Consider the following 57,501-nt stretch of genomic DNA (forward strand, 5'->3'; position numbering starts at 1 on the left):
GCCGGCCAGCACCGAGCGGTTGGGCGAGAGCTTCATGCGCACGCTGGACTCTCGGGTCGCCTGGGTCGGCTGGATGAAGGTGCGGCCGACGTAGTGGTTGCGGATGATGCCCATCTCGAAGGGCAGGCCGGCTTCCTGGGCGTAGCCGAGGGCCGCCGGCACGCCGCTGTCGGGCACGGGGACCACAACATCGGCGTCGACGCCGCTTTCCTGGGCCAGCCGACGGCCCATCCGCTTGCGCACCTCATAGACCGAGCGGCCGTTCACCACCGAGTCTGGCCGGGCGAAGTAGACATATTCGAAGATGCAGGGCCGGGCTTTTTCCGCCGGGAACGGCTTGATGCTGGTGACGCCGTCGGCATCGATGACCACCATCTCGCCGTGTTCGATGTCGCGGACGAACCGGGCGCCGATGATGTCCAGCGCGCAGGTCTCCGACGCCAGGATCGGCTTGCCGTCGAGGTCGCCGAGCACCAGCGGGCGGATGCCCAGCGGGTCACGCACCCCGATCAACTTCTTGTTGGTCAGCGCCACCAGGGCGTAGCCGCCCTCGATCTGCGACAGGGCGTCGATGAAGCGGTCGACGAAGCGCGATTTCCGCGAGCGGGCGATCAGGTGCAGGATCACCTCGGAATCCGACGTCGACTGGAAGATCACCCCGTTGCCCACCAGGTGATCGCGCAGCGTCAGGAAGTTGGTCAGGTTGCCGTTGTGGGCCAGCGCCACGCCCCCGGCTTCCATGTCGGCGAACATCGGCTGGACGTTGCGCACGAACGAGCCGCCGGAGGTGGAATAGCGCGTATGGCCGATGGCGAACCGGCCGGGCAGCCGCTCGGTGAGGTCGGCGCCGCCGAACGCATCGCCCACGTGGCCCATATGCCGCTCGGTGTGGAACCTCTGGCCGTCGAAACAGGCGATGCCGCAGGCTTCCTGGCCGCGATGCTGCAGGGCGTGCAATCCGATGGCGGTCAGGCCGGCGGCCTCGGCGGTGTCGAACACGCCGAACACGCCGCACTCCAGGCGCGGCGAGTCATCGAGCGGATCCCGATAGGGCGGAGGGCCTTGCGCGTCAGACCGGCTCATCGGGCCTTCTCCACGAGCTCGTCGATTTCGCCTCGTTGGCGGGCGTCGTAGCCGCCTGACGTCGATCTGTCATCAACGGCATGATGCGTGGCGCTACGGACCGCGCGGTCGAACGCCGGTTTCAGGCGGCCGGCGATGTCCAGCCCCTTGGGCGCCAGGGCGTTGAGCATCCGGCCCATGTTCTGGGCCAGCGGCCAGGTGGCGGAGCCGACGATCCAGTGCGGCTTGAGGTCGTCGGGGGTGGCGGCGTTGAACATCAGGTTGAGCGCGCCCAGCACGATCAGGCCCCGCCCCAGGCCGATCACCAGGCCGACGCTGCGGTCAAGCGCGCCGACGAAGCTGGTTTGCTGCACCTGGCGGGCGATCATCCCGCCGACAATGCGCAAGACGACATAGGCGACAGCGAACACCAGGACCAGCGCCGCGGCCGTCCCCAGCCAGTCGGGATGCACGAGCCGCCGGGCGAGCGGGGCCGAAGCGTGCAGGCTGAAAATGGCGATCGCCGCGGCGGCCAGCAGCGCGGCCAGGGCCGCGATCTCGCGGACAGCGCCCCGGACGAGTCCCACCAGACCGGAAATCGCCAGCAGACCCAGGACGACCAGATCGAAGAGGGTCAAGCCTAGTCCCATTGGCCGTCCCCGATCCGTCGCACCGCGTCGGCCAGCCGGCTGGCGCCCATCACCTGCATGGCCCCGCCGCCGTCGAGGTCGGCGGGTCCGAGGGCGCGGCGGAACCCGAGCTTGGCGGCTTCCTTCAGGCGGGACTCCATGCGGCTGACCGAGCGCACCTCGCCTGAAAGACTGATTTCGCCGAACACAACGCTGTCCTGCGGCAGGGCCTGGTCGAGGGCGGAGGACGCCAGCGCCGCCGCGGCCGCCAGATCCGCCGCCGGCTCCGTGATGCGCAGGCCTCCGGCCACGTTCAGATAGACGTCGCGATCGCCGAGGCTGAGCCCGCAGCGGGCCTCGAGAACCGCCAGCACCATCGCCAGGCGGCCGGAATCCCAGCCCACCACCGCGCGTCGCGGCGTGCCATAGGTTGAGGGCGCGACCAGGGCCTGGAACTCTACCAGCACCGGGCGCGAGCCTTCGATCCCAGCGAACACCGCGGCGCCGGCGGCCCGTTCGCCGGAGGTGTTGAGGAACAGCGCCGAGGGGTTCTTCACCTCCGCCAGGCCGGCATCGCCCATCTCGAACACGCCGATCTCGTCGGTGGCGCCGAAGCGGTTCTTGGCGCCGCGCAGGATGCGGAAGGGGTAGCCACGCTCGCCCTCGAAGGCCAGGACCGCATCGACCATGTGCTCGATGACCCGGGGGCCGGCGATGGCGCCCTCCTTGGTGACGTGACCCACCAGCACGACCGCCACCCCCTGCTTCTTGGCCAACCTGACCAGTTCCCCGGTGGCGGCGCGGACCTGGGTGACTGAGCCCGGGCCGGCCTCATGAGCGTCACTCCACATGGTCTGGATGGAATCGATCACCACCAGATCGAAAGGCTCGCGTTTCAGCCCGTCCAGAATGGCGCGCAGCGAGGTCTCTGCGGCGAGTTTGACCGGCGCGTCGCCCAGGCCCATCCGCTGCGCCCGCGCCCGCACCTGCTCGACAGCTTCCTCGCCGGAGATATAGGCGCATCGGGCGCCGCGCAGCGCCGCCTGGGCGGCGACCTGGAGCAACAGGGTGGACTTGCCGACGCCGGGATCTCCGCCCAGCAGGATCGCCGAACCCGGCACCACGCCGCCGCCGCAGACCCGATCGAACTCGTCGACACCGGTGGCGATGCGCGGCGGGGCGGGCGTCTGGTCCGCCAGGCCCTCGAAAGCGAGGCCCCGCGCGCGGCTGGCCTTGGAGGGGGCAAGAGCGCCCGGCGGCCGGCTCTGACCCTCCTCGACCAGGGTGTTCCACGCGCCGCACGCCGGGCACTGGCCCGCCCACTTTGTCTGGACGGCCCCGCAGGACTGGCAGGCATAGACGGCGCCGTCGCGGGCCATGGCGGGGGAGTGGCTCCTGATTCGGATGGGCCGCCAGTCTAGCTGAAGCGGACCGCGCCCGTCTGTTTGCGCCTGAGGCCGGCCGGGTCAGGCTTCGCCAAGATATGTGCGCTCAGCTCTGTGGCTGAGCCGCACCAGCACCTCGTGGGCGACGCTGCCCGCCGCTGTCGCCAGATCGTCGAGGAGCGCATTCGGCCCAAGCAGTTCGACATTCTCGCCGATGGCGGCGTTGGCATCGCCAAGTTCGATAGCAAGGATGTCCATTGTGACGATCAGGATGCGACGCAGCGCTCCATTGAACCAGGCCCGGCCGCCAGTCTTCGCCGCGCGGATCACCCCGTCGGCATAGCCCGCCGCGACGATCGCCACACGTGTCGGGGCAGCGATGCGGACGCCTTCGCCATAGCCCAGGATGTCGCCTGAGCTCAGGTCGCGGATATCCTGGATGGGCGCGGTCAGCGTCGCGACCGCGCGCAGCCGCGCGTCCGGCCGTTCCAGCGGGCCGCTGCCGAACAGGCTGACGCCCGGCCGCACCAGATCGAACCGGTAGTCCGGCCCAAGGAAGGCGCCGGCTGAGGCCGACAGGCTGGCTCGGGCGCCGGGAAACTGCCCGCGCACATCTAGAAAGGCCGACAATTGATGGGTGTTACGAGGGTTTTCGGGTTCGGCAGCCGAGCCAAGGTGGCTCATGAACAGGCCGACCTCGAGGCCATGCAGGCCGCCGCGGGACTGTCCGAGCACGAAACATTCCTCAGCCGTCAGGCCCTGGCGGTTCATACCGCTGTCCACGTGCAGGGCGATGGTGAGGGGCTTGCCGGCAGCGGCGGCGACAGATCTGGCGGCGATGACCTGGGGCAGGGTATTGAGCACCGGCGTCAGACCGGCGGCCGCAAGCCGTGGCGCGGCGCCCGTGGTCAGCCCGTCAAGGACGTAGATCGTGGCTGGCCGACCTGGGGTCAGGGCCGTGCGGAGGGCCTCGCCCTCGGCCAGGCGGGCGACGAAGAAGCTTCGCGCGCCCTCCGCCCACAGTCGCCGCGCCACCGGTCCGGCGCCCAGGCCATAGGCGTCGGCCTTCAGCACCGGCGCCACCTCAGCCCCGCTTGCCTCGGCGCGGATCACGGCGTGGTTGTGGGCCAGAGCGTCGAGATCGATCGTCAGGCGCGCCCCAGAGGCGACCATTGGCGGCTCGGCCATGGCCGCCTAACGCGCGTCGTAGCGGCTGGGATCGCGAGCCAGATTGCCGAACTTGGTGATCTCCTCGTTGTAGGAGAGTTTCACATTGCCGATCGGGCCGTGGCGCTGCTTGCCGATGATGATGTCGGCGACGCCCCGCACCTTGTCCATCTCCTCCTGCCAGGTGAAGTGTTCCGGGGTGTTGTCGCGCGGTTCGAGCCGGCTGAGGTAGTAGCTCTCCCGATAGATGAACATCACCATGTCGGCGTCCTGCTCGATGGAGCCGGATTCACGCAGGTCGGAGAGTTGTGGCTTCTTGTCCTCGCGATTCTCGACCTGCCGCGAGAGCTGGGCCAGCGCGATGACCGGGATCGCCAGCTCCTTGGCCAGGGATTTCAGCCCCTGGGTGATCATGCTGACTTCCTGCACGCGGTTGTCATTGCGGCTGCCTTCGCCTCCGGTGATCAGCTGGAGGTAGTCGACGATCACCAGGTCCAGGCCGACCATCCGCTTCAGGCGGCGCGCGCGGGCGGCGAGCTTGGCCATGCTGAGGCCGCCGGTTGCGTCGATGTAGAGCGGCGCCTCCTGGATCTCCAGCGCCGCGTCGCGCACCCGCCCGAACTCCGAGGCGTCGATCTCGCCCTTTCTCAGGCGGTCGCCGGAGACGCCGGAGGCTTCGGCCAGCAGGCGCATGGCCAGCTGCTCGGCGGCCATTTCCAGGGAGAAGAAGGCCACGACCCCACCGCGGACGGTCTTCTTCGAGCCGTCGGGTTGCGGCTCCCAGGCGTAGTGCTTGGCCACGTCGAAGGCGATGTTGCAGGCCAGCGACGACTTTCCCATCGACGGCCGCGCGGCGATGATCACCAGGTCGGACGGGTGCAGGCCGCCGATCTTGGAGTCCAGGTCGACCAGGCCGGTCGAGAGGCCGGCCAGGCCGCCGTCGCGGCTGTGGGCCTCCGCGGCCATTGTCACCGCACCATGCAGGGCGTCGGCGAAGGTGACGAACCCCTGGGACACGCCACCGGTCTCGGCCAGGGCATAGAGCTGTTGTTCCGCCGCCTCGATCTGGTCGCGGGCCGAAAGCTCGGCGTCGCCCTGGGCGGCCACGCTGGAGATGTCGCCGCCGATGCGGATCAGGTCGCGGCGCAGCGCCAGATCGTAGACCGCTCGGGCATAGTCCGGGGCGTTGGCGGCGGGTGGGGCGCGGTCCACCAGGTCCGCCAGATAGCGCACACCGCCCAGCTCGGCGAAGCCCACGTCCCTGGCGAACTGCTCGGCCATCAGGATCGGCTCGGCCAGTTGACCCTTGCGGATGTGGCCTTCGATGGCCGCGAACAGCCGCTGATGGAAGGGCTCGAAGAAGTGCCGACCCTGAAGATAGTCGCCGATACGCTCGAACGCGGCGTTGTCATAGAGCAGCGCGCCCAGCAGCGCCTGCTCGGCCTCGACGTTGGCAGGCGCGTGGGGGATCGCCATGTCGTTGGAGACGGGACGCAGGTCGAGGGCGGGTACGAGAGCCATGGCCTATGGATAGCTCAGGGCGGGGTCGGCGATCACTGTGCCTTATCGCCCGTCCACTGAAATCCGCCGGGGCTGTGGACGAAGGGCGGCCTTGCAGGCTTCGGGCATGAAAAAGGCGGGCCGGAAAGCCGGCCCGCCTTGTTCTTTTCAGTCTCTCGCGGAGAGGCTCGGCAACGTCAGTCCTGGACGTAGTTGCCTTCGATCGAACCCGCGCCGCCTTCCAACAGATCGGCCTGGGCTTCTTCGTCGGCGATGCGATCTTCCTCGAACTGAGAGTTGATCACGTTCTCGCCGCGCGCCTGCCGCTCGGCCTCATCCTGGCTGCGGGCGATGTTGAGCGTCACGGTGACGGTGACTTCCGGGTGCAGCCGGACCTTCACCTCGTGCATGCCGAGCGTCTTGATCGGCTTGTCGAGCACGACCATGGCGCGTTCGACCTTGGATCCGCCGGCGGCATTGACCGCGTCGGCCACATCCCGGCCGGCCACCGAGCCATAGAGCTGGCCGCTTTCGCCGGCCTGGCGGATCAGGATGTAGGCGGTCCCGTCGAGCTTTTCACCGGACTGGCCGGCGACGTCCTTGGCCTTGGCGTTGCGCGCCTCGATCTCGGCCCGCTGGCCTTCGAAGACCTTCAGGTTGGCGTTGTTGGCCCGCAGCGCCTTTGCGCGCGGGAGCAGGAAGTTTCGGGCGTAGCCGTCCTTGACGTTGATCACGTCGCCCAGGGCGCCTTTGCCTTCCACACGTTCGAGCAGAATGACTTTCATGTGCCGGATCCCCTATTTCACGACGTAGGGGAGGAGGGCCAGGAAACGGGCGCGCTTGATCGCCTTGGCGAGTTCGCGTTGCTTCTTGGCCGACACCGCGGTGATGCGCGACGGCACGATCTTGCCGCGTTCGGAGACGTAGCGCTGCAGGAGCTTGACGTCCTTGTAGTCGATCTTCGGCGCACCGGCCCCGGAGAACGGGCAGACCTTGCGACGGCGGAAGAACGGCCGGCGCGCGCCGCCGGCGGCTGCGCCCGCTGGCCCATTTGCGCCTTGGGGGGCTTCGGTGGTGATCGCTTCGTCGGTCATTAGAAGGCTCCTTCCTTGGCAGGGAAGTCATCGCGGCGTTCGCGGTCACGATCGCGGCGGGCGAGGATCGGCGAGAGTTCCAGCTCCAGCTCCTCGACGCGCACGGTCAGATACCGCAGGACGTCTTCGTTGATGCTGAGCTGGCGTTCCATCTCCTTCACCGCGTCGGGCGGGGAATCGATGGCCAGCAGGGAGTAGTGTCCCTTTCGGTTCTTCTTGATCCTGTAGGTCAGGTTGCGCAGGCCCCAGTACTCGATCTTGGCGACGGTGCCGCCGCCGGCTTCGATCAGAGATTTCATGGTATCGTTGAGGGCTTCGGCCTGTTGCGGCGAAATATCCTGCCGCGAGATGACGACGTGCTCGTAGAGCGCCATAGGTTCCTTCTTCCTTATGGAGGCGGCGCGACCGGCGGCGGAAGGCCCGCTGGCCACGATGGATCTCTGACGCGGCGGCCGGGTGTTTCCCGAGCCCTTTGGTGTTCCGCGAGAGACCGCTCTCCGTGAAGAGGCGGGCAGATAGGGGAAAAACGCCGCCGAAGCAAGCGATTGCAGACTTCGGAAGCGCTCGGCCGCCGCAGGCTACTTCTTCAACGCCTTCACCGCGTTCAGCGTCTGGGTGACGTGGTCGTTGGGGTTGAGGTTCGAGTAGACGTGAGCGATCTCGCCGTTCTGGGCGATCACGTAGGAGGTCCGGCTCGACCAGTTGGGCTTGGCGACCAAGGTCGCATCGTACTGCCTGGCAATCCTGGCGCCGGGGTCCGCGGCCACCGGAAACTTCCCGCCGCAATGCTCGGTTTCCGCGGAAAACGCGGCGAGTTCATCGATATTGCCGGCCGTAACGCCGATCACCGTGGCCTTGGCGGCCTTGAACTGGTCGATGGCGTCGGAAAACAGGTGTGCTTCAAGATTGCAGCCAGAGGTGTGGGCGGCGGGGAAAAAATAGACCACCACCGGGCCCTTCTTGAGGGCGTCAGCGAGCTTGTAGGTGAAGGGTTGGCCCGCCAGGAAGGCCGGCGCGGTGAAGTCGGGCGCCTTGGCGCCGGCCTTGAGTTCGGCAAGGGCCGAGGTAGCCAGGGTCGATAGGGCGAAGGCCGCGGCGATCAGGGTCTTCATGGTGGTCCTTCCGTGGATTTGACGACTTCTACACCGATGGAGCCAGCGTGTCGCGACGGGGCTCGCTGTAGACGGGGCTAGTTGTAGGCGACCGTGACCGTGAAACTGCCGCTGTAGCTGCCATCGGGCGTCGTGTTGCTGACCGGCATCGAGCCACCGACGCCGAAGGCATAGCCACCCCCCGATCCGAGGGACGAGCTGAGGATCGGAGCCGTCGCGACGGTATTGGTGGTGGTGACGGTCAGGGCGGCGGGGCCGGTCATGGAAAAGGACGGCGGCAAGGTGACCGTAAACGCCTGACCGCCCTCGCCGGTGACGTTGAAACTCGCCCGCGTCGGCGTCGGCGGCGTCAGACCGAAAGCCCCGCCCGTCGCCGTCAGGACCCCGGTCGCGGCGTTGACGGAAACGGTCCCCGAGCCGGTTGGCGGCTTGGTGATGCGGCCAAACACCAGGTCCGACGCCTTCGACAGGGCGATGGAACGGATCACGCGCGCCTGAAACCGGCCGACGTCGCCCGTTGAAGGGGCGCCGGGCGCTTCGGCGGCCCACGCGAAGAAGTCGGATTCCGCGGCCGCCGTGGGCAGGCCCGAATCATCACCGGCGATTGGAAAGTCGGCGCCGACGAAGAAGGTCTTCGACGAATTGGCGCCGATCGGGCCGATGGCGAAGGCGGGGGAGCTTGGCGTGGTCGGGCTGCTGGCGAGCGTCGCTGTGCCCATGGCGATCTGGATCCGCGACAGGGTGCGCGCCCGACCGGTCGGGGATCCCACGACCCCCAACTTCACGTTGACGTTTTTTGTGCAGTCCCCGACGCCGGTCGCGCTGCAGCCTATGGTGACAACGGCGCGGCTTGCGCCGCTGCTCGATCGGGTCGCCGAGCCGGAAACGATCGTCACCAAGCCTGACGTCGGATCAACGCGGAAGACTGTGTTGCCGGTGGTTCCCGAGGTGACATTGCCAAGATCGACGTTGGTCGTGACGCGCACGGTGTAGGTGGAGGCGGCCTGAGCTGGCATGGCGCCAAGCAGCGCCACCAGCAACGCCATCAGAACGCGGGCCACGCCCGTCTTGAACAATCGACTCATGATCACAGCAGAATACGCCCGCCTGACGCGGAAAGATGCGCTCCAGTCTAGCCGCTGTTTGGTCAAGAGCCCAGTCAACCTGGAGGGTGTCCTTCAAGCGCTGCCCGGGGCTCGAACCGCACCTCCGCGGACGCGTCGGGGGTGAACGATCCATCAGGCCTTATGGTAACGCTTACCGGCGCCAGAAGTTTCATGCGCAGGCGCGCGGCCTGCTCGGCGTCGAGCTGCAGCTGATAGGTTGTCGCGGGCAGGTCGAGGAAATTCGCCGAGCCGTCGAACTCGGTGACGCTCTCGGCAAATGCGCCCTTGCTGTCGACCAACCGGACCCGGACCGCCGAAAGCCCGACCAGTTGCCCATCCGGCCGGCGCAGCCGAATGGTCACCAGAACCTCGCCGGTCGGGCGCATTGGGTATTCGACCTGGGTGACGCCGCCGGGCCGGGGCGCGAACTCGACGACCACTGGCGGGGTTTTGACGGCTGTGTTGTCGATGTCGTTGATGCCGACCAGCACGCGCGCCGTCGGACCCGTGCCGAAACCGCTCAGATAGGCGCGTCCGTCCGCACCTGTGCGCGCAACATGATCGCCGCCCTGGAGGGTGACGCCGGAGACCGGCCTTTCGCCTGGATTGAACTGGCCATCGCCGTTGGCGTCGATGAAGGCGTGGAAGGCGACCGAGCCGCCCGAGCCGGGGCCAGGCCGCGTCAGCTGATAGCCCCCGACCACGGGATTGTAGCCCAGGCCGAAATTCATCTGAGCGCCCAGCCGCCAACTGGAGTCCAAGGTGTTATATTGGCCGGTGAAGGTCAGGTCCCCATACTTCGTCCGCGTGGTCGTACCGGCGATCAACTCCAGACTCCTGGGCGCATCGAAGCGCTGGGTCGCGGCAAATCGCAAAAGCCAGGTGTCGGTCACGGCCCTGTCGAGCGTCAGGCCAAGGCCGGTCACCTGGACGTCGGGGATGAGATTGTAGTCGAGGGTCGCGCGGACCTGCCACTGGTAGTTCTTGAAGGTCGAGCCCGAGAGGAAGCCGCGCAGTCGCTCGTTCATCGCCCCGGAGGCCACAGAGTTGTGGTCGTATTCCAATCCCGTGGAAAACAGGACACTGCCCAGCGAGGCGGAGCCGCGGGCTTGTCCGATGATCGCGCTGCCGCCGTCGCTATAGATGTCGCGCACAGCGCGCAGGGAAATGGGGAAGACCCGACCGGCGAACAGGATGTTCTGATCGACCGTGAGCTCGGAGCGGCGGTCCAGCGGGCGTCCGAAGTCCGCTTCCGAGTTGTTCTCATCTAGCAAGCCGCCGCGGTACTCGGCGTGGCGCACGGCGACGTTGGCTCCCAGGATCCTGCCGGCGACGGTCGCGGCCAGGCCCGAGCCGTTGCGATTGTCGGCGGCGGCGTCCAGCTGGGTGGCGAAGCCGGCGACGGAGGCGCGCAGACCCGCGCCATAGAGCTGACGTGAGAGACCTCGCTGGTCAGTATAGACCGACCCCCCGCCGGTCAGGGTGAGGTATTGGCTGAGGCCGTAGTTCACCTGAGCGACGACGCGGCGCTTGCCGACGCTGCGATCGATCGCGAAGGGATCGCGGTTGCCTAAGCGCAAGAGTGGCTCGTCTTGATCGACCGCGCCGAAGGCGAACGTTGTCTCCCCGCGACGAAGCAGACCGCCGCTGACATTGATGATCCGGGTTTCCTCCTTGCGCTGGCCGTGCGGCCCATAGGTGACGATGCGCACGACGTTGACGCCCTGGGTCAACGCCACGTTGAGGAATTCGTACTGGCCGCGCTGGGACTGGGTCTGGCCCCCTTGCAGGACGTCGTTGACGTAGAGTTCGACGTCATCGCCCAGCTGCAGTTCGCCGCGCAGGTCAATGCGATTGAAGACGTTGGTCTGGTCCAGAGGAACGGTGGAGATCGCAATGCCGCGTCCGCTGAAACTACGGGGCCCGATGGCCAGGCCCGGCGTGAAGACATCGCCGATGCCGACGCTGCGGGCGTGCAGGGGCCCCAGAAGATCCCCGTCCAGGGACCTGCGCTCGAGCAGAATCCGGGCCGTCGACAGGCTGCCGGTTTCGTCGGAGCCGAAATAGGCCTGAAGGCCAGCATAGAGAAGATCGCCACCCAGCCGGACATCATAGCGGCTTGGAACCCGCGGAGAAGTCGTCTGCAGGCCGAGGCCCAGCGCGACATCGATAGACGGCGGGGTGAACAGGCGGTACGGCGTCTCGACCCGCATCACCGGCGCAGCGATGCTTGGCGTCGCCTGGCGCAACCGCGCGACCCGCTGCAGGCGACCCTGGATCGGCAGCAGTTCCGACGCCGTGATTTTCATCGATAGGGCGCGCGAGTTCACCTCGAACTTGAGCGGCAGAAGCTTCGACAGCACCGAGGCCCGCACATAGATTTCCGTGGGGCTGACGGCGACGTCGCCAGCCGCAAGCGCAACTTGCGTCGGCCCAATTCGCGCCGTGCCGGTGGGCAGGTCGATCACCAGCGCACGGCGCGCCTCACCGATATTGCCGATGATCCGTCCTTCGCCGGGCATGATCTGAATGTCGAGTTCCAGCAGGCGGCTAAGCTCGCCAACAGGGATTTGTGGGTCGTCCTGCAGGCCGTAGGCGGCCATGCCCTCGGTCAGTGTGAGATTGTCGAGCTGCACAAACAACAGCAGCAGCGTCTGCGGATCGGGGGGCGAATAGGCCAAGGCGCGGACCGGCGCCGCGCCCCGGCTCGAGGTTGTGGTCGCGCCGGCGCGGATCAGGCGCCCGTTCCCGACCGCCGCGCGATCCGCCAGTCGCGCCGCGTCCGGCGCGGCGAGCAGGAGGTCTCCGAAGGCGTCTGCCGGGCGTTCAAGTCCAGGCCGTTCCGGCGCGTCGGACCCGCGGCTGCTGGACCGCAGAACGGCGTCGATGGTGTCGGGTAGGCGAACCTGCGCGATCCCCCGACCGCTGAGCAGGATCAGCGAGGCCGTCGTCGCGAGGAGCGCGACGCGTCTAGAGGATGAGTTTCGCAAGGAGCTTTCCCGGCGATGTGTCGTCGTCGGTGAAGGTCACCTCCAGGTGCTCACCTGGCGCCGGGACGCGGGTGAGGGCGATGCGGATCGTCCGACGCTCGATCTCGGTATAGACGCCCACTCCGCGGGCCATGCCCATCGGCAGGGGCCGCAGATCACCCTGGGTGCGGATCTCAACATTGCCAAAGAGGGAGTTCGCGCCCCGCCGGACAAGTTCCAGCGTCAGGATCGCGGTCCTGACCGCGGGCGCGCCCAGGGATGGCGGCAGCTGCTCATAGCTCAGGCGGGCGTTCTCGAGGCCGGCGCGAATGTCCAACTCATTCAGGCGCACGATAGCCGGTATGCTCAGCCCCAGGAGGGCGTTGATCTGAAACCGCAACTCGCCCTGCGGAGCTGCCGCCGCAGCGGCAGCCTCCGCCGTCGTGCCGGCCTCCCGCGGGGGCAGGGTCGAGATCGTCAGGTGGCTGCGAAGTTCGGCCGCGCCCGGTTCGTCGGCCGCGCCGATCATGCGCAGACGGATCGTCTGTCCTTGGCCGGGATCCAGCGTCACGCGCCGCGGCGAAACCTGCAGGACGTTCTTTGCCGACCTCACACGATCCGCGATCGCCTTGGTCTCCGGCTTGGCCAGGGCGTCCGCAAGCGGCAGGATCTGGCCGTCCGGCATCATCACCCGGTCCACCAGGGAAATGTCGAAGGTGCCCGGACCGGAGCCCTGGTTGAAAATGAAGATCGAGCCCGAGCGATGGCTACGATCAAATGTCACGCGCTTTGGCGAGATATTGAGATTCGCGCCGCTGGCTGGTGCGATCGTCACCTGGGTCGGCGCGGGCTGCGGCGCCGAGGTGGCGGCTCCGGATGCGGCCACAGGCTCCGATGCGGCGCGATTGCCCGCGGGCTGGGCGGACACCGCGGGCGCGAAAATTCCCAGAATGAGAACAGCAGCAAGGAACGCACGGGGCTTCATGTAAGACGCATCGCGACTGGATTGTCGCCCCGCCACCGCGGCGCGGCGCGTCGGGGCGCGAGAACACGTGGAGTATCCGTCAGGGATTGGTTGGCTCGCAAGCTGGTTTCCGATCGCGAAGGATGCGTCGCGACGCCCCATGCTCAGGATTGAGCACCGGCGAGTCGGAAGCGTGGCGGCAGATGGTTAATGTCGCGTTCCAATGCTCCCGTCGAGGTCGGTTCGCGGGCCCGGCGTCGCGCCCCAAAAACAGCAACGGCCGCTCCCAGAGGAGCGGCCGTGGCGGTGTCCCACGATGGCTGCCCGACAGAGCGGTCGGACGCCCGTCGACGTCAATCAGGGGTAGTTGATGGTGACGTTCAGCGCCCCGGTGTAGGTCGTGGGCGGAGTCGCCGGATTGATGTCGAATTGACCACCGTAGCGGATTTCCTGCGTGCCCGCGGCTGGAATGGTGCCCAGGGTGCCGGTGGTGGCCACCGGCAGGCTCGGCGCAATGCCTGTCAGGCCAGGAGTCGTGAAGGTCAGGGTCTGCGTCGTCGTGTAGGTCGTCGCGCCGGTCACCGTGATGTTGAACTTCGCCGAAGTCGTCGTCCCCGCGATGAGCGAAGCGTCGCCCGCGCCGGTCTTCGAGACCACGTCGGTGGTGTTCAGGATGATGGTGTTGGTGCCGGTCACCGGGCGGACAATGGAGCCGAACACCATGTCCTGGGTCTTGGTGAGAGTCACCGGCGAGATGATGGTCGCCGTGGCGTTCGCCGACGTCGAGACCGATCCGGCCGCCATCGCACCGCCGGCTGCCGCGGTCAACGCGCCGGTCACCATCAGAATATTGCGCAGTTTCATTGGGTTCCCCGATGCCGTTCGAATGAAGCGGGTGGACGAACTTGCCTCACATCGTTCCAGCAAACCCGGACCGTTGCGCCCCGCCTTAACTACTTGTTAGGAAAGTTCATTAAATCGCCGTTTACAAACTGTCAAGGTAAAGCATCGGCCGCTGCGAATCGGCGTTAACCTATTGGCTCAATCAACTTCGGGCGCCAGCTATGGCCGTTAACCAAGTTAAGCGAAGCCACACAACCTAAGCCTCTCCGAATTCGCGTCGCACGCGAATATTCCAGTGTTTGCATGACGAGTCAGAACGTGGCGAATTCTGAATCGGGATCGGGACGCCCCCTGTCGTGCCGGCGCGCGGACCCCAAGCTTCACGACGCGTCCCGCCGGCCGAGGTGGAATCTCATCCCGATCCAGGTCGACAGTGGCAATTCCCTGAGAAGAAATTCCGCCTAGAGTTCGGGCGCGACGAGAATTTTCACATGGGCTTCCGGGTCGCTGAGCGCCGTGAAAGCCGCGGCCACGCCCTCCAGTCCCACGCGTCCGGTCACCAGGCCGGATACATCGATCCGTCCCTCGGCGACGTTGTGCAGGGTCGCGGCGAACTCCTCGGGTGTGTAACCGAACACGAACGTCAGTTCGATCTCCTTGGTGACGGCGATCGACGGCTCGATGCGATCGGCCTCCATGCAGACGCCCGCGACAATGATCTGTGACCCTGCCGGCGCCGCCTCGATAAGCTCCTGGAGAACGCCAGGCGCGCCGACGCATTCGAAGACGACGGGGCGACCGAAGGTTGCGCCCATCATCCGCGTCATCTGTTGAGCGGCGCGGGACTTGGGCACGCCGAAACCTTCCCAGCGGTCGTGCGGCGACTCATTGGCGGGGTCGATCACCACGTCGGCGCCCAGACGCTCGGCCGCGGCTCGGCGGCGCGGTGAGTAGTCGCAGGCAATCACCGGGCCGTGTCCCGCCACCTTTAGTGCGGCGATGACGGCAAGCCCCACAGGTCCGCAGCCCACCACCAGGGCCACCGAACTGGCGTCCATTCGAGCCTTGGCCACGGCATGCAGGCCCACGGCAAAGGGTTCTGTCAGGGCGGCCATTTCCGTGGGCAGGCCATTGGGAACCTCAAGGATCAGGGCCTCGCTCAGCAGCATGCGCTCGGCAAAGCCACCGGGCAGGCGGTTGGAGAAGCCCAGCGCTTCCATCCCGCCGGTGGTCAGGGTGATGGGCACGCTGACCACCCGCGTCCCGGCTTTCATGGCCTTGGCGGATCTGGGTCCATGGTCAAGGATTTCAGCGCAGAACTCGTGGCCGAAGACGGTGTCGGCCGCGGGATCGAAGCCATTGTCGGGGCTGCCGCCTCGGCGGCCGAGATCCACCAATCGCTCCATGTGGTGCAAGGCATGCAGGTCGGAGCCGCAAATGCCGCAGGCCAGCGTCCTGACCAGGACCTGTCCCTCCGCCGGTTCCAGTTCGCCGATTTCCTCGCAGATGAGCTGTCTGTCGCGCCGAACCACCGCCCGCATGGTTGTCTCCGTGGCCAAAACCGCCGCCTTGCCGGGGCTAGCCATATTCCGTAACCCTCGCGGCTCGGAATCGATAGACCCGGAGCGCGCCCGATGAGCCTCGCCTTTCTCTTCCCCGGACAGGGCAGCCAGGCCGTGGGCATGGGTTGCGACCTCGCTGACGCGTTCGGCTCGGCGCGCGAGGTGTTCCAGGAGGTGGACGACGCGCTTGGCCAGAAGCTGGCGAAACTGATGCGTGATGGTCCCGAGGAGCAACTGACCCTGACCGAGAACGCCCAGCCGGCGCTGATGGCCGTCAGCCTTGCGGTGATGCGGACCCTCGAGCGCGACTTTGGCGTCGCCATCGACCGGGCGGCCTTCGTGGCGGGTCACAGTCTGGGGGAATACTCCGCCCTGGCGGCGTCAGGCGCGATCAGCCTGGCCGATACGGCCCGACTGCTGAAACTGCGCGGCCAAGCCATGCAGCGCGCCGTCCCGGTGGGCGAGGGGGCCATGGCCTCACTGATCGGACCGAAGAGCGACGTTGCGCTGGCGGAGGAGGCCGCGAAGGCCGGTTCGGCTGCGGGCGTCTGTGTTGTCGCAAACGACAACAACGCAGGCAATGTGGTGATTTCGGGGGCCAAGGCGGCTGTGGACCTGGCCATCGAGAAGGCCAAGGAGCTAGGTGCGCGCGCGATCCTGCTGAACGTCTCGGCGCCGTTTCACTGCCCGCTGATGCAGCCGGCCGCCGACGAGATGGCGGCCGCCCTCGCCGTCGCCACGATCCTGGCGCCGCGTGCGCCGCTGGTGGCCAACGTCACGGCGCAGCCGACGCTGGATCCGGAAGCGATCCGCCGGATGCTGGTCGAGCAGGTGACCGGACGCGTGCGCTGGCGCGAAAGCATGCTCTGGCTGGCCGGCGCGGGCGGGGTGACCCGGTTCGCCGAGGCCGGCGCCGGCAAGGTGCTGTCGGGCATGGTCAAGCGGATCGCGCCGGACGCCGAGGCGACGCCGCTCAACAGTCCCGCCGACCTCGAAGCGTTCGCCGGCTCGCTCTAGGGCCGGCTCAGGATTAGGGTGTCCCCATGTTTGATCTGACCGGCAAGACCGCCCTCGTCACCGGGGCCACGGGCGGCATCGGCGCCGAGATCGCCCGAGTGCTGCACGCGCAGGGCGCCTTTGTCGTGCTGTCCGGCACCCGCGAGGCGGTGTTGCAGGCACGCACGGCGGAGCTGGGCGCGCGCAGCGCCGCGGTGGTGGCCGACATCTCCCAGACGGCGGCAGTGGACGGATTGATCGAAGCGGCTGAGGCCGCCGCCGGGGCGCCGATCGATATCCTGGTCGCCAACGCCGGCATCACCCGTGACGGACTGCTGGTGCGGATGAAGGACGAGGACTGGTCGCAGGTGTTGAAGGTCAATCTGGAGAGCTACTTCCGGCTCTGCCGCGCCGCCACCAAGGGCATGATGCGCCGCCGCTCCGGTCGGATCATCGGCATCACCTCGGTGGTCGGGGTCATGGGCAACGCGGGCCAGGCCAACTACGCCGCCTCAAAGGCCGGGATGATCGGCTTTTCGAAGGCCCTTGCACAGGAGGTGGCCACGCGAGGGATCACCGTCAACTGCGTGGCGCCGGGCTTCATCGACAGCCCGATGACCGATGGCCTGACCGACGGCCAGAAGACCCAGATTCTGTCGACCATCCCCACGGGGCGGCTGGGGTCGGGTTCGGATGTCGCGGCGGCCTGCGCCTATCTCGCCAGCGCGGAAGCCGCCTACGTCACCGGCCATACGCTGCACGTCAATGGCGGCATGGCGATGATCTGAGGGCCTCGCCTTCGCATGCGGGAATATGCTAACGCGCCATCGACTTTGGCGCAGCCGGGCTGTTGTGGTTGACTTCGCGACCGGGCTCGCCGATGCAACGCTGGAATTACAAGAGGGACCACCTAATGTCCGACGTCCTAGAACGCGTCCGCAAGATCGTCATCGAGCACCTGGACGCCGATCCGGAGAAGGTGACCGAAAAGGCCAGCTTCATCGACGACCTGGGCGCCGACAGCCTCGACAATGTCGAGCTGGTCATGGCCTTCGAGGAAGAATTCGATATCGAGATTCCCGATGACGCCGCCGAGCACATCCAGACGGTGGGCGACGCTGTGAAGTTCATCGCAGAACGCCTAGGCGCCGCTTAAATATTTGATTCGGTTAAAGGTTTTTGGACCGCCGGGTCAGGGGTGAGCCCCGGCCCCGGCGGTCTTCCTTTGAGGATCGCCCGCTGAGGACCGCCATGCGTCGAGTCGTCGTCACCGGTATCGGCCTGATCACTCCCCTGGGCCAGGGGACCGAACTCACCTGGGCGGCGATCCTGGCCGGCCGGTCCGGGATCGGCAAGGTCACTACCTTCGAGATCACCGAGGACTATGCCTGCCGCGTGGCGGGCGAGGTGCCTCGGGTCGACGGGCGGGGCGGCGGCGGCCCGGAGGTCCCGGGCTCCTTCGATCCGGACCAGACGCTTTCCGCCCGCGATCAGCGCCGGGTGGACGATTTCATCCTCTATGCGATCGCCGCCGCCGACGAGGCGGTGAAGGATTCCGGCTGGCAGCCGCAGACCGACGCCGACCGGGAGCGGACCGGCGTGATGATCGGCTCGGGGATCGGCGGGCTCGCCACCATCGAGCGGACCTCGATCGAGCTGTACGAAAAGGGCCCGCGCCGCGTATCGCCCTTCTTCATTCCCTCCGCCCTGATCAATCTTGGCAGCGGCCAGGTGTCGATCCGCTATGGGTTCAAGGGTCCGAATCATTCGGTGGTGACGGCCTGCGCCACCGGCGCCCACGCCATCGGCGACGCGGCCCGGCTGATCAAATACGGCGACGCCGACCTGATGCTGGCGGGGGGCGCGGAGGCCGCGATTTGTCCGGTGGGCATGGCGGGGTTCATTTCCGCGCGGGCCATGTCGACCGGCTTCAACGACACGCCGGAAAAGGCTAGCCGGCCCTATGACAGGGACCGCGACGGCTTCGTCATGGGCGAGGGCGCCGGCGTGCTGATGCTGGAGGAGTACGAGCACGCCAAGGCCCGGGGCGCGAAGATCTATGCCGAGGTGGCCGGCTATGGCCTGGCCGGCGACGCCTATCACATCACCGCGCCGGCCGAGGACGGCGACGGCGGGTTCCGGGCGATGAAGGCGGCGCTCCGCGACGCCGGGGTGGAGATGAGCCAGATCGACTACATCAACGCCCACGGGACCTCGACCCCGCTTGGCGACGAGATCGAACTGGGCGCGGTGACCCGCCTTCTGGGGGACGCGGCGGCGAAGGCGACGATGAGCTCGACAAAGTCGGCCACCGGGCACCTTCTGGGCGCCGCCGGGGCCATCGAGGCGGCGTTCACCTGCCTGGCGATCCGCGACCAGATCGCGCCGCCGACCATCAACCTCGACAATCCGTCCGTCGAAACCGCCATCGACCTCGTGCCCAACAAGGCCAAGCCGATGAAGATCGACATCGCGCTCTCCAACTCTTTCGGGTTCGGCGGCACCAACGCCTCGGTGGTGTTCAAGAAGGTCACATGAGCCGGCGGCGTCCGCCCGTGCGCCGCCGTCGGGCTCTGCCGCGGACGCTGAGCGGCGGGGTGGTGGCGCTCTTTGTGGCCATGACGCTGGTCTCAGGCTGGGCGGTGTGGAGCTATCGCGGCCCCGGCCCGACGGCCAGGTCGGGATCTGTGACCCATATGGTCCTGACCCGCGGGTCAGGCGCCGGCCAGATCGCCACGGCGCTGCGGGCGGCCGGCGTGATCCGCTCTCGCACCCTGTTCCTGCTGGCTGCGCGCCTGGTGAGTGGACATCCCAGCCTCAAGGCCGGCGAATATGAATTCCCGAGCGGCGTCTCGATGGCCCGGGTGCTGGCCGACATCCAGGCCGGCCGCGTCGTGCGCCGGTTCGTGGCCGTGCCCGAGGGCTGGACGAGCGACATGGCGGTCGAGGCCGTGCGCGCCCAGCCGGTGCTGACGGGTCAGGTCGCCACGCCCCCGGAAGGCTCGATCCTACCGGACAGCTACCAGGTCGAGCCCGGCGAGGACCGCGCCGCCGTGGTCGCCCGAATGCGCGCGGCGCGCGACGCCCTGCTGGCGCAGCTGTGGGCCGGTCGCGCCAACGACCTGCCGCTGAACACGCCCGAACAGGCCGTGACGCTGGCCTCTCTGGTGGAGAAGGAAACCGGACTTCCCGCCGAGCGGCCAAGGATCGCCGCGGTGTTCGAAAACCGCCTGCGCGCCGGCATGAAGCTGGAGAGCGACCCGACTGTGATCTACGGCGTCTCGAAAGGGCGGCCGCTGGGACGCGGCATCACGTTGCGGGAACTGCTGACGGCGACGCCCTACAACACCTATCGCATCATCGGCCTGCCGCCGACGCCGATCGCCAATCCGGGCCGCGCGGCGCTGGCCGCGGTGCTCAATCCGCCAAAGAGCGCCGAGCTGTTCTTCGTCGCCGACGGGACCGGCGGACACGTCTTCGCCTCGACCTACGCGGAGCATCAGGCGAATGTCGCCCGGTGGCGCGGCATCGAGCGCGCTAAGGCGGGGAAGTGATCATGATATCCGGCATGACCGGCTTCGGGCGGGCCGAGGGGGCGCTGGACGCCTGGAGCTGGGCGGTGGAGGCGCGCTCGGTGAACGGCCGGAACCTGGAGGTTCGGTTTCGCGGGCCGCCGGGGTTCGAGGGCCTGGAGCGGGCGGCGCGCGAAGGGGCTCAGGCGCGGTTCCAGCGCGGACAGCTGACCGTTGGCCTGCAGGCCAAGCGCTCGGAGGGCGCGGGCAGCGTGCGGCTCAACCTCGAACAGCTGGAGCGGTATCTGGCGGCGGGCGCGCCCTATGTAGCGGCGGGCCTGGCGACGGCGCCCAGCCTCGACGGCCTGCTTGGGCTGCGCGGCGTGATCGAGGCGGCTGACGAGGTGGAGGATCCCGAAGTCCTGGCCGCCCTGGAGGCCCGCATGGCGGCGTCGATCGGCGTCGCGCTGAACGGCTTGGCGTCGGCCCGGGGCGAAGAAGGCGCGGCGCTCCTAGGCGTTCTGGACGGGTTCGTCACCCACATCGGCGCGTTGACCGGTCACGCCGAGACGCTGGCCGGCGGCCAGCCCGCGGCGATCAAGGCGCGGTTCCAGAGCCGGCTGATCGAACTGGCCGGCGCCGCGGCGAGCGAGGAGCGGATCGTTCAGGAGGCCGCCGCACTGGCCGTCAAGGCCGACGTCCGCGAGGAGCTCGACCGGCTGAAGGGCCACGTCGCTACAGCCCACTCGCTCCTCGCAACGAGCGGTGGTGTCGGGCGCAAGCTCGATTTCCTGACCCAGGAATTCATGCGCGAGGCCAATACCCTGTGCTCCAAATCGGCCTCGAGCGCCTTGACCGCGGTCGGCCTGGACCTCAAAGCCACCATCGAGCAGTTCCGCGAGCAGGTGCAGAATGTCGAATAGCGGACCGGTCGCGCCAGGCTCGGGCGGAGACGATTCCGCCAAACCCTGGGAGACCCAGCGGCGCGGGCTATTGCTGCTGGTGTCGAGCCCGTCGGGCGCGGGCAAGACCTCGCTGTCGCGCCGGCTGGTGGCCGACCACCTGGACCTCATCCTGTCGATCTCGGCGACCACGCGGGCGCCAAGGCCGGGCGAAGAGCCCGACCGGGAGTACTATTTCAGGACCCGAGCGGCGTTCGACGCGATGATCGCCGACGGCGAGTTCCTTGAGTGGGCCGACGTCCACAACCACCGCTATGGCACGCCCAAGGGTCCGGTCGAGGCAGCGCTGGCGGCCGGCAAGGACGTGCTCTTCGACATCGACTGGCAGGGCGCCCGGTCTATCGCCGAGAAGATGCCCAACGACAGTGTCCGGGTGTTCGTGCTGCCGCCGTCGTGGTCGGACCTGTCGCGACGGCTGCACGCCCGCGCCCAGGACAGCGACGCGATCATCAACCTGCGCCTCGAGCGGGGGCGGGACGAGATCACCCACTGGGACGAATACGACTATCTGATCGTCAACAAGACCTTCGACGGCGCCTACGCCGACCTCGGCCACATCTACCGCGCCGAACGGATGAAGCCGGGCCGTAACCCGTGGCTGCCGGCCTTCGTGCGGGGGCTGGCGGAGGAGTAGGGGCGACCTATCGACGCGTACTATGGTGACGCGTCAGTGCGGCAGCAGCAGGTCCGACCAGCGCCAGGTATCTGACCCGACGACGAGGCGCGACCCGCCCGGGCCGTCGGCGAGGGACAGTTGGACGAGGCCGCGCACCGGCTCGGTGCGGCAGGCGACGGGGGCGAAGGCCACCTCCCACATGATCGCCTCGCGCACCGCGGCCAGGCCGTTGCCCTCCTGGCCGGCGTGGCGCACCCAGTCGCCGTTCCAGACCCGGATGGCCCTGCGGGGTCCCGAGGCCTGCGCGGTGTCGGCGACGGCGGCCTGGACGCGGCGATCCTTGCGCAGGGCGGCCTGCAGCCAGCGGGCCATGTTGCAGCCGCCGCCCGCGCCGCCGGTCTCGGCCGTCCCCGCGAGGGCGAGTTCAGCGTCGCTCACCTCGGCGGCGCCGAAGGTGGTGGGACGCTGGCTGGCTGGCTCGGGCCTGAGGTCGGCGCGCGCGGCCGTGCGCCGGACGATGTTGCGCGGCGGCGGCGGCGTGGGCGCCACGGCCTCGACAGGCGTCGGCGCTTCGGGGGCGGCGGCTATCGGCGGGCGCGGCGGATCGACCAGCCGCACGACCATTGGCTCGGCCTCGATCACACGCGGGGGAAAGGTCTGGGCCGACAGCAGGGCGAAGACCGCCGCCAGGTGGCCGGCGACACTGAAGGCCGCGATCAGCAGCCGGCGTTGGGTCGCCCACGGACGTGAAGTCCGCGCCACGATTGCCACCGGAGCGGGCGGGGTCGCCCGCTCCACCTAGGTAAGAACGATCAGCACCACGCGCCGGTTGGCCTGGCGGCCGACGCGGTTGTCATTGGGCGCCGCCGGCGCGTCGGCGCCATAGGAGATCGTGCCGATCCGGTTCAGCGCCACGCCGTGCTCATTGAGGTAGCGACGGACGGCCTCGGCCCGTTCCTCGCCCAGCCGATAGTTGCCTGCCTTCGAGCCGCTGGCGTCCGTGTGACCCTGGACCTCGACATAGACGTTGCGGTTGTCGGCCTTCAGCTTGTCGACGAAGGCGTCGAGCCGGGACTGGGCTTCGGGCGACAGCGAGGCCTTGGACACCGGGAATTTCATGCTGTCGTCGCTCAGCACCATGGAATAGACGAACTTGCCCTCGGCGAGCTTGCCGGCGGCCTGCGCGCGCTGCAGCGCCTCCTTGGCGGTGGCGTCCAGACCGACCAGGCTGGCGTCCTGGGCGGTGACGTGGGTCGACACGCCGTCGACCCGCGTGGCCAGCGCCCCGACCTCCTCGGCGACGTATTTCTTGGTGGCGCATCCGCCCAGGCTCACCACGCCCAGGGCCATCGCCCCGGCGACCATCACGCTCGACGCACGCTGGATCATGTTAAAGTCCCTCCCTATCGACGTCTCGACGCCGGCGTTTCGTTGTCAACGCGGCAATAGATCGGATGCGAAGGGGGCGGTTTCTGGGCGCAGCGTTGCCGTTGCGGCGCTGCGGCGTGACGCCCGTGGGGCGATGACTTCCCCCGGCGCAGGGGTCATGATCGGGCATGGACCCCGAACGCCCGCCCGACATCGACGCGGAATACCGACTGATCCACGGACCCTGGCCGCGATGGGCGCTCCAGCTCGGCCTGGTCAAGCTCGCGCTATGGACGGCGACCGTGGTGACGGCGCTGTGCCTGCTGGCCTTCGCCGGCGTGGCGCTGGTGCTGGTGCTGAAGAGCTAGCGCCGGCGGCGCGACCAGACCATGAGCACAGCGCCGCCAAGGGCTATGCATGCGCCGTAGAGGGACCATTTCAGGTCACCGTTCATGAAGCTCTTGCCGGGCATCAGGTTGAACCCCTGCAGGATCCACACCCCGCCCAACAGCACCGCAAGCAGGCCCAGGATGGTCAGGACGAGGCGCATCGACGGGGGCTCCTTAGCGGCCCTTGAATTCAGCCGGGCGTTTCTGGGCGAAGGCCATGATGCCCTCGCGGGCGTCCTCGGTGCGGCCCGCGTCGCCCTGCCGGTAGGCCTCCTGCTCGACCTGGTCGTGCCAGGCGGAGTCAAGCGAAGCCCAGATCAGGTTGCGGGTCAGGCCGAGCGAGGCGGGACCGTCGGCCAGCTGTTTGGCCAGGGCCAGGGCCGTGGGCATCAGTTCGGCGTCGGGGACGCAGCGGTTGATCATGCCCCAGTCGAGCGCGGTAGCCGCTGGAAGCTTTTCGCCCAGCAGGGTGAGCTCCATGGCCCGCGCCTTGCCGACTAGGCGCGGCAGCAGGTAGGTCGCCCCGCCGTCCGGCACCAGGCCGATGCGCCGGAACGCCTGCAGGAAATAGGCGCTTTCCGCGGCGACGATCAGGTCGCAGACCAGCGCCAGGGATGCGCCCACGCCGGCCGCGACGCCATTGACCGCGGCAACCAGCGGCTTGGGCGACTTGCGCACCGCGCTGACGAAGGGGTTGTAGATTTTCAGCAGGGCCTGGTTCGGACCGCCCGGAGCGTCGGTAACGCGGCTGCCCCCGCCGCCCGACAGGTTGGCGCCGGAGCAGAAGCCCCGACCCTCGCCGGTGATGACGATGGCGCGCACGGCGGCGTCGCCGATGAACCCCTCCATGGCCGCGTTCAAATCGGCCATCAGGTCCATGCCGGCGGCATTGAGGGTGGCGGGGTCGTCGAGGGTGATGATGCCGATACGGTCGCGGACCTCGGTCCTGACCTTTGCCGCTCTCGTGGCGCCGTCCATGGGTGTTCCTCCGCCGGGATTTTTATCGTCCCGATCTAACCGACCCTAACCCAGCGGCAGGCTAGCAGAAAGCGTTCAGGCGGCGGCGACGGCGGCGAGGGGCTGGGAGGCGGTCGTGCAGTTGCGCCCGGCGTGTTTGGAGGCGTAGAGCGCCGCGTCGGCGCGCGCCACGAGGCTCGAGGCGCTCTCCCCGGACAGCCGCTCCGCATAGCCCGCCGAGACGGTGACCGCGCCCAGATCCTCGTTGGTCGACCTGCGCTTGAGCGAGCGTGACGAAATCTCGAGGCGGATTTCCTCCAGGACGCCAAGCGCGATCCGGCCGGTCTCCGCCGGGAAAATGACCGCGAACTCCTCTCCGCCATAGCGGGCGGCCAGGCGCGGCGCGGCGCCCATCCGGCCGATGACGCTGGCCACATAGCGCAGCACCTGGTCGCCGATCTGGTGGCCCCAGGTGTCGTTGAAACCCTTGAAGTGATCGATGTCGAGGAGCGCCAGGGTGACCGTCTCGCCAGCCGCCTCGGCTTCGTCGCACATGGCCGTCAGGCTTTCGTCGAAGGCCTTGCGATTGGTCAGGTTGGTGAGGCCGTCGGTCATGGCGTCGCGGCGAACCTGATCCAGGCTCTCGCGAAGGCGGCCGAGTTCGCCGCGGGTGTCTGCGAGCTGGGATTCCAGCCGGCGGTTGTCGGCCTGCACATTTTGCGTGGCCGCGGTGAGGTCCTCGACCACGGCCTTCATCTGAGCCTCGTCGCCCGAGAGCCGTTCCGAGGCGGTGGCCAGTTCCTGGCCGTAGGCCTCGCTGGATTTCTGGGCGGTTTCGATGGCCCGGGTGACGGTGCTCAGTTCCTTGGACAGGGCGTCGCCGGCCTCCAGGATGCCGCCATTGACCCGTGCGTCGGGCATGAACTGGGCGGCCAGCGCCTCGCCCATGGTCTCGGTGATCGGCTCGCCGGACGCGATCAGACGGTCGATCTCCTGCGCCAGGGGGCTGGTGGATTCCGACACGTAGCAGACCCAAAGCTCGAAATTGCGCACGGTGGGCCAGACATGGTGGATCTCCATGACCTCGAGCGCCTTGCGGGCGAGGTCATAGGCCCTGGGGCCGCGCAGCAGGGTCTGAATTTCCGCCGACATCTCGCTTACCCCGATCCGCGGCGGGCTCCGCGATGTGGGCCGCCTGCGGGCGCAAGACTAGCTCGGGAAGGCCGAACGTCGGGTTAAGGGGCAGGCTAGTCCTCAGACCGCGCGGGTGGCGGCTTGGAGAGGAACGCCGGGACGTCGCGGCCGAAGCCGACGACGCCGTCATCGGCCTCGACACGATCCTGGCGGCCGGGGTCTCGCCGGCCCTGATCCTGTCGTCCGTGATCCGGGCGCGCCTCGCGGCGACCGCGCTCGGGTCGATCGCGCGACGAAGGCTGCGGCTCGGCCAGCGGTCGTGGCTGCCGCTCGCGTTCGGGCGGGCGGGGTGAGGGCGCCGGTGTCGCGGCCTCCACGGCGGGCGCGGCGTCCTGCCTCGCCTCAGGTTGCGCGGGGGATCGCGCCTCGGACCCGCCACGGCCCCGGCCCCGGGAGCGCGACCGCTCGCGCGCCGGACCATCCGGTTGGGCCCGGAGTTCCGGCGCGGGCGCGGGCGGCGGAGCGGTGGCGGGATCGAAGGGGGCCATGGCGGCGACCTCGCCGTGGACCGGCACGGGGCGCGGCCGGCGATCGCGGTCGCGGCTGGCTGGCGCGCCACGGCTGGAACCGCCCCGGCCGCCGCGCTCTCCGCCTCGGGCGTTGCGCGGCTCGTCCTTGATATTGGCCCAGTCGAGATCGAGCACGATCTCCTCCGGCGCCTTGCCGATCAGCTTCAGCACTTTGTCGAGGTTGCGGGCGTCGGCCGGGGTGACGATCATAAAGGTCTGGCCGGAGCGGCCCGCGCGGCCGGTGCGGCCGATGCGGTGGACGTAGTCGTCGGCGTGGTGCGGCACGTCGAAATTGAACACGTGGCTGACGTCGGGGATGTCCAGGCCCCGGGCGGCGACATCGGAGGCGCAGAGCAGTTTCAGCGAGCCGTTGCGGAAGCTCTCCAGGGTGCGCATGCGGGTCTGCTGGTCAAGGTCGCCGTGGATCGGGGCGGCGTCCAGGCCGTGGGTCTTCAGCGACTTGGCGACGATGTCGACTTCGGACTTGCGGTTGCAGAAGATGATGCCGTTCTTGACGTTGGCGCGGCCGATCAGCTCGCGCAGCGCCGTGCGCTTGGCCTTCTGGTCCTGGGTGGGAATACGCACCAGATACTGGGTGATGGTCTCGGCGGTGGTCGCCGGCCGCGAGGCCTCGATGCGCACCGGGTCCTTGAGGAACTGCTTGGTCAGCCGGGTGATCTCCGGCGGCATGGTGGCCGAGAAGAACAGCGTCTGCTTCTTCGCGGGCGTCAGCTTGAAGATCCGTTCCAGGTCGGGGATGAAGCCCATGTCGAGCATGCGGTCGGCCTCATCGACCACCAGCATCTGCACGCCGGTCATCAACAGCTTGCCGCGTTCGAAGTGGTCGAGCAGGCGGCCGGGCGTGGCGATCAGCACATCGACGCCGCGGTCGAGCTTGAGTTCCTGGTCGTTGAACGACACCCCGCCGATCAGCAGCGCCCAGGACAGCCTCTGGCCTTTGGCGTAGCGCTCGAAGGAGGCGGCGACCTGATCGGCCAGTTCGCGGGTGGGCTCGATGACCAGGGCGCGGGGCATGCGCGCCCGGGCCCGGCCGGCGGCCAGGCGGTCGATCATCGGCAGGGTGAAGGCCGCGGTCTTGCCGGTGCCGGTCTGGGCGATGCCCAGCACATCCTGGCCATGCAGGGCGTGCGGGATGGCCTCGGCCTGGATCGGCGTGGCGGTGGTGTAGCCGGTGTCGGCGACCGCCTGAAGGGTCGCGGCCGACAGGCCCAGTTCAGAGAATTCGGTCATTTTGCCTGAGGTCGATACGGTCGGTGGGACCGTCGTGGCCCCGGGATGGCTGCCCCAGCGCCGTATGCGCCGCAGCGGCGCGCGGACGAAATTCGCCGCGCGCGCCGGACCATACGGCGAGCGACGCCCAAGTCAACGCGCGGGTCGTCAGAAGGCGCCGGGAAAGCACAAACCCGCGCGGCTACTTCCCGTCGACCGAATAGGCCAGCAGCACATTATTGCCGTTGCCGCCAGTGTTGGCCGCGCCGTTGAAGCCGCTCATCACAAACACCCGGCCGCCGGCGATGGCGGCGCCCAGGCCATCGAGGCTGCCGCCCGGCTGGCCCTTGACCCGGTTGACGGTGTCGTAGGTGCGCGAGGTGGTGGAGTCGGCCCAGATCACCTTGCCGCTGGTCGGGTCATAGGCGCGGAACCAGCCATCGAGGGCGCCGGAGAACACCGCGCCAGGCATCACCGAGGGGGCCTGCGACTGGGCGCGAATGCAGGCGCCGCCGCTGAGGTCGCGCGAGCGGTCGCCGGCGTAGTGGCAGGGCGCGACGGGCGACGGCGTGCGCCACAGCACCTTGCCGCTGGCGGGATCCAGCGCGTAGAGGCCAGGCGTCGCCGGCGGCTGCTTTTCAGCCATCGGCGACTTGCCCAGCGGGCGCAGGTATTCATCGATCAGGTTGATGGTGTCGGCGTTGGCGACATAGAGCCGCTTGCCGTCGGCGGCCATGCCCCACTCGATCCCGCCCAGCGCCGAACCGCCGCCGACCCTGGTGCTCCACAGCGTGCGGCCTGTGTCGGGGTCCATGCCATAGGCGACGCCGGATTTCTGGCCGGCCAGCAGGATGTCCCTGCCAGCTTTTCCGCCGGTCCGGGGCGCCAGCTTGAACAGGATCGGCGAGGCGCCGAAGTCATAGTCCGGCCCGTCCGGGCTCGGGCAGTTGGCGGGTTTCACCGCATCGGTGCAGCCGACGATGAAATTGTCCCGCTCGGTGACCTGGTTGGACCAGCGAATCTTGCCGGTCGCGGCCTCGACGGCGACGATGGCGTCGGCGCCCTTGGTGTCCACGTCGGTGTAGCTGTCGCCGGTGGCCACATAGACCAGGCCGCGCTTGGCGTCGTAGGTCGGCGCCGACCAGATGGCGCCGCCGGCCGGGCCTTGCAGCATGGTCCCGAGCGCGTTCCTATGGGTGGGGCGCAGCGGCTCGGGCAGCACCACGGTCTTCCACAGGGTCTTGCCGGTCGCCAGGTCCAGCGCCACCAGCGCGCCCTGGAAGCTGCAGCAGGGATAGGTCGGCGGGATCGCCGCGCCTTCTTCGCCGGAGGTCAGCGGAACGAAGATCCGGTCGCCGGCGACCAGCGGGCTGCCGGTGATCCCGGCCACCGCGTTGGCATCCAGCACCGCCGAGCGCCAGATGTCCTGGCCGGTCTGGGCGTCCAGCGCGCGGACGGTGCGGTTGCGCTCACCGATGAAGGTGGCCCAGCCGCTGGGCGCAACGCTGGACTTGACGATCATCGGCGTGGTGCGCGAGACCGCGCCTTCGACCACCCAGCGCACGCAGCCGGTGGCCGGGTCGAGCGCATAGAACTTGCCCGAGCGGTTGGTGATGAACAGCCAGTCGCCGATGACGGTCGGCATCGAACCGCCGGTCATGGTGAAGGCCCACTTGACCTTGAGTTTCGCCACGTCCGCGACAGTCAGCCCGGGCCGGGCCTGATAGCGGTGAGAGGTCTCCAGGCCGACACTGGTCCAGTCCGAGCCCGAGGGCTTGATCGGGGGGTTGACCTCGCACTTCACATCGACGCCGACGGGCGAGGGCTGCGGGCGGCGCCGGCCCGCCTGGGCAATGGGCGGAGACACAGCCGCGCCGGTGAGATAGGCGGCGACCGCTTGGCGGTCAGCCTCGGAAAGTCCCGCCGCCATCGACTTCATCACGCCGGTCGTCAGCGCCTCGATGATCGCGCCGGCGGGCAGGGTGGCGAGCGTGGCCCGGTCCGGCGCCCGTTCGATCGCCGGCTCATGGCAGGACTTGCAGCGCGCGCTGAACACGCTTTCGCCGATGGCCGGGGTCTGGGCGTGCGCCGCGACGGGAAGGCCGAGAATGCAGGCCAGGCTTGCCGCCACGGCCAGATTCGTTTTGAAGCTCATTCCCCACCTTTTCTGCTCTTCCTCACATTGCCGGTGAGGTCTTGCGCCAGGATTGCAGGGACGACGCGACGGGTTCAAGGGCGCGGGGGTTGTCGCCTCAAACGTCCAGGTCCCCCACCGCGAACTCGGCGTTTTCCTGGATGAACTGGAAGCGCAGCTCAGGTTTGCGGCCCATCAGGGCTTCGACCAGGCTTTCGACGGCATCCTCGGCGCGGGGCAGGGTGACGCGGGCCAGGGTGCGTTTGGAGGGGTCCATGGTGGTCTCCTTCAGCTGCGCCGGCATCATTTCGCCCAGGCCCTTGAAGCGGCTGATCTCAGGCTTTTTGCCCTTGAACTCGGTCTCCAGCAGCTGGTCGCGGTGGGCGTCGTCGCGAGCGTAGACGGCCTTGCCGCCATGGCTGAGCCGGTAGAGCGGCGGCAGCGCCAGGTAGAGGCGGCCCGCGCGGATCATCTGCGGCATGGTGCGATAGAAGAAGGTGATCAGGAGGCTGGCGATGTGGGCGCCGTCCACGTCGGCGTCGGTCATGATCACCACGCGGTCGTAGCGCAGGTCTTCTTCCTTGAACTTGGACCCCGCCTGGACGCCCAGCGCCAGCATCAGGTCGGTGAGTTCCTTGTTGGCGCCCATCTTGTCGAGGGTGGCCGAGGCGACGTTGAGGATCTTGCCGCGCAAGGGAAGGATCGCCTGGCTCTTGCGGTCGCGGGCCTGTTTGGCCGAGCCGCCGGCGCTATCGCCCTCGACCAGGAAGATCTCGGTGCCGTCGATGGCGTTGCCGGAGCAGTCGGCGAGCTTGCCGGGCAGGCGCAGCTTGCGGGTCGCCGAGGCGCGGGCGACCTCCTTGTCCTTGCGGCGTTTCAGCCGTTCCTCGGCGCGTTCGATGACGAACTCGAGCAGGGCGGAGGCCACCTTCGGCTGGGCGGTCAACCAGTGGTCGAAGGGATCGCGCAGCGCGGTCTCCACCAGCCGCTGGGCGTCGGCGGAGGACAGCCGTTCCTTGGTCTGGCCCTGGAACTCGGGGTTGGCCACGAACACGCTGACCAGCGCGCCGGCCTGGGCCAGCACGTCGTCGGCGGTGAGGATCACGCCTCGCTTCTCGCCGGTCAGCTCGGCGTAGGCTTTCAGGCCGCGGGTGAGCGCCGCGCGCAGGCCGGCCTCGTGGGTGCCGCCCTCCGGGGTCGGCACGGTGTTGCAGTAGGACTGCATGAAGCCGTCGGCCTCGCCGAACCCGGCCGGGGTCCAGGCGATGGCCCATTCGACCTTGCCGCTCTCGCCGGGGCGGGCCCAGCGGCCGGCGAAGGGCTCCGGGGTGACGGTCTCGATCTCCTTGACCCGCTCGGCCAGGAAATCGGCCAGGCCGTTGGGGAAGCGGAAGGTGGCCTCCGCCGGGGTCTGGTCCTGAAGGCGTGACGGATCGCAGGACCAGCGGATCTCCACCCCGCCGAACAGATAGGCCTTGGAGCGCGCCATGCGATAGAGCCGCGCCGGCTTGAAGGCCACGCCTTCGCCGAAGATCACCGGGTCGGGGGCAAAGGCGATGGCCGTGCCGTGCTTGCGCGTCGGGCCTAGCTTCTCGATGTTGCCGACCGGCTTGCCGCGGCTGAAGGCCTGGCGCCATTCGAAGCCGTCCTTCCAGGCGGTGACCTCGACCCGTTCGGACAGAGCGTTGACCACGCTGACGCCGACCCCATGCAGGCCGCCGGAGGTCTCGTAGACCTTGCCGGAGAACTTTCCGCCGGAGTGCAGGACGGTCATGATCACCTCCAGCGCCGACTTGCCCGGATGCTTGGGATGGGGATCGACGGGGATGCCGCGGCCATCGTCGGTGACGGTGAGCATGCCGTCGGCGTCCATCTTCACGGAAATGAATTTGGCGTGGCCCGCGACGGCCTCGTCCATCGAATTGTCGAGCACCTCGGCGAACAGATGATGCAGCGCGCGCTCGTCGGTGCCGCCGATATACATGCCCGGGCGCTTGCGGACCGGCTCCAGGCCCTCGAGCACCTCGATGTCCTTGGCCGAGTAGCCGCCGGTCGCCGCAGGTTCCGGACGCGGTTCATGGACCTGCGCCAGCGGCGCGACCGGCGCAGGGTTCAGCGCGTCGTCGAACAGGGAAGCCTGGGGCTGGGCGGAGGATTTCGGCATATGACCGGCAACGGTGGGGCGATTCGAGGCCTGTAGCCTGTTCGGATCGGATGAAATCATCCGGGGCGAACAAACAAGCCGTAGATCAAATGTTTAGAGCGTCATAGCCGCCGAAACCGCACATAGCATCGGCGTTCACGCTCTGGCGGTGTGAATCGGGCGCCGCGTTCGTGCAGTGGGTCAGACTCGCCGTCGTCCAGGCCCGCCACGCTCTACGCCACAGACTGCAAAGAAGCCCATGGCGCCGACGGCGTTTGCACGCGATGGTTCGTGGAGGCTCAGGCTGCGGAGGCCGCCACGCGCCGGCGGCTACGCAGGGCCGCGCCCACGCCGCCAAAACCCAGCAACATGAGGGCCCAGGTGGTGGGCTCCGGAACGCCGCCGGTCACAGGAGCGCCGACCAGGTAGAAGTCGATCCCAGGCGAACCGCCCGGGAACTTCCCGGTCGAGATGGTGAGCAGCGTCCAGTCATGGACCGGATTGTAGACGAAATTATTGATCAGGCTGTAGTTCGTCGTGTCATAGGTCAGGCCGTTATGATTGCCGGCGCTGGCGCCCAGCACCGACCAGTTGCCGGTGATGAAGATGTTATCGACGAAGATCGCGCCAAGGTCGGCAAAGCCTGTGCCGCCGCCGCTGAAGTGCAGCACATTATGGCCCGACTGCACCTCGGACCGGGTCCAGCTCTTGGTGAAATCCGGACCATTGCTGGTTTTGTAGCCGAAATTGAACGTGCCGCCGGTCCCGTCGTTGAGGATACTGCCCGTCTCCGACGACGTTCCAGGAGGTGGGATTGGAAAGGTCGTGGTGACCCCGCCCGTCGTGGTGATGTAGACGCCCGTCGCGCCGGTCCTGAACGTGAACGCCCCGCCGATCGAGTTGCCGCCGCCGGCCGGCAGGGTGACGACGTTGTCGTATTGCGTCGTCGTGGCGGCCAGACCCGCGGTCGTATCCAGGTTGTAGACGACGTCCCGCTCGCTGAAGATCGCCTGGGCGGACGCTGTCACGGGGGCCATCGCAACGGCCGCCAGGGCCGCCAGGGAGGCAGTGAAAACTAAGTTCTTCATGGTCGTCACTCCAGCCCGGATGGGCTCGTCAAGCGTTGAAACCTACCCGCCGCGCCCACAAGCCCGAGGCCGAGACTGTCCACGACCATAGAGCTTGGCTACTGATATTAACCAAGCGCAAGTCAATTCACCTGACAGGCGATCCTGACGCGAGTTGGCTCGGGCCGGCGCCTCGGCCAGGGGCGCCAACCCCGGCCGTCGCTTTGGTTTCGTACAGCCGCCGCGACCTGCGCGGCGGTTGGATCGCCGAGAGCAGATCGGGGGTATCGAGCGACCATCCCGGCGTGAGCCGGAGCGAAGAACGGTGGTCCGTCGCATCGCGGCGGGCCGGGAAGAAACAGGGAGAGCGGCGATGTCGAGCTGGAAAGATCCGGAAATCGCCGGCGTGCGGGCGCTGCTGGCGTCGCGACAGCCTGAACCGGGCGCGCCCGCGCCGAGCATCGCGCAGCGCCGCGCGGCGATGGACGCCTTTGGCGAGATGGGCTCGCTGCCGCCGGGGTGTCTGCATGAGCCGGTGACCGCCGCTGGTGTGAAGGGTGAGCGGGTAGTTCCGACCGGCGCGATCGAGGGGCGCCGGATGCTCTATCTGCACGGCGGCGGGTACGTCGCCGGGAGCCCGAGGAGCCACCGGCCGATGGTGGCCAGGCTGGCCGACAAGGCCCGCGCGAGCGCCATCGTCGCGGACTATCGGATGGGTCCGGAACATCCCTGTCCGGCGGCCATCGAGGACGCGGCGGCGGTCTATCGCTGGATGCTGGAGGGCGGGGCGGAGCCCGAGCGGATCGTCATCGCCGGGGACTCCGCCGGCGGCGGGCTGACGCTGGCCACGGCCCTGGCGCTGAAGGATCAGGGGCTGCCGCAACCGGCGGGGTTGTTGATGATCAGTCCCTGGGTCGACCTGACCCAGAGCCACGCGACCTACCGCACCAAGGCCGGGGACGACCCGATGATCACTGAGGAGGGCCTGACCGCCAGCGCGGCGGCCTATCTCGGCGGGCTCGACGGGCGCGATCTCCGGGCCTCGCCGGTATTTGGCGATCTCGCGGACCTGGCCCCGATGCTGATCCAGGTAGGCTCGGAGGAGGCGTTGCTGGGCGACAGCCTGATGCTCGCCGAACGCGCCGGCCACGCCCGTGTCGCCGTGCGCCTGGAAGTCTGGCCGGAGATGATCCACGTCTGGCACGCGTTCGGCGGCCAGCTTGGCGCCGCACGCCGGGCCATTGCGGTGGCGGGCGCGTGGATGGATGAGCGGCTGGGCGGCTGATCGAGGCGGTCAGGGCGCGCCGCTGATCATGGCGCCGGGGCGCCGAGCAGGTCCTCGATGCGGATCGGCAGGTGGCGGACTCTTCGCCCCACGGCGTGGAACACGGCGTTGGCGATGGCGGCCTGGACGCCGGCCGTACCCAGCATGCCGACGCCCTTGATCCCGCCGGGCAGGTGCGGGTCGTCCTCCTGCACCAGGGCGATGTCGAACGCCGGCATGTCGGCATGCACCGGGATCAGGTAGTCGGCGAAATTGTCGCCGAGGATGCGTCCGGAGGCGCGGTCGGTCACCGTGCGCTCATGCAGGGCCATGCCGATCCCGCCGATCAGGCCACCGACGTACTGGCTGCGCGCCAGAAGCGGATTGACGATGCGGCCGGCGGCGAAGGCCGCGCCGACGCGGCGGACGCGCACCTCGCCCAGGTCGGGATCGACGCCGACCTCGACGAAGATCGCGCCGTGGCCCATGGCGGTTCGCGCCTGCGGCTCGGGCGCAGGAGACTGTCCCTCCGCCTCCAGACCCTCAGGCCAGTTGCGGGCGATCAGGTCGCTTAGGCGCTCGGCGACGTTGCCGGCGCGGCTGCGGATCATGCCGTCGGCGAAATCCAGGTCCTCCACCGACTGGCCGGCCAAAGGCGACGCTTCATCCCCGACGGCCGCCGACACCAAGGTGGCGCGCAGCCGCGAGGTCGCCATCTCCAGCACCGGCGCCAGGCTGCTGGTCACCTGCGATCCGGCCGAGAACGGCCCTTCCGGCAGCCAGGTGTCGCCGAGTTCCACGCTGACCTGTGACATCGGCACGCCCAGCGTCTGCGAGGCCATCTGGGCCAGCACGGTATAGGTGCCCGATCCCATGTCCTGGGTGCCGCACTGGACCGTCAGCGTCCCGTCCGCCGACAGCCGGATGCGCGCGTTGCCGCCCTGCCGGTGCTGCGGGTAGAAGGTGCTGGCCATGCCCCAGCCGATCCGCCAGCGGCCGTCGCGGGCCGATCCGGGCGCGGGACGACGGCTCCAGCCGAACCGTTCGGCGCCGATGCGGTAGCAGTCCAGCAGGTTGTTGCTGGTCCAGGGCTGGGCTGTCTCCTGGTCGTGGTCGGCGAAGTTGCGGACCCGAAGCTCGACCGGATCGATGCCGAGCGCGCATGCCGCCTCGTCCAGCGCCGACTCCAGGGCGAAGGTCCCGGGCGCCGAGCCCGGCGCGCGCATCGGGATCGGCTGCGGTTCGTTGGTGCGGACCAGCCTATGGGCGGTGGCCACGTTGGGGCAGGCGTAGAGCCAGCGGGACACCCCGGCGGTGGTGTCGGAATAGTCGCCGTGGGTGGCGGTCTGCGCCAGCACCTGATGGTCGATCGCGGTGAGCCGGCCGTCGGCGGCGAAGCCCACGGCGAGGTCCTGGCGCGTCTCCTGGCGGCGGCCGGCCAGGGTGAACAGCTGGGCGCGGGTCAGTTCCAGCCGCACCGGCCGGCCGGTGCGCCGCGACGCCAGCATCGCCAGCAGCATCCATGGCCACCAGAGCTGGCCCTTGCAGCCAAAGCCTCCGCCCAGGAACCGGCAGACCACATGCACATCCTCGCGCGGCAGGCCGAAGGCGTGGGCGATTGCCGCGCGGGTTCCGAACACCGCCTGGGTGCTGGTGTGGACCGTCGGCCGGTCGCCGTCCCACCAGCAGACCACCGCGTGCGGCTCCATCGGATGGTGATTGTTGACGGCGGTCGCATAGCGCTGACGGACCAGTAGGTGCGCCGCCTCGAGGCCGGCCGCGAGATCGCCGCGGGTGGTTTCAGCGGGGTAGCGCCCGACCATCGGCGGGGCGAAGGCCTGGTCCAGGGCCTGGTCGAGCGCGGCGACCGCCGGTTCGGCGTCATAGTCGACGCGCACCGCGCGGGCCGCGGCATGGGCGGCGAGCAGGCTTTCGGCGGCGACCAGGGCGACCGGCTGGCCCGGGAAATGGATCAATGGCTCGCGGATCAGGGTAGTCGGGCCGAAGGCCGCGAGCGCCTGCGCGTCCGGATATGAGACAAGGTCGGCGAAGCCCGGTGTCAGCCGCGCCTCGACCGCGTCGAGCGACCGCACCTCTCCACGGCCGATCGGAGCCTCGACCAGCGCGGCGTGCAGCAAGCCCCCGGCCGGCGCTTCGGCGGGAAACATCGCCTGTCCGGTGACCTTCAGGGCTGCGTCCCAGCGCAGGGCGGGGGTGTCACTCATGCCGGGCCCCCGACGGTTTCCAGGGCGCGGAGGACGGCGCGCCGCAGCAGCTCGATCTTGAAGCCGTTCTCGGCGAGGGCCCGGGCGCCCTCGACGGCGAGGTCCGCGGCGATGGCGAAGGTCGCGGCGTTCGGCGCGCGGCCAACCAGCGCCGCGGCGCTGGCGCCGAGCCGCCAGGGCAGGGGCGCCACGCCTCCCGCCGCCAGCCGCGCCTCGACAATCCGGCCGTCCTCGAGCCGCAGCGCCGCGGCCACCGAGACCACCGCGAACTCGAAGGACGCCCGGTCGCGAACCTTCAGATAGGTCGAGCGCGGCGCCAGGCGGGTGACGTGGCGGACCGTTACGCCGGCGATCAGCTCGCCGGGGGCCAGGACCGTGTCGTGCTCGGGCGCCTCGCCGGGCCGACGGTAGAGGTCGGTCAGGGCCAGGCGGCGCGATCCGGCCGGCCCCAGGATCTCGACCTCGGCGTCGAGGGCCGCCATGGCCACGGCCAGGTCCGACGGATGGGTCGCCACGCAAGCCTCGCTGGCGCCGAACAGGGCGGCCTGACGGCTCTCGCCGGCCAGGGCGCCGCAGCCCGAGCCCGGCGCGCGCTTGTTGCAGGCCATGCCCTCGGTGCGGAAATAGGCGCAGCGGGTCCGCTGCAGCAGGGCGCCGCCCACCGTGGCCATGTTGCGGACCTGGCCGCTGGCGGTCGCCAGGATCGCCTCGGCCAGCAGCGGATAGTCCCGCGCGACGTCGGGATGGGCGGCGACGTCGCTCAGCCGTGCCGTGGCGCCAAGGGCGAGCCGGCCGTCGGCGAGTGCGATCTCGGCCAAAGGCAGGCGGGAGATGTCGATGACCCGCGCGGGGCATTTCGCGCCGATCTTCCAGAGTTGCATCAGGTCCGTGCCGCCGGCCAGGAAGGCCGCGCCGGGCCCAGCGCCCAGAGCCAGGGCGTCGGCGACGTCGGCCGCCAGGACGTATCCGAAGCCGGGCCCGCTCACAGTCCGGCGACCTCGGCGATGGCGGCCACGATATTGGGATAGGCGCCGCAGCGACACAGATTGCCGCTCATCCCCTCGCGGATCGCCGCAAGGTCGCGCGGGGCCTCGGCGAGCAGGGCGATAGCCGAGAGGATCTGGCCCGGCGTGCAGTAGCCGCACTGCAGGGCGTCGTGGCGAATGAAGGCGTCCTGCAAGGGGTGCAACTGCTCCGGCGAGCCGATCCCCTCGATGGTGGTGATCGCCCGGCCCGCATAGGATGCGGCCAGCGCCAGGCAAGCCTTGATGCGCCGCCCGTCGGCCAGCACGGTACAGGCGCCGCACGCGCCCATGTCACAACCCTTCTTTGTGCCGGTGAGCCGCAGGTCGTCGCGAAGCACGTCGAGCAGGGTGGCGCTGGGCGCGACGCTCACCTCGCAGGTCTGGCCATTGAGGATCAGCGAAATCGCGATGCGCCCCTCAGCGGACATGGCGGCTCCGGGACGGGTTTCACTGGGGGTCATGGGCCTATTTCCTCGGCGCATAGATCGCCGAGAGCAGGTCGGGGGTTCCGTCCAGGCGTTCCAGGCGGGGGTAGCGCAGGCCGCCCCGGTAGCCGATGTCCACGGTGCGATAGTGGTCGCCGGTCTTGACCAGCAGGCTGAGCGGCCCGCCGGTCCTGGCTGCGGTGATGGCTTCCTTCAGGCGGTCGGCGTCATAGGCGATGCCGTTCACCGCGATCAGCTTGCCGCCCACGGTGAGCCCGGCCTTGAAGGCCGGACCGTCCCACTGGACCCCCGCGATCTCGGCGCCTTGGGTCAGCACCATGCCGACCGAATAGGTGAGATCGACGATCTTGCGGCCCGCCTCGGTGGATTTGAAATAGGCCGTCGGCGTGTCGGTATAGACCAGCCGCCAGCCGCCGCGGGCCAGGCCATCGAGCGGTGGACGGGGCGCCACGTCGTTGATTCGCGCGTTTAAGAACTGCGCCCAGTCATAGGGCTCGACCGCGTTCAACCCGGCGACCACATCGTCGAAGGCGTAGGGGCGCTCCGAGCCGTTTCCGTCCTCGATGCCGAAAAAGCCCCTGGCGAAATCGTCCAGCGAGCGTTTGCCGCCGGAACGGCTGCGGATCAGGGTGTCGACGTCGAGCCAGACGAGCTGGCCTTCGGAATAGTAGTCCTCGCTGCGCTGCCAGCTGGTCCAGGCCTGGGGGCGACGCGCATTGACCACCGGATCGTCGGTGGTGTCCTCGACGGGCCGCCAGCCGCGCCCGACGCGGGTCTCATAGATCGCGGCCGTGGCGGCCAGGGCGTCGAGCGCCTCCTGTTTGGTGAGCAGGCCGGACCGGCCGGACAGCACGAACCCCCAATACTGGGTCTGGCCCTCGTAGACCCAGAGCAGGGAGCCCCGCATCGGCAGGTTGAAATTGGGCGTCCATAGGTCGGCGGGGCGACGGAACTTGCCGTTCCAGGCGTGGGCGAACTCGTGCGGCAGCAGGTCGCGGGTCGCGGCGAGCGCCGGCCAGTCGAGGAAATAGGTCGGCGAGGTCCCATCCTCGCTGGAGCGGTGGTGCTCCAGGCCGATGCCGCCCATCCGATCGGAGAGCGACAGCAGGAAGTCATAGTGGTCGTAGTGTCGCGCGCCGAACAGCTTGTAGGATTGGCGGACGAGCTCGCGATGCCGCTCAAGCTGTTCGGCGTTGGCGTCGAGCAGCTCCGGCCGATCGGCGAAGATGTCCAGCCGGACCGGGATCTTCGCGCCGGGATCGAGATCGACGATCCGCACATAGCGCCCCGCGACCAGCGGCGAGTCCACCAGGACGTCGAGGCTGACCGGTTTGAAGCGCACGAGCCCCGCAGCGGGGCCGGCGGTGGGGCTCAGGACCTCCAGCGCGGTGGCGTAGGCCCAGCCCTGAGGCAGCCGGACGCTGGTTTCCACCTGCACGCGACGGGAGAAATAGCCGGCCGGATAGAGAGCCAGGGTGTTCCACTGCAGGTTCAGCATCTCGGGGGTCATGGTCACGCGCCCCTGGTCGCCGGCGGTCGGCGACAGGTACTGGAACTCGATCTCCAGCGCCCGGGTCCCGGTCGGCGCATCGAGGTGGAAGGCGAAGACGTCGACCGGGTCGCGCAGCCACGGCACTACCTTGCCGCCGGCGCGGATCACCAGGCCGGCGATCTTCTCCAGCGGGCCGCGCGGGGCGTGGTTGCCCGGCAGCCACTGGGGATAGAGCAGGGTGATCGGTCCGGGGCCGGCGACGGGAATCGTCTCGCGAACCTGGACGATGCGGCGCTCGGTGTCGGTGGCGTCCACCTCCAGCCTCAGCGGCCCACCCGGATAGGCCACGTCCTGCGGCGCAGCCGTCGCGGGCGGCATGGGAGAGGGTTGCGGGTCGGTGAAGGGCTGAGCGGCCAGCGGGGCGGCGACGGCGAGGGCCAACAGCGCCGCGGCGCCGGCGAAGAGCGTAGGGTTCAAATGGCGGCGCCTTCTTTGCGAGGACTCATCGAGCTTCGCTTGTAGGCCGGCCGGACTCAACTGTCGTCTGGCGCGCGGAGGGCGCGGAGCAAAAAGGGCCGCGGATTGCTCCGCGGCCCTTGCTGAAGGTCAACTCTGGCCGGTTAGCACTTGTAGTACATGTCGAATTCCACCGGGTGCGGGTGCAGCGCCAGGCGCATGACTTCTTCCATCTTCAGTTCGATATAGGCGTCGATGAAGTCGTCGTTCATCACCCCGCCGGCCTTCAGGAACCCGCGGTCCTTGTCGAGGTTTTCCAGGGCTTCCTTGAGCGAGCCGCAGACCTCGGGGATCTTCTTCTGCTCGCGCGGCGGCAGGTCGTAGAGGTTCTTGTCGGCGGGCTGGCCCGGATCGATCTGGTTGATGATGCCGTCGATGCCGGCCATCAACAGCGCGGTAAAGGTCAGGTAGGGGTTGCCCATCGGGTCGGGGAACCGGGCTTCCAGGCGCTTGCCCTTGGGCGAGTCCACATGCGGGATGCGGATCGAGGCCGAGCGGTTGCGGGCGGAATAGGCCAACTTCACCGGAGCTTCGTAGCCGGGCACCAGGCGCTTGTAGGAGTTGGTGGTGGAGTTGGAGAAGGCGTTGATCGCCTTGGCGTGCTTGATGATCCCGCCGATGTACCACAGGCACATCTGCGACAGGCCCGCGTACTTGTCGCCGGCGAACAGCGGCTGGCCCTTGCCCCAGATCGACTGGTGGACGTGCATCCCCGATCCGTTGTCGCCGAACATCGGCTTGGCCATGAAGGTGGCCGTCTTGCCGTAGGCGTGGGCGACATTCTGGATGACGTATTTGTAGAGCTGCAGGCGGTCAGCCATGACGATCATGGTGTCGAACTTCAGGCCAAGCTCGTGCTGGGCGGGCGCCACTTCGTGATGATGTTTTTCCGGCTTCATGCCGAGCTCGCCCATGACCGCCAGCATCTCGCCGCGCAGGTCCTGGGCGCTGTCCACCGGATTGACCGGGAAGTAGCCGCCCTTGGGCCCCGGGCGGTGGCCCATGTTGCCTTCCTCGTATTCCTTGGACGTGTTGATCGGCAGCTCGCTGGCGTCATAGGAATAGCCGGTGTTGTGCGGCTGGGTGGACCAGCGCACGTCGTCGAAGATGAAGAACTCGGCTTCCGGGCCGAAGTAGACGGTGTCGCCGATGCCCGAGGCCTTGACGAAGTTCAGCGCCGCCTTGGCGATCGAACGGGGATCGCGGTCGTAGGGGGTGCCGGTGTCCGGGTTCACCACGTCGCAGAACAGCGCCATGGTGGTCTGCTGATAGAACGGGTCGATGATTGCCGAGTCCAGGTCGGGCCGCAGCTTCATGTCGCTTTCGTTGATCGCCTTCCAGCCGGCGATCGACGAGCCGTCGAACATGGTGCCGTCGTTGAGGAAGTCGTCATCGACCAGATCGATGTCGAAAGTGACGTGCTGCATCTTTCCGCGGATGTCTGTGAAGCGGACGTCGACGTATTTGACGTCCTTCTCCTTGATCTGGGCAAGGATGTCTTTGGCGGTGGTGGCCATGCGTGGTTCCCCTTGAATGCGTGGTCTCAGTGCGATGGAAAGTCAGATGGCGTCCGGCCCGGTTTCGCCCGTCCGGATGCGCATGACGTCAAGGATGTCGGAGACGAAGATCTTGCCGTCGCCGATACGGCCTGTCCGCGCCGCGGCGGCGATGGCCTCGATGGCGCGCCCGGACTGGGCGTCGTCGACGACCACCTCAATCTTGATCTTGGGCAGGAAGTCGACGACGTACTCCGCACCGCGGTAGAGCTCGGTCTGGCCCTTCTGGCGCCCGTAGCCCTTGGCCTCGATCACGGTCATGCCCTGGACGCCCAGCTCCTGCAGGGCTTCCTTCACCTCGTCCAGCTTGAACGGCTTGATGATGGCTTCGATCTTTTTCATGAGCCTTGGGTGATCATCGGCCGCCCCCGGGGCGGTCGTCGCGGACGGAGCACGGCGGGGCGGGGGGCGACAAGCGTGCTCGCGGCTGTGAACGCGCCCCGCGCCCGTCAAACGTCCGGGGCGCCCAAAAAATAGGCGCCAGAAGATCAAAAATGCGCCAGTGCCGAATTGCCTTCAAGAGCTTGGATTCGGCCCCTAGGATCGCACCCTTGAACGCTCAGGGGACACAGGCGGCATGGTCGGAACAACTCCAGTGCTCATCGGGGCGGGCCAATTCACCTATCGCGGCGATCCGGCCGCCTCGCTGTCGCCGGTCGCCCTGCTGAAGATTGCGGCGGAACGGGCGGCGGCCGACGCGGGGATCGGCGCGGCCGGCCTGGCCGCCCTCGACGCCCTGGCGGTGGCCGGGTTCACGGTGGACGCGCCAGGGGGCGGGCGCGCCGTGCCGCACGCCTCCAACCCGCCTGCCAGCCTGGCCGCCGAGCTCGGCGCCGCGCCGGCCTGGGCGGTCTATTCGCACATGGGCGGCAATACGCCCCAGCAGCTGATCAATGTGCTGGCGGAGCGGATCGCCAGGGGCGAGACCGAGCTTGGGCTGGCTGTGGGCGCGGAGTTCCTCGGCTCGGCGGTCAAGCGCCTGACCCGGGGACTGGGGTTCGACGATTGGCATGAGGACGAAAGCCTGCCGCCGCCGGAACGCATCGGCGACCCCCGGCCGGGGGTCAGCGCCTATGAAAGCCGCCATGGGCTGGGTCGGCCGATCAACTGCTATCCGCTGTTCGAGAACGCCCTGCGGGCCCGCGACGGCCGCTCCATCGCCGACCATCAGGCAAGGCTCGGCCGCCTGTTCGCGCCCTTCACGCAGGTCGCGGCGGCCAATCCGGAAGCCTGGTTTCCCATCGCCCGGACGGCCGAGGAACTGGTCACGGTCTCCGAGAAGAACCGGATGGTGGGCTTTCCCTACCCGAAACTGCTCAACGCCATCATGGAGGTCGACCAGTCGGCCGGCGTGATTATCGCCAGTGAGGCGAAAGCCCGCGCGCTCGGCGTGCCGGAAGAGCGGTGGGTCTATCTGCACGGCTGCGCCGACGCGGCCGACCTGTGGCATCCCCTCGACCGGCAGAATTTCCACTCGAGCCCGGCCATGCGGCTGAGCGGCCAGCGGGCGCTCGAGATGGCCGGCGTCGGCCTGGACGCCATCGACTTCATCGATCTCTATTCCTGCTTCCCGGTGGCTGTGGAGATCGGCGCCGAGGAACTTGGGCTGGCGCTTGACGACCCGCGCGGCCTGACGGTGACCGGCGGGCTGCCCTATGCCGGGGGGCCTGGGAACAACTACGCCATGCACTCGATCGCGGTGATGATGCAGAAGCTGCGGGCCAGGCCGGGGTCCCACGGGCTGGTGACCGCCAATGGCTGGTATCTGACCAAGCAGTCGACCGGCGTCTATTCGACAGCCAGACCAAAGGGGCCGTTCGAACGCCAGGACCCCGCCGTGATCCAGCGCCAGATCGACGCCCTGCCACACCCCGACGTCACCGAAACGCCGCAAGGCCCGGCCAGGATCGAAACCTACACCGTCGTCCACCGCCGCGAAGGGCCGTTCATGGGGATCGTCATCGGCCGCGACGCGCAGGATCGCCGCTTCGTCGCCCACACGCCGGGCGACGCGGCTACCCTGGCCGGCCTGGAACAGGGCGAGCAGGTGGGCCGGACGGGTCGGGTCGGGCCGGGCCCCGACGGACAGACCAACCTCTTCGTGCCGGACTGACGCGGGTGGCGCGCCTCTATCTGATCCGGCACGGCAAGCCGGCCGCCGTCTGGGGCGGGGACGACGACGACCCGGGACTGGACGAGACCGGGCGCGCGCAGCGCGGGACTGGCTGATGGCCCTGCCGCCGGCCGAGCGCCCGACCCGGGTGGTCAGTTCGCCCTTGCGACGCTGTCGCGAGACCGCCGACCCCACCGCGCAGGCCCTGGGTGTCACGGTCGAGGTGGATGCGCGGGTGGGCGAGATCCCCACGCCGTCGGGCCTGGCGACCGAGGACAGGGGTCCGTGGCTGCGCAAGGCCTTCGCCGGAACATGGGCGGAGATCGAGGGCGATATGGACTATGACGCCTGGCGGGGCGAGATCGCCGGCTCTCTGGCGGCGCGGGGCCGTACGGCGGTGTTCTCGCACTATGTGGCGACCAACGCGGTGGTGTCGCACCTGCTGGGCGATCCCAAGGTGCTGAACTTTCGGCCCGATCACACCTCGATCACCGTGCTGGAGACCGACGGCGCCACGCTGAGCCTGGTGCAACTGGGCCGCGAGGCGGCCACGGGCGTCCTCTAGGATGAGGCGCTAAGTCTTTGACCCCGAAGTCGATCTTGTCTGTGTCGGACATGGTTCAAGCCGACGCGGCGGCGATCGCGGCCGGTACGCCGGGGGTGGTGCTGATGGAGCGTGCGGGCGTCGCCGTGGCCGACGCGGTCTGCGCGCGGTTCGACCGCCAGGCGGTGCTGGTGCTGTGCGGGCCGGGCAACAACGGCGGCGACGGCTATGCGGCGGCTCGGGTGTTGAAGGAGCGCGGTTGGCCCGTAGAGGTCCGTGACCTCGGCGAACCCGCCACGGCCGACGCCGAGGCGATGCGCGCGCGCTGGACAGGGCCGACCCGTCCGCTGGAGGCGACGCTGGAGCCCTGCCTGTGGATTGATGCGCTGTTTGGCGCCGGGCTCTCACGGCCCCTGAGCGGTCCGGCCGCGGCGTTGGCGCTGCGGATGGCCGACGCCCCTGAGCGGGCGGTGGCGATCGACGTCCCCAGCGGGCTGCCGGGCGACACCGGCAAGCCGGTCGGAGCGGCGGCCTGCGCGACCCTGACGGTGACCTTCCATGCCCGCAAACCCGCCCATGTGCTGGAGCCGGGACGTTCGCGCTGTGGCGAGGTGGTCGTCGCCGATATCGGCCTGTCGACCCCGGAGGTCTTGCCCGGTCTCGCGACTTTCGAGAATGGCCCGGAGATCTGGCTGCCGCGCTTTCCCTGGCCCACAGCGGCCTCGCACAAGCACGCGCGCGGACGATTGATCGTGGTGAGCGGCGAGGCCTGGAACACCGGGGCCGCCCGGCTGGCGGCGCGCGGCGGCTTGAGGATCGGGGCGGGACTGGTCACCGTGCTGTCGCCGCCCGACGCGCTGGCGATCAACGCGGCCCACCTCGAGGCGGTGATGTTGAGCGGGTTCGACACCGACATGGAACTCGAGCAGGCCGCGGCGGAGGTCGACGCCGCGGTGATCGGTCCGGCGGCGGGTGTCAGCGAATCGACCCTGCTGAACGTCCTGGCGCTGGCGCGAACCGGCGCGGCGTTGGTGATCGACGCCGACGCGATCACCGCCTTTCGCGAGGATCCGGAGGAGCTGTTCTCGGTGCTGGACCGCGACGACGTGCTGACGCCGCATCCTGGCGAGTTCGAGCGGTTGTTCCCGGGCCTGCTGGCCGCCTCGCCGCAACGCATCGCCGCCGCGCGATCGGCGGCGGCGCGGGCCGGAGCGGTGGTTCTGCTGAAAGGTCCCGATACGGTGATCGCCGCCCCGGACGGACGCTGTGCGGTCAACGGTAACGGCTCATCCTGGCTGGCGACCGCCGGCTCCGGCGATGTGCTAGCCGGCTTCATCGGCGGGCTGATCGCCCAGGGCCTGGAGAGTTTCGAAGCCGCCTGCGCCGCCGCGTGGATCCATGCCGAGGCCGCGGAGCTGCACGGGCCGGGCTTGATCTCCGAGGATCTGCCCGACCTCGCGCCGCCGGTGCTGCGCCGGCTCTACGACGAGCGATAGGCAAGACGAGTCGGAGCGGCGGATCGCGCCGCCGCTCCCTTCGAGGCCCGCAAACGGTCGTGAACCTAGAAGTTTGCGGTGAAGCCCACGAACATCGCGCGTCCGAGGAAGTCATAGGTCGGGTAGGCGTTCGGAAGTCCGGTGCCGACAATCGCCGAGTTCACGATCTGCGGGTCCTTGTCGAAGACGTTGTTGACGCCCGCGCGTACGGAGAACCCGGGGCGGATGTTCCAGATCGCGGAGAGGTCGAGGTAGCTCACCGCCTTCAGCTTGCCCTCGAATGTGTCCTTGCGGCCGTTGGTCAGCGTCGGATCGGCGGTATTGGTTTCCAACGCGACGCTGCCGATGTAGCGCCATTGCGCCGATACCAGCAGGTTCCAGGGAGTCTGCCAGGACGAGCGCAGGGTGTGCCGCCACTTTGGATTGAGGGTTGCGCAGGTCGGTCCGTAGAGGCCGACACAATCATAGGTATGCGCGCCAGGTGTCGGGGTTGTGGTGACCTTCAGCAGTTCCGAGCCGATGAAGTTGAACGCCAGGCTTCCGAAGCCGTCGCTGAGACCAAGACGGCTGAGCGGCAGGCTGTAGGTCGCCTGCACATCGATGCCGGCGGTTTCCCCGGCCCCGATGTTGACGGCCCCGCCGTTGATGTAGCCGCCCCCGGCCACGGAGGTCCCGAACAGGATGCCGCTGGGGTTGCGCACGACGTTGGAACAGAAGGCCGCCGCGCCGGTGGTCAGGCATTGGTTGAGTGTGAACGCCAGCGGAATATTGCCGATGGTGTTCTGCTGCTTGATGTCGAAGTAGTCGAGGCTGCCGATCAGGCCCTGGATGAAGCTGGGCGTCAGGGTGAAGCCGACGGAATAGGTGTTGGCCCGCTCGGGCGACAGACGGGGATTGCCGCCAGTGAGGACAGCGCACTGGCCGGCGGGGCACTGGATGATGCGGTCCGTGCTGCCGCCGTTGCCGTACTGTGCAGCGGTCACGCCGGTGTTCTGGCATTGCTGCAGCGTGGCGGTGGCCGGGCCGGCCGGGGTCGGCGAGCAGGGGTCCACCGACACCTGACTGGTGTTGGTGACCGACTGAGGATTGAACAGCTCCAGGATATTGGGCGCACGGATCGCCCGGTTGAACGAGGCTCGGAAGCGGATGTCGGACACTGGCGCCCACTGCAGGCCAACCTTGTAGGTGTCGGCCGCGACGTCGTTCGAATATTTCGAATAGCGATAGCCAAAATCCAAAGTGAGATCTTCAAATAAGGGTCTCTTCTGGACCAGCGGGGCGCGGAGCTCGCCATAGATCTCGGTCACCCCGAGGCTGGCGTTGACCACCGTCGCGGCGCCGCCAAAACCGGCCAGATCATTGGAGCGCTCATTCTGGTCAGGGGCGTAGTTGTAGCTCTGGCGCCGGTCCTCGATGCCAAGGGCCACGCCAACGCCATCATCGGACCATGGGGATTTCCCGCCGTATCGTCCCAGGTCACCGGTGATGTTGGCCTGAACGATGGTCTCTTCGATTTTGCCGTACGAGGTGCCGGTGGAGTTGAGATAGGCCACCTGGGCCGGCGTCACCCCGCCCTCGGTGAAGATGTTGTAGGGGACGCAAGCGGCGTCCGTCCCGGTTACCTTGGCGATGCAGGTTGGAACGCCGTTCACATTCACCACCTGCAGGCCGTTCTGGATGTTGCGATTGCTGAGGTAGTTCTCATTCGATTGGAACAGCGTGGTGTAGTAGTACGAGCCATAGACATCGTACTTCCAGCCCTCGATGTCCGGCACAGCGCCGCGCGCGCCAACCACCGCCCGGTAGTTCTGATGCTCGTAGGTGCTGGACCGCGGTCCGCCTTCTATGTTTCGCCGCCCATAGATCAGATCCACGTTGGCGCCGCTGGCGATCTCGGCCGGCGAGCAGAGCGTCGCCGCCTGCTGGGCGCTGAGCAACGGGTTGTTGCAGTTCACGAGCACCCCGCCGTTGGGCGACGTGCCGCCGCCCTGGAACAGACCTGACGGCGCGACCGCGGTGACGGAGCGATCGTTCATGAACGAGAAGTCGCCATAGAGATCGAGAGCCTGGGACACTTCGTAGTGCGAGAAGAACCCGGCCGAATAGCGCGTGTCGTCATGCTGCAGGTACTGGTAGGGGTTGGAGTTGAAGACCAGGGGAGGGCTGCCGGTCGTGGGCGCCAGGGCATAGTCGATGAACTGGTTTCCGATGACGGTAAATCCAGTGTTGTTGTTGATTCCGGGCCCATTTCCCGTCGCCTGGAAGAATTGATTGGAGTTTGTCGATCCGTTGCAGAACGGCGTCGCGCCGCCTCTCACCCTGATCTGGCAGGCGGAAAAATCTCGCGTCGACTGCGAGACGGGATCCTGATGGTGGTAATTGAGATAGGCCGTGACGTTCAGCTTCCCGTCCATGCCGTTCGTGCCGACGACGACGGACAGGTCCCGCGAGCGGCCGTCCCAGACCGTACCTTTCGGCACGGTGTAGTTGCGCGCACGCAGCAGCGTCTGGATCCCTTGCGGATCTTGTTGCCCGTGCTCGGCGATGCCGACCTGGCCGTCGATCTGCACGCCCTGGAAGTTGTGCTTCATGACGAAATTGATGACGCCCGCGACCGCGTCGGAGCCATAGGTGGCCGAAGCCCCGCCGGTGAGCACCTCGACCCGGGATACAAGCTGCGCTGGAATCTGGTTCAGGTCCGGCGCCGGGTTCGGGTTGCCGGTGTTGGCGTCGCCGATCCCCAGTCGGCGTCCATCCACCAAAATCAGGGTCCGCTGGGGTCCCAGGCCGCGAAGATCGGCCGTCGACACGCCGCCGGGACTGGAAAGCGGATTCGATGTCCCGGAAAAATCCACGGCGGCGTTCTGGAAGTTCTGCGGCAGGGTGTTGATCAGGTCGATCACGTCGGTCTTGCCCTGCAGCTTGAACTCCTGATCCGTCACCACCTGTATCGGGCTGACGCTGGTGAGGTTGGGCTGCGGGATGCGCGACCCGGTGACCACGACTTCCGACACCTCGGCGTTGCCGGCTGTCGCCCCCGCGGCGGCGGCGGCCGAGGTCGCGGACAGGCCGAGCAGGGCCGCGCCGCAGACTATTGAGGAGGCCATCAGGCGCTCCCGGGTGGTTTGAATTCTCACGATCGACATCCTCCGGCGGCCGCGCCCCGGTCAGGGCCGACCTGCTCCCCACAAATTCAGGTCCCGGGTTCCTGGATCGGAGACGCCGGTTGAGGTGGAGTTACTGAGAGAGAATCGAGACGGTCAACGTAGATTACGAAAATCAGTCTGTATTGTTCCCGTAATGTCGCGAATTAGACACAAATTACGAAGTAATAAAATTGGGTTGTATTGTAGTCGTGCGCGATTGAAACTTAGCGCAGTTGGCGCCGAAAGGCAGCTCCTCGACCCACGGATCAGGTCTCGATATCACCGCCGGCGGTCAGGGCCAGAAGGGCGAAGGAAGCCAGCCAGTGCTCGCCCATATAGTCGCCGGCGACGTGCGGCAGGCTGGCGGACAGGTGTTCGCGGGCGGCGGTCTCCGCGACCCCGCTGAGGGGGTTGTCCGGTGCGAGCGTCGCGGCCAGCTCGCGCCAGCACCAGGCGCGGGAAAAATTCAGGCCATCGAGGTGGGCGATCTTGCCGTCAGACCGGTCGGAGACCTTGGCGGGGGCAAACAGCGTGGCGGGCTGGCGCTGGGCGGCCCGAGGCAGGAAGTCTGAGAACCAGGCCGCGAACTCGGGTGCGGGCAACAGCCTGCGCAGGCACAGCGCCTCGGTCAAGGTCGCCGACAGGAACTCATCGCCAGAGGGCTCCCAGGCCTGGGCGTCGCGATCGGCCAGATACCAGGCGCGCGCCTTTTCAACGAACAGCGCGGTGAGGGCGGCATCGCGGGCGGCGAGGGCATAGTCCTGAGCCAGCGCGAGCGCAAAGGCGGTGGACGAATGGACCCCGGTGCGGATCGGATAGTCCGCCTTGGGCAGGAAATCCCGGAACCGCTGGGCGAAGACGTCGGCCAGCGGCTGGTGGATCGCCGACCACGGGGCCTCGCGGTGGGCCAGCAGTTCGGCCTGCAGTTTCAGCAGCCACCCCCATCCGTAGGGGCGCTCGAAGCCGCGCGACGAGGGCGTGGCGAGATAGGCGACCTCTGCCGCCACCTTTTCGGCGGTAAAGGCATCGTCGAACAGGGCGCGGATCGCCGGCGCCTGGGGGATGGCGGGCTCCCGGCGCAGCAGCGTCGCCAGCAGCCAGTAGCCGTGGACGCACGAGTGCCAGTCGAAACTGCCGAAGAAGATCGGGTGCAGGTCGCGCGGACCTCGCGCATCGGCGGGACCGCTGAGCACATGGTCGAGCTTGTTCGGATATTCCCGAGCGACGTGGCCCAGCGCGATGGCGGCGAAGCTCGCGGCCAGAGCCGGAGTCAGGCGGGTCTGTCCGCTATCGGGAGAAGGCGAGGACATACATCAGCACCGTATTGACCGTGAGCATCAGCACCGCCGTCGGGACCTGCGCCTTGATCACCGCATAGCGGTCGGGGATCTCCAGCAGTGCTGGGGGCACCAGGTTGAAGTTGGCGGCGAGCGGGGTCATCAGCGTCCCGCAGAAACCCGACAACATGCCGATCGAGGCGACGACCGCGGGGTTGCCGCCGAAGTGATTGACCAGGATCGGGATGGCTACCCCGCCGGTCAGGATGGGAAAGGCGGCAAAGGCGTTGCCTAACAGCATGGTGAAGGCCGCCATGCCGACGCAGTAGACGGTCACGGCGGCCAGGCGGGTGTCCACCGGCAGCCAGGCGGTCACCAGGTGACCGATCTGAGCCCCGACGCCGGCGAGCGCGAAGACCGCGCCCAGGGCCGCCAGGAACTGCGGCAGCAAGGCCGCCCAGCTGACCGTGTCGATCAGCCGGCGGCCCTCCTGCAGGGGACTGGCGAGTGGTTGGCGCAACAGGATGAGGGCGGTCGTCAGGCCGATGATCACCGCCAGCGCCAACGAGATCAGCGTCGCCTGCTTTGGATCCATCAGCGCGACCCCGCCGATCTGGATCGGTTTCAGCACCAGGACGCCGACGCCAACCACAACAGGCAGGATCAGGGCCGGGATGAACAGCCGGTTGCCGAACCGCTGCGCGAGGACCTGGCGCTCGGCCCCGGAGGTGGTGGCCGGGTTGCTGCGTCCGAGCTGGCCGAAGCCTGCCAGCAGCGACAGCCCCAGAACCAGGAGGCCGTTGCCCAGGTCGCCCAGCCGGTCGCCGGCCAGGAAACTCAAGCCCACCAGAGCCCAGAAGGCGGTGTTGCCGAAGCGCCTGGGATTTTCCCGGTCGCGCACGCTGAGGACGGCGAAGCCCGCGAACATCAGGCCGGCCAGCAGATAGACGGCGCCGAGCTTGATCATGGCTTGCCCGCCGCCCGGCCCTGACCCGCCAGCCGGCGGTCGAAGAGCATCAGCCGGGCGGTATGGATGACGAACGCCGCCAAAGCCGTGGGGATCGCCCAGACCGACAGGTGGATGGGGTCAAGCACGATTTTGCTGGAAGTCAGGAAGCCAACCATCAGCAGCACCGAGCCCATCGCCACGAAGATGTCCTCGCTGAAGAATACCGCCACGTTGTCGGTCGCCGCGGCCATGGCGCGGATGGCGTAGCGGGTCTCGGGCGTCGCGGGACCGTCGCGCAGCTCTGACGCGGCCTCGGCCATGGGCGCGACCAGCGGGCGGATGGTCTGCGCCTGTCCGGCGATCGGCATGAGGCCTACGGCCGTGGTCGCCTGGCGAAAGATCATATAGCCGATCAACAGGCGGCCGACGGAGACGCCGCGCAGGCCGGCGATGATCCTGGACGCCTGTTCGCGCAGACCGGCCCGCTCCAGCACGCCCACGAGGGGCAGCACGAGATAGGCTGTGCTGACAAAGCGGTTGTCGTTGAATGCCTTGCCGAAGGCGGCGATCACCGCCAGCGGCGGCAGGCCGGCGAACCAGCCGCTGGTCAAAGCCGCCAGCACCACCACCAGCAGCGGGTTGAGGCGGACGGCGAAGCCGACGACGATGACGGCGACGCCCAGCAGGATCAGCATTGACGCTCCTTCAAGCCCATCGGCGCCATAGGAGCCTGCGCCGGAGTGGCGCGCAACGGCGCTTAGCGCCGGTCCAGCCAGGCGTCGGCCAGGCGCAGGAAGCCCGCGACATCAATGGTCTCGGCGCGGGCCTGGGGGTTTAGGCCGGCGGCTTCGATCATCGGTTCGCCGCCAAGCGCCTTGAGGCTGGCGCGGAGCATCTTGCGGCGCTGGCCGAAGGCGGCGGCGGTGACCGCCTGCAAGGCGTCGAGGCGAGCGGGCGAGGGTCGGTCGCCGCGCGGGGTCAGCCGGACCACAGCGGAGTCCACCTTCGGCGGGGGGGTGAAGGCGCGGGCCGGGATGTCCATCACGCTGGCGGCGTGGCTGGTGGCCTGGGCGATGACGGCCAGCCGGCCATAGGCATCGTCGCCCGCCCGCGCGGCGATCCGCTCGGCGACCTCCTTCTGGAACATCAGGGTCATGGACGCCGGCCGCCAGGGGCCGGTGAGCCATTTGATCAACAACGGCGTGCCGACATTGTAGGGCAGGTTGGAGACCACATGGGCGGCCTCCGCCTCGACCAGGGCCGCCTCATGGGCTTCCAGGGCGTCGGCGAAGACCAGGGCCAAGGCGCCTGGGGCGGCGGCCTCGGCCAGTTCGCGCAGCAACGGCTGGAACCTCGGATCCTTTTCGATGGCGGTGACCCGGACGCCGGCTTCCAGCAGGGCGCGGGTAAGGCCGCCGGGTCCCGGGCCCACCTCGATGACCCGGTCGCCGGGCGGGAGCTCGGCGAGTCGGACGATCTTGCGGGTGATGTTGAGGTCGAGCAGGAAATGCTGGCCGAACGCCTTGTTGGCCAGCAGGCCGTGCGCCGCGAGGCATTCGCGCAGCGGCGGAAGGGCCTCGAGGCTCACCCGGCCCGCGCCCTTGAAAGCTGATCGGCCAGGCGGATCGCGGCGATCAGGCTGTCGGGCCGGGCGAGGCCGCGGCCGGCGATGTCGAAAGCTGTGCCGTGGTCGGGCGAGGTGCGGATGATCGGCAGGCCGAGCGTCACGTTCACACCGCCCCAGAAGTCGAGCATCTTCACCGGGATCAGCGCCTGGTCGTGGTAGAGGCAGATCGCCGCGTCGTAGCGGGCGCGCATGACCTCCGGAAACAGGCTGTCGGCGGGGTGCGGTCCGGTGACGTCGATGCCCAGATCCTCCAGCGCACGGACCGCCGGGGCGACGATCTCGATCTCCTCGCGGCCGATGCCGCCGCCCTCTCCGGCGTGCGGATTGAGCCCGGCGACCGCCAGCCTTGGCCGGGCAATGCCGAAGTCGCGGCGCAGGGCCTCGGCGGTCACCTGGCCGGTGTTGACGATCGCCTCGGTGGTCAACAGGCTGGGAACCCTGGCCAGCGGCTCATGCACCGTCACCAGCGCGACCCGCAGGCCGCCGGCGATCAGCATCATCACCGGCCCGCGCGCGCCGTCAAAGCGGGCGGCGGCGGTGAGCTCGCCCAGGAACTCGGTGTGGCCGGGGAACCTGAACCCGGCCTCATAGAGCGGGGCCTTGGCGATCGGGGCGGTGACGACGCCGGTGACCTTGCCGGACAGGGCCAGGCCGACAGCGGTTTCGATCCATCGGATTATCGACGGCGCGGTCGCCGCTGACGGTTGACCGGCGATGACGGGGGAGCGCAGGGGCAGGTCGAGGACCGGCAGGGCGTCGGCGAAACAGGCCAGGGCCTCGACGGGCGCGACAATCGTCCGGATGATAGACGCCCCCGCGGCCGAGGCCGATGCCAGCGACTGGGCGTCGCCGACAACCAGGAATGGCGGTCCGGCCCGGCGTAGGGCGCCCCAGGCCTTGACGACGATCTCCGGTCCGACGCCAGCCGGATCGCCGAGGGTCAGGGCGAGCGGACCGGGTTTCACCGTTCTAGCGTCCCGATTGCAAAGTTCGCAGGTGCTTGACGCGAGCGCGGTCGAACCTCGGGCTCGATGAGCACACGACCGTCCTATCGAGTCTCAATGGTCGCGGAATTGCGCAGGTCGCGCATGTATCGCCGCGAGATCATGCTGAGCTGCTGGCCGGTGAGCCGGTTCTCGATCTGGTCGTGATCGACCTGGGCGCCGCCGGCCGCACGCTTGCCGCAGACAGCCAGGACGTGCAGGCCGACCTTGGTGCGGATCGGCGCGGACAGCTGACCGACCTCCAGCCGGGTCGCGGCATCCTTGAACTCCGGCGACAGATCGCCGATTTCCGCCTCGCCGAGATCGCCCGCCACCACGCCGGCGGTCTTGCTTGCGGTGGCTTCCATGTCGGCGCAGCCCTTGATGGACAGGCGCACGGCTTCCAGCTTGACCCGGGCTTCTTCGACCTGCCCAGGGGTCGCCGTGGCCGGGAGCGCGATGGCGGCCTGTTTCAGGCTGACCAGGGTCTGACCGGAGCCGGACCGCTTGTCGCGCAGATAGAGGATATAGACCCCGTCCTTGACCTGGATCGGCTGGGACAGCTGGCCGGGGCGAAGCTGATCCAGCACGGCGTCGACCTGGGCCGGCATCTCACCCTGACTGATCCAGCCCGCGTCGCCGCCGGCCGCGGCGGTCGCCGACGTCGAGAACTGCCGCGCCACCGAGGCGAAGGGCGCCCCCTGCTGCATCTGCGCGACCAGCTGGGTCGCGCCCTTCATCGCTGCGTCCATTCCGCCGGTGCGGCCGGCGTCAAGGAACACCTCGCTGATCTGGTATTGGGGCTTGGACGCCGCGGCGAGGAGGCGCGCCTGGGTGGCCTTGATCTGGTCCTCGCCGATGCGCAGACGAGAACCGTAGCGACCGCGGATCCAGCGCTGCCAGCTCATCTGCGCGCGGATCTGCTGGTAGAGGGTCTCCGGGCCGATGCCTTGGGACTTGAGCGCGGCGAGAAATCCCTCCGGCTTCAGGTTGTTCTGCCGGGCCATGCCGCCCAGCTCTTCGAGGATCTCATCGTCAGTGGCGATGATGGTGATCTTCTGGTCGCGCTGGACCCGTCGCAACTCCTGCAGCTGCAAGCGCTCATCGACCAGGGAGACCAGGGCTTCCTGTTGGAACTGAGGAAGGGTTTCCTGGGTCGGCTGGACGCCCGAGGTCGCGATCAGCAAACGCATCCGCTGGGCCAGGTCGTAGCTTGAGATGATCTCGTCGTTGACCACGGCCGCGACCGATTCCGACATCGGGCGAGGCGGGGCGGGGGACTGGACCACCGGCGCGACCGCTGCGGGGGCAACCGGCGCAACGGCCGGCGCGGCCACGGCGGGCGGGGGCGCGCCGACCTTGCCGCGCAGGGCTTGCGCGCCGGCGGCCAGGGGCAGGCCGCCGGCGATCAGCGCGACCACAACAACAGCGCCCCGCGCCCCTCGGCCCGTGACGTTACGCGCGCGCATCATGGATGAGATCATTCCTTCGTGCGGCCCCGAACGGCCGCCATGCCTATCTGCCATAAATTGGTCCGCCCAATGTGGCGAGCGTTAGGCGCACACTCAGTTGGTCGCTGGCGCCGAGACGGCCGACGATGGTGTCCTGGCGCCGATAGAACACGTCCACCCGGATGCACTCGTCCTTGTAGAAGACGCCGACATCGCGGATCACCCAGACGTTCTGGATGAGGTCGCGGTTGCCATAGGCGCTGACGCCCCAGTGGCGGGTCAGATTGAGATCGCCGCCGACGTCGGCGTTGCGCACCTTGACCCCATTGATTCCCTGGTCGTCGTCCAGGTAGCGAACGTAGCCGGATCCCCACTTGGACGAGACGTTGGCCCCGGCCTCCAGGCGGTGAACCTCCAGCGTGGTGGCGTCCAGGCGCGCGCGGGCGAAGAACGAGAATCCCTTCACCGGCTGGGCGTCGGCGGCGACGATCCAGTCGGACGACCGCCCGCTAAGCCCGGATCGCGGTGAAAACACGGTGTTGGGGCGGTCGCGGAAGCTGCGGCCGACCAGCAGGCTCGCCCGCCGGCCGTCGTCCCACATCACCGAAGCGCGACCCGCGACATTCAGGCGCAGGCCGTCCTCGTAGAGATCGAAACCCGGAAACTTATTGGCGCGGAAGAGGGTGGTTTCGTCAAACTCCAGGGCGATGCTGTCCTCGTTCAGATAGACCGGCTTGCCGGCCGCATCGGCGCCGATCGTGACCTGGGCGGCCTTGGGCGAGACCGCGACCTGGGCCAGGGGTTCGAGCACGATGGTGGCGTCATGCCAGCGGCGGAACAGCGGATAGGAGATGTCGGCGCCGGTCACCGCCACGGCGCGTGAAACCGTCTTCGATGTCGTTGCGGCGCCGACGCCGGTCAGCACGTCGCTCAGACTGTAGCCATCCAGGCGGGCATCGACAAAAGGCTCGACGCGCAAGCCGCCGGTGGCGGTGAAGACGCTGCGCCAGTTGAGGTCGCCGGAGACCCGGCGGCTGTCGAGGCCGGGCAGGCGCAGCAACGGGCTGGTGGGCGACTGGTCGCGGGTCAGCGCCACGGCGCTGCCGGTCAGGCGCAGCCGCCCGCCAAGGATCTCGGCGGGAATTTCGTAGCGCGCGTCGATCAGCGGGCCAACGGTGGGGAAGGTGCGGTTGTTGTCAGCGGGACGCAGACCCTGGATGCTGAAAGCCGCCGCCGACACGTAGGACTGTGCGTCCTGGCGGATGGCGTAGGCCTGGCTGATCAGCCGCCGGTCGTCGGCCACATAGGGTCCGCGCGCCTGGTAGACCCCGCCGATGTCGTACTTGTCGAAGATCAGGGCGTCGGACGTGCGCTCCGCGGTGAAGCCCAGCAGCCACTTTTCCGCGGGCCGGAACGCCCCCTCGCCCAGGATATAGCTGCGGCTGGTATTGGTCCCCAGGCGGTTGCCGGATCCATCCAGGTCCGCCTCATGGGTATAGCCGAAGCGCAGGTCGATGGCGCCGGTGTTGAAGCGCTGGCGGTATTCGCCGTTCAGGAGCGGATTGGCCTTCTGGTTGATCTGCGGGCTAATCGTCAGGTCGGCCGACGGGCTCAGCACCAGCAGGTAGGGCTGTTCGTAGGAAAGGCCGCGCCGCCGCGAGATCCCGATCCGCGGGGCCAGCAGGCCCGAGCCCCGCTCCGCGGACGGATCGACGTGCCAGAACACCGGCAGATATATGATCGGGACGCCGAGCACATGAATACGGGCGTGGCGGTAGTAGATGATGCGCCGGACCTTATCCTGCACCACCCGGTCGGCGCTGATCGACCAGGTCGGCCTCTTGGGCGTGTCGCCGACGCAGATCGGACAGGGCGTGTAGATCGCCTTGTTGAGCTCCTGGATTTCGTCGGACCGGCGCACCGCGCTGGCGCCGGCCAGCTTGACGTCCTGCGCGAGCCGCGCGGCGAACCCCAGGGCGAGGCCCGCCTGCATCTTGTCATCCAGGGTCAGCTGGTCGGCGTATTCGACTGTGCCGTCGTCGTGGATCACCTGGACGTGGCCATAGGCGCGGATCACGCCCTGTGCGGGCGCCTGGCTTTCCGCCGCCCCGACGCCAGCCGCCCCGACGCCAGCCGCAGGAGCCGCCCGCTCGTAGACCAGCCGGTCGGCGCGCAGCGTGCGGCCCTGGTAGCGAATCTCCACGTCGCCCTCGGCGGTGGTGACGCCGGACTTGTCGTCCCGGACCAGCCGGTCAGCTTCCATATAGAGCTCGCCAGGCGCCAGTCCGTCGGTGTTGGCCGGCCGCGCCGGCTTGGCGCGTTCGGGCTGCAGGGCGCCTTGATGGAGGATCTGGCCGCGCTGATCGGGCTCCAGGGGGTTTCCGCCCGGCCTGACCGGTTGAGCCGCCGCCAAAGCGGGCCAGAACACCGCCAGCGCCACGCTCGTCAGCAGCACGCGCCGGGCCGTTCGACAGGCGGCCGAGTGTGGCGGTGTGCGCCGAGGCGAATTCATCTTCGGCTTCCGATCCTCTCGCGACGCGCCCCGCCGCCTGCATAGCCGGGCCGGCGAACGATTCAACCGTCTTCGGTGTAACAGAGCAGGGTGAGGCCCGACAGCAGGGCCAGGGCCGCCGGCGCCCAGGCCGCGGCGTAGAGCGGGATGATGTCCGCCCGGCCCAGCGCGCCGGCGAACTGATTGAAGAAGAACACCACGAAGCCGAGCGCCACCCCGGCGCCGGCGAGGCCCGCCAGACCACCCAGCCGCGCCAGGCGAAGCGAGAAGGCCGCAGCCAGCACCGCCATGGCGGCGAACAGCAATGGTGTCGCCAGAAGTTGCTGGTATCGCAGGCGATAGCCGGACGCCGAAAAGCCGGCCTGCTCGGTCTGTCGGATGGCGCCGGGCAGTTTCCAGAAGGCGATGG

Annotated in this window: 50 protein-coding genes (1 of these 50 only partly in view); 12 read left to right on the plus strand and 38 right to left on the minus strand. The window is 68.5% G+C overall.

All coding sequences use genetic code 11. From position 1 onward, the window contains the following. From purF to RMN86_RS11770, 14 genes are all read right to left on the minus strand, one after another. Positions 1 to 1,083: amidophosphoribosyltransferase (gene purF / locus RMN86_RS11705; protein ID WP_309606017.1), on the minus strand; the 1,083-nt coding region annotated here is incomplete at its 3' end. Further along, positions 1,080 to 1,700 carry a CvpA family protein gene (locus RMN86_RS11710; protein WP_309606018.1) on the minus strand — a complete coding sequence of 207 codons (621 nt, stop codon included), beginning with the start codon at positions 1,698 to 1,700 and terminating at the stop codon, positions 1,080 to 1,082. The genes RMN86_RS11710 and purF, both read right to left, overlap by 4 nt. Positions 1,701 to 1,702: 2 nt before the next feature. Beyond that, positions 1,703 to 3,070: a DNA repair protein RadA gene (gene radA, locus RMN86_RS11715; RefSeq protein ID WP_309606019.1), complete on the minus strand. Its 1,368-nt coding sequence runs from the start codon at positions 3,068 to 3,070 to the stop codon at positions 1,703 to 1,705. 87 nt (positions 3,071 to 3,157) lie between these two features. Next, on the minus strand, positions 3,158 to 4,264 hold the full coding sequence (gene alr, locus RMN86_RS11720; protein WP_309606020.1) for an alanine racemase: 1,107 nt from the start codon (positions 4,262 to 4,264) through the stop codon (positions 3,158 to 3,160). Between the two features lie 6 nt (positions 4,265 to 4,270). After that, the gene (locus RMN86_RS11725; protein ID WP_309606021.1) at positions 4,271 to 5,764 is read right to left on the minus strand and encodes a replicative DNA helicase; all 1,494 of its coding nucleotides are present in this window, start codon (positions 5,762 to 5,764) and stop codon (positions 4,271 to 4,273) included. Between the two features lie 176 nt (positions 5,765 to 5,940). Beyond that, complete coding sequence (rplI, locus tag RMN86_RS11730; RefSeq protein ID WP_309606022.1) at positions 5,941 to 6,528, minus strand: 50S ribosomal protein L9; 588 nt, start codon at positions 6,526 to 6,528, stop codon at positions 5,941 to 5,943. 12 nt (positions 6,529 to 6,540) lie between these two features. After that, positions 6,541 to 6,837: a 30S ribosomal protein S18 gene (gene rpsR / locus RMN86_RS11735; protein WP_309606023.1), complete on the minus strand. Its 297-nt coding sequence runs from the start codon at positions 6,835 to 6,837 to the stop codon at positions 6,541 to 6,543. Beyond that, entirely contained in the window at positions 6,837 to 7,211 is a 375-nt protein-coding gene (gene rpsF, locus RMN86_RS11740; protein WP_309606024.1) for a 30S ribosomal protein S6, read from the minus strand. Before rpsF ends, rpsR begins: the two co-directional genes overlap by 1 nt. A gap of 204 nt (positions 7,212 to 7,415) precedes the next feature. After that, positions 7,416 to 7,949 (minus strand): peroxiredoxin, encoded by a 534-nt coding sequence (locus RMN86_RS11745; protein WP_309606025.1) that lies wholly within the window; start codon positions 7,947 to 7,949, stop codon positions 7,416 to 7,418. A 77-nt stretch (positions 7,950 to 8,026) separates the two neighbouring features. Continuing rightward, positions 8,027 to 9,034, minus strand: coding sequence for a DUF4402 domain-containing protein (locus tag RMN86_RS11750; RefSeq protein WP_309606026.1), 1,008 nt, complete (start codon positions 9,032 to 9,034; stop codon positions 8,027 to 8,029). A 74-nt stretch (positions 9,035 to 9,108) separates the two neighbouring features. Next, complete coding sequence (locus RMN86_RS11755; RefSeq protein ID WP_309606027.1) at positions 9,109 to 12,045, minus strand: hypothetical protein; 2,937 nt, start codon at positions 12,043 to 12,045, stop codon at positions 9,109 to 9,111. After that, positions 12,026 to 13,150: a hypothetical protein gene (locus RMN86_RS11760; RefSeq protein WP_309606028.1), complete on the minus strand. Its 1,125-nt coding sequence runs from the start codon at positions 13,148 to 13,150 to the stop codon at positions 12,026 to 12,028. The genes RMN86_RS11755 and RMN86_RS11760 overlap by 20 nt, the downstream gene beginning before the upstream one ends. A gap of 195 nt (positions 13,151 to 13,345) precedes the next feature. Further along, positions 13,346 to 13,852: a DUF4402 domain-containing protein gene (locus RMN86_RS11765; RefSeq protein WP_309606029.1), complete on the minus strand. Its 507-nt coding sequence runs from the start codon at positions 13,850 to 13,852 to the stop codon at positions 13,346 to 13,348. Positions 13,853 to 14,292: 440 nt separating this feature from the next. Next, positions 14,293 to 15,372, minus strand: coding sequence for a zinc-binding dehydrogenase (locus RMN86_RS11770; protein WP_309606030.1), 1,080 nt, complete (start codon positions 15,370 to 15,372; stop codon positions 14,293 to 14,295). Positions 15,373 to 15,465: 93 nt separating this feature from the next. Between RMN86_RS11770 and fabD the strand changes: the two genes are divergently transcribed. The 7 genes from fabD (at position 15,466) to gmk (ending at position 21,497) form a co-directional block, all read left to right on the plus strand. Then, complete coding sequence (fabD, locus tag RMN86_RS11775) at positions 15,466 to 16,410, plus strand: ACP S-malonyltransferase (protein WP_309606031.1); 945 nt, start codon at positions 15,466 to 15,468, stop codon at positions 16,408 to 16,410. Positions 16,411 to 16,436: 26 nt separating this feature from the next. Beyond that, positions 16,437 to 17,177 carry a 3-oxoacyl-[acyl-carrier-protein] reductase gene (gene fabG, locus RMN86_RS11780; protein ID WP_309606032.1) on the plus strand — a complete coding sequence of 247 codons (741 nt, stop codon included), beginning with the start codon at positions 16,437 to 16,439 and terminating at the stop codon, positions 17,175 to 17,177. Between the two features lie 125 nt (positions 17,178 to 17,302). Continuing rightward, positions 17,303 to 17,545: an acyl carrier protein gene (locus RMN86_RS11785; protein ID WP_309606033.1), complete on the plus strand. Its 243-nt coding sequence runs from the start codon at positions 17,303 to 17,305 to the stop codon at positions 17,543 to 17,545. Positions 17,546 to 17,640: 95 nt separating this feature from the next. Then, positions 17,641 to 18,927 carry a beta-ketoacyl-ACP synthase II gene (gene fabF / locus RMN86_RS11790; protein WP_309606034.1) on the plus strand — a complete coding sequence of 429 codons (1,287 nt, stop codon included), beginning with the start codon at positions 17,641 to 17,643 and terminating at the stop codon, positions 18,925 to 18,927. Continuing rightward, entirely contained in the window at positions 18,924 to 19,943 is a 1,020-nt protein-coding gene (gene mltG, locus RMN86_RS11795; RefSeq protein ID WP_309606035.1) for an endolytic transglycosylase MltG, read from the plus strand. The genes fabF and mltG overlap by 4 nt, the downstream gene beginning before the upstream one ends. Then, positions 19,943 to 20,824, plus strand: coding sequence for a YicC/YloC family endoribonuclease (locus tag RMN86_RS11800; protein WP_309606078.1), 882 nt, complete (start codon positions 19,943 to 19,945; stop codon positions 20,822 to 20,824). Before mltG ends, RMN86_RS11800 begins: the two co-directional genes overlap by 1 nt. Then, positions 20,814 to 21,497, plus strand: coding sequence for a guanylate kinase (gene gmk, locus RMN86_RS11805; protein WP_309606036.1), 684 nt, complete (start codon positions 20,814 to 20,816; stop codon positions 21,495 to 21,497). The genes RMN86_RS11800 and gmk overlap by 11 nt, the downstream gene beginning before the upstream one ends. A 33-nt stretch (positions 21,498 to 21,530) precedes the next feature. On the opposite strand, the gene RMN86_RS11810 is transcribed toward gmk, so the two are convergent. Together RMN86_RS11810 and RMN86_RS11815 are read right to left on the minus strand one after the other, a co-directional pair. Continuing rightward, the gene (locus tag RMN86_RS11810) at positions 21,531 to 22,241 is read right to left on the minus strand and encodes a hypothetical protein (protein WP_309606037.1); all 711 of its coding nucleotides are present in this window, start codon (positions 22,239 to 22,241) and stop codon (positions 21,531 to 21,533) included. 36 nt (positions 22,242 to 22,277) lie between these two features. After that, complete coding sequence (locus RMN86_RS11815; protein WP_309606038.1) at positions 22,278 to 22,868, minus strand: OmpA family protein; 591 nt, start codon at positions 22,866 to 22,868, stop codon at positions 22,278 to 22,280. Positions 22,869 to 23,035: 167 nt separating this feature from the next. On the opposite strand from RMN86_RS11815, the gene RMN86_RS11820 reads away from it, so the two are divergent. Continuing rightward, positions 23,036 to 23,215 carry a hypothetical protein gene (locus RMN86_RS11820; RefSeq protein ID WP_309606039.1) on the plus strand — a complete coding sequence of 60 codons (180 nt, stop codon included), beginning with the start codon at positions 23,036 to 23,038 and terminating at the stop codon, positions 23,213 to 23,215. Here RMN86_RS11820 and RMN86_RS11825 read toward each other — a convergent pair. The 7 genes from RMN86_RS11825 to RMN86_RS11855 all read right to left on the minus strand — a co-directional run bounded on the left by RMN86_RS11825 (position 23,212) and on the right by RMN86_RS11855 (position 32,491). Continuing rightward, positions 23,212 to 23,397 carry a hypothetical protein gene (locus RMN86_RS11825; RefSeq protein ID WP_309606040.1) on the minus strand — a complete coding sequence of 62 codons (186 nt, stop codon included), beginning with the start codon at positions 23,395 to 23,397 and terminating at the stop codon, positions 23,212 to 23,214. The genes RMN86_RS11820 and RMN86_RS11825 overlap by 4 nt on opposite strands. Positions 23,398 to 23,410: 13 nt before the next feature. Then, positions 23,411 to 24,214, minus strand: coding sequence for an enoyl-CoA hydratase/isomerase (locus RMN86_RS11830; RefSeq protein WP_309606041.1), 804 nt, complete (start codon positions 24,212 to 24,214; stop codon positions 23,411 to 23,413). Positions 24,215 to 24,289: 75 nt separating this feature from the next. Further along, the gene (locus tag RMN86_RS11835; RefSeq protein ID WP_309606042.1) at positions 24,290 to 25,345 is read right to left on the minus strand and encodes a diguanylate cyclase; all 1,056 of its coding nucleotides are present in this window, start codon (positions 25,343 to 25,345) and stop codon (positions 24,290 to 24,292) included. Between the two features lie 95 nt (positions 25,346 to 25,440). Then, positions 25,441 to 27,147 (minus strand): DEAD/DEAH box helicase, encoded by a 1,707-nt coding sequence (locus RMN86_RS11840; protein ID WP_309606043.1) that lies wholly within the window; start codon positions 27,145 to 27,147, stop codon positions 25,441 to 25,443. A gap of 181 nt (positions 27,148 to 27,328) precedes the next feature. Continuing rightward, on the minus strand, positions 27,329 to 29,281 hold the full coding sequence (locus RMN86_RS11845; RefSeq protein ID WP_309606044.1) for a PQQ-binding-like beta-propeller repeat protein: 1,953 nt from the start codon (positions 29,279 to 29,281) through the stop codon (positions 27,329 to 27,331). Between the two features lie 97 nt (positions 29,282 to 29,378). Continuing rightward, positions 29,379 to 31,424 (minus strand): DNA topoisomerase IV subunit B, encoded by a 2,046-nt coding sequence (parE, locus tag RMN86_RS11850; RefSeq protein WP_309606045.1) that lies wholly within the window; start codon positions 31,422 to 31,424, stop codon positions 29,379 to 29,381. A 278-nt stretch (positions 31,425 to 31,702) separates the two neighbouring features. Continuing rightward, on the minus strand, positions 31,703 to 32,491 hold the full coding sequence (locus tag RMN86_RS11855; RefSeq protein ID WP_309606046.1) for a PEPxxWA-CTERM sorting domain-containing protein: 789 nt from the start codon (positions 32,489 to 32,491) through the stop codon (positions 31,703 to 31,705). A 352-nt stretch (positions 32,492 to 32,843) separates the two neighbouring features. Between RMN86_RS11855 and RMN86_RS11860 the strand changes: the two genes are divergently transcribed. Then, complete coding sequence (locus RMN86_RS11860) at positions 32,844 to 33,755, plus strand: alpha/beta hydrolase (RefSeq protein WP_309606047.1); 912 nt, start codon at positions 32,844 to 32,846, stop codon at positions 33,753 to 33,755. A gap of 26 nt (positions 33,756 to 33,781) precedes the next feature. Here the strand turns inward: RMN86_RS11860 and RMN86_RS11865 are convergent, their stop codons facing one another. From RMN86_RS11865 to RMN86_RS11890, 6 genes are all read right to left on the minus strand, one after another. Beyond that, a complete protein-coding gene (locus tag RMN86_RS11865; RefSeq protein WP_309606048.1) occupies positions 33,782 to 35,959 on the minus strand; it encodes a xanthine dehydrogenase family protein molybdopterin-binding subunit in 2,178 nt (725 codons plus the stop codon). After that, positions 35,956 to 36,945 carry an FAD binding domain-containing protein gene (locus tag RMN86_RS11870; protein ID WP_309606049.1) on the minus strand — a complete coding sequence of 330 codons (990 nt, stop codon included), beginning with the start codon at positions 36,943 to 36,945 and terminating at the stop codon, positions 35,956 to 35,958. Before RMN86_RS11870 ends, RMN86_RS11865 begins: the two co-directional genes overlap by 4 nt. Then, entirely contained in the window at positions 36,942 to 37,445 is a 504-nt protein-coding gene (locus RMN86_RS11875; RefSeq protein ID WP_309606050.1) for a 2Fe-2S iron-sulfur cluster-binding protein, read from the minus strand. Before RMN86_RS11875 ends, RMN86_RS11870 begins: the two co-directional genes overlap by 4 nt. Positions 37,446 to 37,449: 4 nt before the next feature. Next, the gene (locus RMN86_RS11880) at positions 37,450 to 39,399 is read right to left on the minus strand and encodes a peptidase M61 (protein ID WP_309606051.1); all 1,950 of its coding nucleotides are present in this window, start codon (positions 39,397 to 39,399) and stop codon (positions 37,450 to 37,452) included. A gap of 143 nt (positions 39,400 to 39,542) precedes the next feature. Further along, a complete protein-coding gene (gene glnA, locus RMN86_RS11885) occupies positions 39,543 to 40,955 on the minus strand; it encodes a type I glutamate--ammonia ligase (protein ID WP_309606052.1) in 1,413 nt (470 codons plus the stop codon). Positions 40,956 to 40,997: 42 nt separating this feature from the next. Continuing rightward, complete coding sequence (locus tag RMN86_RS11890; RefSeq protein ID WP_309606053.1) at positions 40,998 to 41,336, minus strand: P-II family nitrogen regulator; 339 nt, start codon at positions 41,334 to 41,336, stop codon at positions 40,998 to 41,000. A 235-nt stretch (positions 41,337 to 41,571) separates the two neighbouring features. On the opposite strand from RMN86_RS11890, the gene RMN86_RS11895 reads away from it, so the two are divergent. The 3 genes from RMN86_RS11895 to RMN86_RS11905 all read left to right on the plus strand — a co-directional run bounded on the left by RMN86_RS11895 (position 41,572) and on the right by RMN86_RS11905 (position 45,147). Beyond that, positions 41,572 to 43,107, plus strand: coding sequence for an acetyl-CoA acetyltransferase (locus RMN86_RS11895; protein WP_309606054.1), 1,536 nt, complete (start codon positions 41,572 to 41,574; stop codon positions 43,105 to 43,107). A 115-nt stretch (positions 43,108 to 43,222) separates the two neighbouring features. After that, complete coding sequence (locus tag RMN86_RS11900) at positions 43,223 to 43,672, plus strand: histidine phosphatase family protein (protein ID WP_309606055.1); 450 nt, start codon at positions 43,223 to 43,225, stop codon at positions 43,670 to 43,672. Positions 43,673 to 43,707: 35 nt separating this feature from the next. Next, positions 43,708 to 45,147: an NAD(P)H-hydrate dehydratase gene (locus tag RMN86_RS11905; RefSeq protein ID WP_405041346.1), complete on the plus strand. Its 1,440-nt coding sequence runs from the start codon at positions 43,708 to 43,710 to the stop codon at positions 45,145 to 45,147. A gap of 65 nt (positions 45,148 to 45,212) precedes the next feature. On the opposite strand, the gene RMN86_RS11910 is transcribed toward RMN86_RS11905, so the two are convergent. From RMN86_RS11910 to lptG, 9 genes are all read right to left on the minus strand, one after another. Next, complete coding sequence (locus tag RMN86_RS11910) at positions 45,213 to 48,254, minus strand: TonB-dependent receptor domain-containing protein (protein WP_309606056.1); 3,042 nt, start codon at positions 48,252 to 48,254, stop codon at positions 45,213 to 45,215. 305 nt (positions 48,255 to 48,559) lie between these two features. Continuing rightward, a complete protein-coding gene (locus tag RMN86_RS11915) occupies positions 48,560 to 49,603 on the minus strand; it encodes a DUF2891 domain-containing protein (RefSeq protein ID WP_309606057.1) in 1,044 nt (347 codons plus the stop codon). Then, positions 49,581 to 50,537: a DUF979 domain-containing protein gene (locus RMN86_RS11920; RefSeq protein WP_309606058.1), complete on the minus strand. Its 957-nt coding sequence runs from the start codon at positions 50,535 to 50,537 to the stop codon at positions 49,581 to 49,583. The genes RMN86_RS11915 and RMN86_RS11920 overlap by 23 nt, the downstream gene beginning before the upstream one ends. Next, a complete protein-coding gene (locus RMN86_RS11925; RefSeq protein ID WP_309606059.1) occupies positions 50,534 to 51,214 on the minus strand; it encodes a DUF969 domain-containing protein in 681 nt (226 codons plus the stop codon). The genes RMN86_RS11920 and RMN86_RS11925 overlap by 4 nt, the downstream gene beginning before the upstream one ends. Positions 51,215 to 51,276: 62 nt before the next feature. Then, entirely contained in the window at positions 51,277 to 52,107 is an 831-nt protein-coding gene (gene rsmA / locus RMN86_RS11930) for a 16S rRNA (adenine(1518)-N(6)/adenine(1519)-N(6))-dimethyltransferase RsmA (RefSeq protein ID WP_309606060.1), read from the minus strand. Then, positions 52,104 to 53,111 carry a 4-hydroxythreonine-4-phosphate dehydrogenase PdxA gene (pdxA, locus tag RMN86_RS11935; RefSeq protein ID WP_309606061.1) on the minus strand — a complete coding sequence of 336 codons (1,008 nt, stop codon included), beginning with the start codon at positions 53,109 to 53,111 and terminating at the stop codon, positions 52,104 to 52,106. Before pdxA ends, rsmA begins: the two co-directional genes overlap by 4 nt. Before the next feature lie 83 nt (positions 53,112 to 53,194). Next, positions 53,195 to 54,601, minus strand: coding sequence for a peptidylprolyl isomerase (locus tag RMN86_RS11940; RefSeq protein WP_309606062.1), 1,407 nt, complete (start codon positions 54,599 to 54,601; stop codon positions 53,195 to 53,197). Positions 54,602 to 54,644: 43 nt separating this feature from the next. Further along, a complete protein-coding gene (locus RMN86_RS11945; protein ID WP_309606063.1) occupies positions 54,645 to 57,035 on the minus strand; it encodes an LPS assembly protein LptD in 2,391 nt (796 codons plus the stop codon). A gap of 119 nt (positions 57,036 to 57,154) precedes the next feature. Further along, a protein-coding gene (gene lptG, locus RMN86_RS11950; protein WP_309606064.1) for an LPS export ABC transporter permease LptG crosses the window boundary here: on the minus strand, positions 57,155 to 57,501 show its 3' end. 757 nt of this gene lie beyond the right edge of the window; only the last 347 of its 1,104 coding nucleotides appear in the window; its start codon lies off the right edge, out of view; the stop codon is at positions 57,155 to 57,157.

Source organism: Phenylobacterium sp., assembly GCF_031360265.1.
In the GTDB taxonomy this organism is placed as follows: domain Bacteria; phylum Pseudomonadota; class Alphaproteobacteria; order Caulobacterales; family Caulobacteraceae; genus Phenylobacterium.

Coding starts and splice junctions, on each gene's coding strand:
- radA (WP_309606019.1), bottom strand. CDS start 3,070: ATGGCCCGCGACGGCGCCGTCTATGCCTGCCAGTCCTGCGGGGCCGTC.
- alr (WP_309606020.1), bottom strand. CDS start 4,264: ATGGCCGAGCCGCCAATGGTCGCCTCTGGGGCGCGCCTGACGATCGAT.
- RMN86_RS11725 (WP_309606021.1), bottom strand. CDS start 5,764: ATGGCTCTCGTACCCGCCCTCGACCTGCGTCCCGTCTCCAACGACATG.
- rplI (WP_309606022.1), bottom strand. CDS start 6,528: ATGAAAGTCATTCTGCTCGAACGTGTGGAAGGCAAAGGCGCCCTGGGC.
- rpsR (WP_309606023.1), bottom strand. CDS start 6,837: ATGACCGACGAAGCGATCACCACCGAAGCCCCCCAAGGCGCAAATGGG.
- rpsF (WP_309606024.1), bottom strand. CDS start 7,211: ATGGCGCTCTACGAGCACGTCGTCATCTCGCGGCAGGATATTTCGCCG.
- RMN86_RS11745 (WP_309606025.1), bottom strand. CDS start 7,949: ATGAAGACCCTGATCGCCGCGGCCTTCGCCCTATCGACCCTGGCTACC.
- RMN86_RS11750 (WP_309606026.1), bottom strand. CDS start 9,034: ATGAGTCGATTGTTCAAGACGGGCGTGGCCCGCGTTCTGATGGCGTTG.
- RMN86_RS11760 (WP_309606028.1), bottom strand. CDS start 13,150: ATGGGGCGTCGCGACGCATCCTTCGCGATCGGAAACCAGCTTGCGAGC.
- RMN86_RS11765 (WP_309606029.1), bottom strand. CDS start 13,852: ATGAAACTGCGCAATATTCTGATGGTGACCGGCGCGTTGACCGCGGCA.
- RMN86_RS11770 (WP_309606030.1), bottom strand. CDS start 15,372: ATGCGGGCGGTGGTTCGGCGCGACAGACAGCTCATCTGCGAGGAAATC.
- fabD (WP_309606031.1), top strand. CDS start 15,466: ATGAGCCTCGCCTTTCTCTTCCCCGGACAGGGCAGCCAGGCCGTGGGC.
- fabG (WP_309606032.1), top strand. CDS start 16,437: ATGTTTGATCTGACCGGCAAGACCGCCCTCGTCACCGGGGCCACGGGC.
- RMN86_RS11785 (WP_309606033.1), top strand. CDS start 17,303: ATGTCCGACGTCCTAGAACGCGTCCGCAAGATCGTCATCGAGCACCTG.
- fabF (WP_309606034.1), top strand. CDS start 17,641: ATGCGTCGAGTCGTCGTCACCGGTATCGGCCTGATCACTCCCCTGGGC.
- mltG (WP_309606035.1), top strand. CDS start 18,924: ATGAGCCGGCGGCGTCCGCCCGTGCGCCGCCGTCGGGCTCTGCCGCGG.
- gmk (WP_309606036.1), top strand. CDS start 20,814: ATGTCGAATAGCGGACCGGTCGCGCCAGGCTCGGGCGGAGACGATTCC.
- RMN86_RS11815 (WP_309606038.1), bottom strand. CDS start 22,868: ATGATCCAGCGTGCGTCGAGCGTGATGGTCGCCGGGGCGATGGCCCTG.
- RMN86_RS11820 (WP_309606039.1), top strand. CDS start 23,036: ATGGACCCCGAACGCCCGCCCGACATCGACGCGGAATACCGACTGATC.
- RMN86_RS11825 (WP_309606040.1), bottom strand. CDS start 23,397: ATGCGCCTCGTCCTGACCATCCTGGGCCTGCTTGCGGTGCTGTTGGGC.
- RMN86_RS11830 (WP_309606041.1), bottom strand. CDS start 24,214: ATGGACGGCGCCACGAGAGCGGCAAAGGTCAGGACCGAGGTCCGCGAC.
- RMN86_RS11835 (WP_309606042.1), bottom strand. CDS start 25,345: ATGTCGGCGGAAATTCAGACCCTGCTGCGCGGCCCCAGGGCCTATGAC.
- RMN86_RS11840 (WP_309606043.1), bottom strand. CDS start 27,147: ATGACCGAATTCTCTGAACTGGGCCTGTCGGCCGCGACCCTTCAGGCG.
- RMN86_RS11845 (WP_309606044.1), bottom strand. CDS start 29,281: ATGAGCTTCAAAACGAATCTGGCCGTGGCGGCAAGCCTGGCCTGCATT.
- parE (WP_309606045.1), bottom strand. CDS start 31,424: ATGCCGAAATCCTCCGCCCAGCCCCAGGCTTCCCTGTTCGACGACGCG.
- RMN86_RS11855 (WP_309606046.1), bottom strand. CDS start 32,491: ATGAAGAACTTAGTTTTCACTGCCTCCCTGGCGGCCCTGGCGGCCGTT.
- RMN86_RS11860 (WP_309606047.1), top strand. CDS start 32,844: ATGTCGAGCTGGAAAGATCCGGAAATCGCCGGCGTGCGGGCGCTGCTG.
- RMN86_RS11865 (WP_309606048.1), bottom strand. CDS start 35,959: ATGAGTGACACCCCCGCCCTGCGCTGGGACGCAGCCCTGAAGGTCACC.
- RMN86_RS11875 (WP_309606050.1), bottom strand. CDS start 37,445: ATGACCCCCAGTGAAACCCGTCCCGGAGCCGCCATGTCCGCTGAGGGG.
- glnA (WP_309606052.1), bottom strand. CDS start 40,955: ATGGCCACCACCGCCAAAGACATCCTTGCCCAGATCAAGGAGAAGGAC.
- RMN86_RS11890 (WP_309606053.1), bottom strand. CDS start 41,336: ATGAAAAAGATCGAAGCCATCATCAAGCCGTTCAAGCTGGACGAGGTG.
- RMN86_RS11895 (WP_309606054.1), top strand. CDS start 41,572: ATGGTCGGAACAACTCCAGTGCTCATCGGGGCGGGCCAATTCACCTAT.
- RMN86_RS11900 (WP_309606055.1), top strand. CDS start 43,223: ATGGCCCTGCCGCCGGCCGAGCGCCCGACCCGGGTGGTCAGTTCGCCC.
- RMN86_RS11910 (WP_309606056.1), bottom strand. CDS start 48,254: ATGGCCTCCTCAATAGTCTGCGGCGCGGCCCTGCTCGGCCTGTCCGCG.
- RMN86_RS11915 (WP_309606057.1), bottom strand. CDS start 49,603: ATGTCCTCGCCTTCTCCCGATAGCGGACAGACCCGCCTGACTCCGGCT.
- RMN86_RS11920 (WP_309606058.1), bottom strand. CDS start 50,537: ATGATCAAGCTCGGCGCCGTCTATCTGCTGGCCGGCCTGATGTTCGCG.
- RMN86_RS11925 (WP_309606059.1), bottom strand. CDS start 51,214: ATGCTGATCCTGCTGGGCGTCGCCGTCATCGTCGTCGGCTTCGCCGTC.
- RMN86_RS11940 (WP_309606062.1), bottom strand. CDS start 54,601: ATGATGCGCGCGCGTAACGTCACGGGCCGAGGGGCGCGGGGCGCTGTT.